The organism is Helcococcus sp. SA-HE-C1, from assembly GCF_985670335.1.
Genome location: NZ_OZ484652.1, coordinates 1 through 57671, shown reverse-complemented (window position 1 = coordinate 57671; position 57671 = coordinate 1). Strand labels below are relative to the sequence as shown.

At 28.9% G+C, this 57671-nt stretch carries 48 protein-coding genes and 4 pseudogenes (1 of these 52 running past the window's edge); 6 read left to right on the top strand and 46 right to left on the bottom strand.

Translation table 11 applies throughout. The features are described from left to right. A pseudogene (gene tnpA, locus AC4KN9_RS00260) lies at positions 1-137 on the bottom strand (IS200/IS605 family transposase) (it extends 324 nt beyond the left edge of the window). A 194-nt stretch (positions 138-331) separates the two neighbouring features. On the opposite strand from tnpA (AC4KN9_RS00260), the gene AC4KN9_RS00255 reads away from it, so the two are divergent. After that, complete coding sequence (locus tag AC4KN9_RS00255) at positions 332-877, top strand: GNAT family N-acetyltransferase (RefSeq protein WP_491016692.1); 546 nt, start codon at positions 332-334, stop codon at positions 875-877. Positions 878-1022: 145 nt separating this feature from the next. Here the strand turns inward: AC4KN9_RS00255 and AC4KN9_RS00250 are convergent. The 6 genes and pseudogenes from AC4KN9_RS00250 to AC4KN9_RS00225 all read right to left on the bottom strand — a co-directional run. Continuing rightward, a pseudogene (locus AC4KN9_RS00250) lies at positions 1023-1310 on the bottom strand (transposase); the annotation flags it as partial. After that, positions 1267-1440, bottom strand: a complete 174-nt coding sequence (locus AC4KN9_RS00245; RefSeq protein ID WP_491016691.1) for a helix-turn-helix domain-containing protein — start codon at positions 1438-1440, stop codon at positions 1267-1269. The gene AC4KN9_RS00245 and the pseudogene AC4KN9_RS00250, both read right to left, overlap by 44 nt. A 72-nt stretch (positions 1441-1512) precedes the next feature. After that, a complete protein-coding gene (rpsR, locus tag AC4KN9_RS00240; protein ID WP_491016690.1) occupies positions 1513-1737 on the bottom strand; it encodes a 30S ribosomal protein S18 in 225 nt (74 codons plus the stop codon). A gap of 17 nt (positions 1738-1754) precedes the next feature. Next, positions 1755-2228 (bottom strand): single-stranded DNA-binding protein, encoded by a 474-nt coding sequence (locus tag AC4KN9_RS00235; RefSeq protein WP_491016689.1) that lies wholly within the window; start codon positions 2226-2228, stop codon positions 1755-1757. Positions 2229-2259: 31 nt separating this feature from the next. Continuing rightward, on the bottom strand, positions 2260-2544 hold the full coding sequence (gene rpsF / locus AC4KN9_RS00230) for a 30S ribosomal protein S6 (RefSeq protein ID WP_491016688.1): 285 nt from the start codon (positions 2542-2544) through the stop codon (positions 2260-2262). Positions 2545-2651: 107 nt separating this feature from the next. Further along, on the bottom strand, positions 2652-3485 hold the full coding sequence (locus tag AC4KN9_RS00225; RefSeq protein ID WP_491016687.1) for a hydrolase: 834 nt from the start codon (positions 3483-3485) through the stop codon (positions 2652-2654). A 158-nt stretch (positions 3486-3643) separates the two neighbouring features. Here AC4KN9_RS00225 and AC4KN9_RS00220 point away from each other — a divergent pair, with 158 nt between their 5' ends. After that, a complete protein-coding gene (locus AC4KN9_RS00220; protein WP_491016686.1) occupies positions 3644-6511 on the top strand; it encodes an insulinase family protein in 2868 nt (955 codons plus the stop codon). A gap of 267 nt (positions 6512-6778) precedes the next feature. Here AC4KN9_RS00220 and tnpA (AC4KN9_RS00215) read toward each other — a convergent pair whose 3' ends face one another. The 17 genes from tnpA (AC4KN9_RS00215) to AC4KN9_RS00135 form a co-directional block, all read right to left on the bottom strand. Then, positions 6779-7240 carry an IS200/IS605 family transposase gene (tnpA, locus tag AC4KN9_RS00215; protein ID WP_491016685.1) on the bottom strand — a complete coding sequence of 154 codons (462 nt, stop codon included), beginning with the start codon at positions 7238-7240 and terminating at the stop codon, positions 6779-6781. Between the two features lie 225 nt (positions 7241-7465). Continuing rightward, positions 7466-7924: a dehydroquinate synthase/iron-containing alcohol dehydrogenase family protein gene (locus tag AC4KN9_RS00210; RefSeq protein ID WP_491016684.1), complete on the bottom strand. Its 459-nt coding sequence runs from the start codon at positions 7922-7924 to the stop codon at positions 7466-7468. A 23-nt stretch (positions 7925-7947) separates the two neighbouring features. Then, positions 7948-8550, bottom strand: coding sequence for an iron-containing alcohol dehydrogenase (locus AC4KN9_RS00205; protein WP_491016683.1), 603 nt, complete (start codon positions 8548-8550; stop codon positions 7948-7950). Positions 8551-8657: 107 nt separating this feature from the next. After that, positions 8658-9635 carry a tagatose 1,6-diphosphate aldolase gene (locus AC4KN9_RS00200; protein WP_491016682.1) on the bottom strand — a complete coding sequence of 326 codons (978 nt, stop codon included), beginning with the start codon at positions 9633-9635 and terminating at the stop codon, positions 8658-8660. Positions 9636-9652: 17 nt separating this feature from the next. Beyond that, positions 9653-10807 (bottom strand): SIS domain-containing protein, encoded by a 1155-nt coding sequence (locus AC4KN9_RS00195; RefSeq protein WP_491016681.1) that lies wholly within the window; start codon positions 10805-10807, stop codon positions 9653-9655. Between the two features lie 259 nt (positions 10808-11066). Beyond that, positions 11067-12206: an N-acetylglucosamine-6-phosphate deacetylase gene (gene nagA, locus AC4KN9_RS00190; RefSeq protein ID WP_491016680.1), complete on the bottom strand. Its 1140-nt coding sequence runs from the start codon at positions 12204-12206 to the stop codon at positions 11067-11069. Between the two features lie 19 nt (positions 12207-12225). Next, complete coding sequence (locus AC4KN9_RS00185) at positions 12226-12990, bottom strand: NADPH-dependent oxidoreductase (RefSeq protein WP_491016679.1); 765 nt, start codon at positions 12988-12990, stop codon at positions 12226-12228. A gap of 52 nt (positions 12991-13042) precedes the next feature. Next, positions 13043-13672, bottom strand: a complete 630-nt coding sequence (upp, locus tag AC4KN9_RS00180; RefSeq protein ID WP_491016678.1) for a uracil phosphoribosyltransferase — start codon at positions 13670-13672, stop codon at positions 13043-13045. A gap of 9 nt (positions 13673-13681) precedes the next feature. Continuing rightward, the gene (gene rpiB, locus AC4KN9_RS00175; protein WP_491016677.1) at positions 13682-14113 is read right to left on the bottom strand and encodes a ribose 5-phosphate isomerase B; all 432 of its coding nucleotides are present in this window, start codon (positions 14111-14113) and stop codon (positions 13682-13684) included. Then, a complete protein-coding gene (locus AC4KN9_RS00170) occupies positions 14113-15147 on the bottom strand; it encodes an L-threonylcarbamoyladenylate synthase (protein ID WP_491016676.1) in 1035 nt (344 codons plus the stop codon). Before AC4KN9_RS00170 ends, rpiB begins: the two co-directional genes overlap by 1 nt. Positions 15148-15250: 103 nt before the next feature. Continuing rightward, positions 15251-15523, bottom strand: coding sequence for a hypothetical protein (locus AC4KN9_RS00165; protein WP_491016675.1), 273 nt, complete (start codon positions 15521-15523; stop codon positions 15251-15253). A 45-nt stretch (positions 15524-15568) separates the two neighbouring features. Then, a complete protein-coding gene (locus AC4KN9_RS00160) occupies positions 15569-16717 on the bottom strand; it encodes an LCP family protein (protein ID WP_491016674.1) in 1149 nt (382 codons plus the stop codon). 77 nt (positions 16718-16794) lie between these two features. Then, positions 16795-17811, bottom strand: coding sequence for a UDP-glucose 4-epimerase GalE (galE, locus tag AC4KN9_RS00155; protein ID WP_491016673.1), 1017 nt, complete (start codon positions 17809-17811; stop codon positions 16795-16797). 83 nt (positions 17812-17894) lie between these two features. Then, positions 17895-18872 carry a cation diffusion facilitator family transporter gene (locus AC4KN9_RS00150; RefSeq protein WP_491016672.1) on the bottom strand — a complete coding sequence of 326 codons (978 nt, stop codon included), beginning with the start codon at positions 18870-18872 and terminating at the stop codon, positions 17895-17897. Continuing rightward, complete coding sequence (locus AC4KN9_RS00145) at positions 18865-20277, bottom strand: MATE family efflux transporter (RefSeq protein WP_491016671.1); 1413 nt, start codon at positions 20275-20277, stop codon at positions 18865-18867. The genes AC4KN9_RS00150 and AC4KN9_RS00145 overlap by 8 nt, the downstream gene beginning before the upstream one ends. A 1-nt stretch (position 20278) precedes the next feature. Continuing rightward, a complete protein-coding gene (locus AC4KN9_RS00140) occupies positions 20279-20953 on the bottom strand; it encodes an HAD family hydrolase (RefSeq protein WP_491016670.1) in 675 nt (224 codons plus the stop codon). A 60-nt stretch (positions 20954-21013) separates the two neighbouring features. Then, positions 21014-21727: a TrmH family RNA methyltransferase gene (locus AC4KN9_RS00135; RefSeq protein ID WP_491016669.1), complete on the bottom strand. Its 714-nt coding sequence runs from the start codon at positions 21725-21727 to the stop codon at positions 21014-21016. Between the two features lie 121 nt (positions 21728-21848). Between AC4KN9_RS00135 and AC4KN9_RS00130 the strand changes: the two genes are divergently transcribed. Then, positions 21849-23306: a nicotinate phosphoribosyltransferase gene (locus tag AC4KN9_RS00130; RefSeq protein WP_491016668.1), complete on the top strand. Its 1458-nt coding sequence runs from the start codon at positions 21849-21851 to the stop codon at positions 23304-23306. Between the two features lie 89 nt (positions 23307-23395). On the opposite strand, the gene AC4KN9_RS00125 is transcribed toward AC4KN9_RS00130, so the two are convergent. From AC4KN9_RS00125 to AC4KN9_RS00100, 6 genes and pseudogenes are all read right to left on the bottom strand, one after another. After that, a complete protein-coding gene (locus AC4KN9_RS00125) occupies positions 23396-23608 on the bottom strand; it encodes a DUF951 domain-containing protein (RefSeq protein WP_491016667.1) in 213 nt (70 codons plus the stop codon). Positions 23609-23614: 6 nt separating this feature from the next. Continuing rightward, the gene (locus AC4KN9_RS00120; RefSeq protein WP_491016666.1) at positions 23615-24421 is read right to left on the bottom strand and encodes a mechanosensitive ion channel family protein; all 807 of its coding nucleotides are present in this window, start codon (positions 24419-24421) and stop codon (positions 23615-23617) included. A 9-nt stretch (positions 24422-24430) separates the two neighbouring features. Further along, on the bottom strand, positions 24431-25429 hold the full coding sequence (locus tag AC4KN9_RS00115; RefSeq protein ID WP_491016665.1) for a hypothetical protein: 999 nt from the start codon (positions 25427-25429) through the stop codon (positions 24431-24433). 12 nt (positions 25430-25441) lie between these two features. Beyond that, a pseudogene (locus AC4KN9_RS00110) lies at positions 25442-26330 on the bottom strand (undecaprenyl-diphosphate phosphatase). A 5-nt stretch (positions 26331-26335) separates the two neighbouring features. Continuing rightward, positions 26336-26815: a 23S rRNA (pseudouridine(1915)-N(3))-methyltransferase RlmH gene (gene rlmH / locus AC4KN9_RS00105; RefSeq protein ID WP_491016664.1), complete on the bottom strand. Its 480-nt coding sequence runs from the start codon at positions 26813-26815 to the stop codon at positions 26336-26338. Next, positions 26812-27615, bottom strand: a complete 804-nt coding sequence (locus tag AC4KN9_RS00100) for an MBL fold metallo-hydrolase (RefSeq protein WP_491016663.1) — start codon at positions 27613-27615, stop codon at positions 26812-26814. The genes rlmH and AC4KN9_RS00100 overlap by 4 nt, the downstream gene beginning before the upstream one ends. A 103-nt stretch (positions 27616-27718) precedes the next feature. On the opposite strand from AC4KN9_RS00100, the gene AC4KN9_RS00095 reads away from it, so the two are divergent. Then, positions 27719-28156 carry a divergent PAP2 family protein gene (locus AC4KN9_RS00095; protein WP_491016662.1) on the top strand — a complete coding sequence of 146 codons (438 nt, stop codon included), beginning with the start codon at positions 27719-27721 and terminating at the stop codon, positions 28154-28156. A gap of 166 nt (positions 28157-28322) precedes the next feature. Next, positions 28323-31046 carry a cation-translocating P-type ATPase gene (locus tag AC4KN9_RS00090; RefSeq protein ID WP_491016661.1) on the top strand — a complete coding sequence of 908 codons (2724 nt, stop codon included), beginning with the start codon at positions 28323-28325 and terminating at the stop codon, positions 31044-31046. A 260-nt stretch (positions 31047-31306) separates the two neighbouring features. Here AC4KN9_RS00090 and AC4KN9_RS00085 read toward each other — a convergent pair whose 3' ends face one another. The 7 genes from AC4KN9_RS00085 to AC4KN9_RS00055 form a co-directional block, all read right to left on the bottom strand. Further along, positions 31307-34216: a right-handed parallel beta-helix repeat-containing protein gene (locus AC4KN9_RS00085; RefSeq protein ID WP_491016660.1), complete on the bottom strand. Its 2910-nt coding sequence runs from the start codon at positions 34214-34216 to the stop codon at positions 31307-31309. Positions 34217-34400: 184 nt separating this feature from the next. Next, a complete protein-coding gene (locus AC4KN9_RS00080; protein WP_491016659.1) occupies positions 34401-35444 on the bottom strand; it encodes a hypothetical protein in 1044 nt (347 codons plus the stop codon). Positions 35445-35710: 266 nt separating this feature from the next. Beyond that, positions 35711-41473: a glycosyl hydrolase family 95 catalytic domain-containing protein gene (locus AC4KN9_RS00075; RefSeq protein ID WP_491016658.1), complete on the bottom strand. Its 5763-nt coding sequence runs from the start codon at positions 41471-41473 to the stop codon at positions 35711-35713. 297 nt (positions 41474-41770) lie between these two features. Then, positions 41771-42907, bottom strand: coding sequence for a hypothetical protein (locus AC4KN9_RS00070; RefSeq protein ID WP_491016657.1), 1137 nt, complete (start codon positions 42905-42907; stop codon positions 41771-41773). Between the two features lie 35 nt (positions 42908-42942). Further along, complete coding sequence (locus tag AC4KN9_RS00065; protein ID WP_491016656.1) at positions 42943-45054, bottom strand: hypothetical protein; 2112 nt, start codon at positions 45052-45054, stop codon at positions 42943-42945. Between the two features lie 91 nt (positions 45055-45145). After that, positions 45146-45313: a hypothetical protein gene (locus AC4KN9_RS00060; RefSeq protein ID WP_491017908.1), complete on the bottom strand. Its 168-nt coding sequence runs from the start codon at positions 45311-45313 to the stop codon at positions 45146-45148. Continuing rightward, entirely contained in the window at positions 45298-46611 is a 1314-nt protein-coding gene (locus AC4KN9_RS00055) for a S8 family serine peptidase (protein ID WP_491016655.1), read from the bottom strand. Before AC4KN9_RS00055 ends, AC4KN9_RS00060 begins: the two co-directional genes overlap by 16 nt. Before the next feature lie 155 nt (positions 46612-46766). Between AC4KN9_RS00055 and AC4KN9_RS00050 the strand changes: the two genes are divergently transcribed. Beyond that, positions 46767-47207 carry a hypothetical protein gene (locus tag AC4KN9_RS00050; RefSeq protein WP_491016654.1) on the top strand — a complete coding sequence of 147 codons (441 nt, stop codon included), beginning with the start codon at positions 46767-46769 and terminating at the stop codon, positions 47205-47207. A gap of 93 nt (positions 47208-47300) precedes the next feature. Here AC4KN9_RS00050 and AC4KN9_RS00045 read toward each other — a convergent pair whose 3' ends face one another. The 9 genes and pseudogenes from AC4KN9_RS00045 to dnaA all read right to left on the bottom strand — a co-directional run bounded on the left by AC4KN9_RS00045 (position 47301) and on the right by dnaA (position 57228). After that, a complete protein-coding gene (locus AC4KN9_RS00045; protein WP_491016653.1) occupies positions 47301-48140 on the bottom strand; it encodes a SigB/SigF/SigG family RNA polymerase sigma factor in 840 nt (279 codons plus the stop codon). 7 nt (positions 48141-48147) lie between these two features. After that, complete coding sequence (locus tag AC4KN9_RS00040; RefSeq protein ID WP_491016652.1) at positions 48148-48498, bottom strand: hypothetical protein; 351 nt, start codon at positions 48496-48498, stop codon at positions 48148-48150. Then, positions 48498-48806: an STAS domain-containing protein gene (locus AC4KN9_RS00035; RefSeq protein WP_491016651.1), complete on the bottom strand. Its 309-nt coding sequence runs from the start codon at positions 48804-48806 to the stop codon at positions 48498-48500. The genes AC4KN9_RS00040 and AC4KN9_RS00035 overlap by 1 nt, the downstream gene beginning before the upstream one ends. Positions 48807-48814: 8 nt before the next feature. Next, a pseudogene (gyrA, locus tag AC4KN9_RS00030) lies at positions 48815-51194 on the bottom strand (DNA gyrase subunit A). Positions 51195-51259: 65 nt separating this feature from the next. Beyond that, positions 51260-53176, bottom strand: a complete 1917-nt coding sequence (gene gyrB, locus AC4KN9_RS00025) for a DNA topoisomerase (ATP-hydrolyzing) subunit B (protein ID WP_491016650.1) — start codon at positions 53174-53176, stop codon at positions 51260-51262. Next, positions 53166-54290, bottom strand: a complete 1125-nt coding sequence (recF, locus tag AC4KN9_RS00020; RefSeq protein WP_491016649.1) for a DNA replication/repair protein RecF — start codon at positions 54288-54290, stop codon at positions 53166-53168. Before recF ends, gyrB begins: the two co-directional genes overlap by 11 nt. Before the next feature lie 12 nt (positions 54291-54302). After that, complete coding sequence (gene yaaA, locus AC4KN9_RS00015; protein WP_491016648.1) at positions 54303-54515, bottom strand: S4 domain-containing protein YaaA; 213 nt, start codon at positions 54513-54515, stop codon at positions 54303-54305. A 17-nt stretch (positions 54516-54532) separates the two neighbouring features. After that, a complete protein-coding gene (gene dnaN / locus AC4KN9_RS00010) occupies positions 54533-55633 on the bottom strand; it encodes a DNA polymerase III subunit beta (RefSeq protein WP_491016647.1) in 1101 nt (366 codons plus the stop codon). Between the two features lie 161 nt (positions 55634-55794). Further along, the gene (gene dnaA, locus AC4KN9_RS00005; RefSeq protein ID WP_491016646.1) at positions 55795-57228 is read right to left on the bottom strand and encodes a chromosomal replication initiator protein DnaA; all 1434 of its coding nucleotides are present in this window, start codon (positions 57226-57228) and stop codon (positions 55795-55797) included. Positions 57229-57671: the final 443 nt, after the last annotated feature.

The window sequence follows — 57671 nt, the reverse complement described above, 5'->3', positions numbered from 1 at the left end:
TCTCGTCAGCAAATCTCTAAGTATTTTCCAATATCTTCTTTAATTCTTCCATATATTATTTGTCTTCTATATTTTGGTGCAAATACTATATGATACTTACAATTCCAGCTTGTATGTGATAAACTATTTTTATCCATATGGATTGTCTCCTCTCGTATTTAATTGTGTAGTTTGTCAGACTACATCAATTTTATCACGGGAGGATTTTTTCTTGAAGCTAAAGCTATTGATTCCCCCGGCATAGCCGGGGGTTTTATTGTGGTAAACCCACAATAAAAATAAAATTAATATATAATTTTATTTAATATAAATATACCTTAGGAGGAAACCTATGATACTAGAAACCAAAAGACTAATCTTAAGACCCTGGGAAAAATCAGACGTCAAAAGCCTATATGAAAATGCAAAAAATCCAAATGTAGCTCTAATGGCTGGATTTCCACCTCACAAAAGTATTGAAGAAAGCCTATCTGTTATCGAAAATATCCTTACTGGAGCAGAATGCTATGCTATATGCAAAAAAGAAGATAATATAGCAATTGGTTCAATAGAACTTAAAATGAAGAGTAAAATGTTTGATAAGGGAAAAAAAGACGAATGTGAGATAGGATTTTGGATTGGTGAAAAATACTGGGGAAATGGATTTGTCCCAGAAGCTGCAGAAAGATTAATTCAGCGAGTCTTTGAAGACTTAGGTATGAATGTAATCTGGTCCAATTATTTTGCAGGAAATGAAAAGTCTAAAAGAACTCAAGAAAAATTAGGATTTGTTTATTACAAAACTTTTAAGAATGAAAATATAAATTTATTGGATAAAATAACTAATTATAATTTTACTAGACTTACAAGGGAAAGATATTTAAAATTAAGACATTAAATGTTTAGAAAATGAAAATAAAATACAAATGTGCAAAAACATCATAATAAGGTGACCCCAAAAAGTTGGACTTTATACCAGAGACATTTAGAAATATTTGTCTCTGGTTTTTTGTCCTAAATATTTCTCCTAGGGGAAATCGCAGCTAAGCTGCATTTAATTTTCTATATTCAACCGGACTTAAATATCCAAGTTTTTCTTTTATTCTATCTTCATTATAATATTTTATATACTCTTCAATTGTCTTTTTTAGCTCGTTAAACGACTTAAATGTTCTACTATAGTAAATTTCTCGTTTTAATATTCTGAAAAAATTCCCCATAGGAGAATTATCTAAGCAATTTCCTTTTCTTGACATACTATGTAAAATTCCGTTATTTTCTAATTTTTTAGTATATTGTTTTAATTGATATGCCAATCCTTGATCTGAATGTGTTTACCCATCTTCTTACAATTATTTCATTACTAATTCCATATTTCTTAGCTAAAGATCTATATCCTCCTTCGTTATTTAGATATGAATTAACCACTTTTATCTTAAATTTTGTACTATATTTTGCCATAAAAGAACTGACCTCCTTAAAGTTGTTTTTAGGTCCAACTTTTTGGGGTCAGTTTATTTAAGGTTTTTTTAATTAATTTACTTGATATGGTAATAATGCTATTTGTCTTGCTCTCTTGATATTTTTTGCAACTATTCTTTGATGATGAGCACATGTTCCTGTAACTCTTCTTGGTAAAATTTTACCCCTTTCAGAAATGAAAGGTTTTAAAGTACTAACATCTTTATAGTCTATTTTTTTATTTTTATCTTTCTTAAAAGCACAAACTTTTTTTCTTGATCTAAATCTTCTATCCATTTATTCCTCCTTGAATATTAGAAAGGAATCCTAGAATCATCTGCTGGATTAAAATCTGTTCCATAATCAAAATCTTGATCTGAAGGCTCAAAATTATTTTCTTTACTAGAATAATCTTGTGAGCTATTTATTTTTGATGAATTTCCTCCATCTTTCCAATCGATAAACTCGACATTTGAAGCTACAACATCTGTTGTATAAACTGTTCTTCCATCTTTTTCATACGAACCCGTCTGAATTCTTCCTTCAACAATAACTCTTAAACCTTTACCAGTATATTTAGCAACATTTTCTCCAAGTCTTCCCCAAGCAACACAATTAATGAAATCTGCTGTTTGCTGACCTTTTGATTCTAATTCCTGTCTTTTTTCTCTTGATAACTGTTTATCTACCGCAAGGCTAAATCTAGCAATTGCAGTGTTTCCACCAGATTGTAAATATCTTAAATCTGGTTCTCTCGTAAGTCTACCCATCAATACTACAGTATTCATATATATATCTCCTTTTTTATTAAGGATAATCTTATGACTCTTTATTTACAACTAAATATTTCATAATTTGGTCTGTAATTTGAGCTCTTCTTTCAAGTTCTTTTACGATAGAAGGATCTGCTTCAAAATTAATTAAAACATAATTACCTTCTGATTTATGGTTAATTTCGTATGCAAGTTTTCTTGTTCCCCAGTCGTCAACCTCGCCTAATGTGCCATTTTCTTTAATAACATCATATAGTCTATTTAGCACGGTTTCCTTTACTGAGCTTTCTAAACCTGTATTCAAAATAACTATCATTTCATAATTATTCATATTCTATACCTCCCTTTGGATTTCAAAACCCCGCTTCTAACACGGAGTAGAGATTTACCGAATAAGTATAACAAAAACTCGAGATAATTTCAAGTATTCCTTAATTTTTATTTTTCCTTGTTTTTTTCTTTTTCTCTATATTCTTCCATTATGTTTTCAAAAATCTCTGCTGTTGAAGGTGGGCTATATGTTATAGCATTCGCTCCTGCTTCAATAGTTTTTCTTATTGACTCCTCACTTGTACCTCCTGTAGCGATTATAGGAAAATCACATCCTATATCATCTCTGATTTTCTTAACAAAATCTGCAGTTTTACTTCCAGCTGTTACATTTAATATCTGTGCACCAGCCTTTATCTTACTTTTATAATCTGTATTTTCAGATGCAATAGTAGCTATAACTGGTATATCAAGTTCACTAGCTATTTGCGTGATACTTTCATCTTCCATAGGTGAATTTACCACCACACCATATGCTCCATATAACTCAGCTTGTAGACCAATGTTTAATGATCTCTTTCCTGATGTAATCGCTCCACCTATTCCTACAAATACCGGAACCATTGACGTGTCTAGAATTGCATTATTAATTGATATCTGGGGAGTAAATGGATATACCGCCATTATTGCATCTGCATTTGAATTCTTTATTATCGCAACATCTGTAGTAAATATTATAGATTTTATTTTCTTTTCTAAAATATTAATTCCACTAGCTTCATAAATTACTTCTGGTACAACTATCAATCTTTTTCTAAGATTATGATTTATTTTAGGTGGCTTTTTAATTTCTCTTGCCAACGCCACTTTATGTCCAGGAATTATAGCAATATCATTAATACCATATTCCGCAACAACATGAGCACAATCACGACTTGATTGAATAGTTCTAATCCTACCTTTTTGACTTAATCTCTCTATTAAACTACTCTTTTTCTTCATTACTCTCCCCCTTTGATCTCTTTTTTATTATACCATTTTTAACACTTTTTTTACTATCATTATTATTAATTACTAGTAATATTTAATTTTTTATTAGTTTTTTATTAGTTTTTTATTAATTTAATGTATAATGTTATTAAATTAAATTTGGAGGTAATATGCAAAATTACAAATTAATCGAACAAAAATTTTTAGAAAATGAAAAATCAAATGCATTAGTTTATGAACATAATATAACTAAGGCAAGAATATTCGTTATGAAAAATGATGACTTAAATAAAACATTTGGAATAGGTTTTAGGACGCCACCTACTGATGATACTGGTGTATGTCATATTTTAGAGCACTGTGTATTAAATGGATCAAAAAAATATAAAACTAGAGAACCCTTCATGGATATGGTTAAAGGCTCTCTTTCAACATTTTTAAATGCTATGACTTTTCCTGATAAAACTATCTATCCTGTTGCCTCAAGAAATGATCAAGACTTCAAAAACCTTACTGACGTTTACCTTGACGCAGTTTTTAATCCAAGAGTATTAGAAGACGAAAAAATTTTTAATCAAGAAGGTTGGAGATACAATTTGGAAGGCGATAATCTCGATTATAAAGGTGTTGTTTACAATGAGATGAAGGGTGCTATGTCAGGATTTGAACGTCAAGTATATACTCAGGTTTTAGAGGGTCTTTTCCCCGATAGTATATACGGGCTAAACTCCGGCGGTGATCCATACAAAATTCCAGAATTAAAATATGAAGATTTCATCAAATATTATAAAAATTTTTACCACCCATCAAACTCCTATATTTTCCTATATGGAAACATGGACCACGAATCATATTTACAATATATTCATGAAGATTATTTATCTAAATATACATTTAGAAAAGTTGATTCTTCATTAAAATATCAGCCTTTTTTTAATGAAATAAGAGAAAAGGAAGTTTATATTAATACAACAAAAGAAGCTTCCGATGACGATTCTTATCTTTCTTACTCAGTAATTTTAGGAGATGCAACTAATTCTAAAAATAGGATAATTACAAATATTCTTAATTCCGCACTTATTAATAATGAAAGTTCTACATTAAGACAAAAACTAATTTCTTCAAATATTTTAGATGTTATTATTAGTGGTGGTTCAACTAATTTAGAAGCCGTTTTTTCAATCATAGCTAAAAATATAAATCCTAAAAATAAAGAAAAGTTTATTGAAATAATAGAGAACGAGTTAGAAAACATTGTTGAAAATGGGATAGATAAAGACTTAATTCAAACCGAACTAAATAGCTATAAATTTGATATCAGAGAGAAAGGAAATAATGCTACTAAAGGTGTAGTTTATTTTATTAATGCTTTTGATTCATGGCTTTACGATAAATCACCGATTGAAGGTATTGATATCCTTAATGATATTGACCACATTGAAAAAAATCTTTCAAATGGTATTTTTGAAAAGTTTATCAAGGAAAACATTCTAGAGAATAAACATAAAATTATAATAACTCATAGGACAAAGAAAAATCTTAATAAAGAAAAAGATAAAAAAGTTAAAGAAAAACTTCAAAAAAGATTAAACTCCCTAAATGAATGTGAAAAAGAAGAATTAAATAAAAAAAGAATTGAAATGGAAGAATTCCAAAATAGAGAAAATACACCTGAAGAAAAAGCTACAATTCCTATGCTTTCAAAATCTGATGTAGATGCAAATATAGAGAGAATTGATAGACAAATAGAGACACATGATGACTACACACTTATTAAACATAATCTTCCCACTGCTGGTATAGACTATTTAAGATTAGTATTTGATATTAACCATATTTCAGAAAAAGAAGATATACTATATCTTTCTCTTTTAACTTATGCATTAGGAATGTTTGACACTAAAAACTTTAATTATTCTGATTTAAATAAAAATATTTATCTAAATACTGGTGGAATTAATTTCGATATTTCTCAATATCAAAATTATACAACTAAAGAAATAACTAGAAAATTGGTGGTTTCAACAAAAGTCTTTAGTGAAAATATTAAAAATGCAACAAAAACTATACTTGAAGTTATTAATGACACACTTTTTGAAAATGAGTCAAGATTAAAAGAGTTAATCTCATTAATTAATGCTGATTTCGAATTTAGTATGTATCAAAAAGCTCACGCAATAATGATGCAGATATTTCTTTCAAATATTCTTGAATCTAATAAGTATGGAGAATATATAAAAGGCCTTGATTTTTATCTATTTACAAAATCACTAAAAGATATAGAACTATCTACAATACTTACGAAGCTAAAAAAAATTCACAAAAAAGTATTTAATAAAAATAGCTTGATTATAGACGTTGCATTTGATTTTACAAATAAAAAAGAATTAAAAACTTCAATAGAAAAAATAGCTATGAGTTTTGAATTAAAGGATTTGCCAAGTAGTAGATTCAAATTTATACCCGCTCAAAAAAGAGAAGCATTTAAGACTTCTGCAAATGTAAATTATGTTTCTTATGGAAATGTATTGGCTGGGGATTATAATAGTAAAATGGTAGTACTAAACAATTTGGTTTCTACAGAATTTTTATATAGCGAAATACGTGCAAAATCAGGAGCTTATGGTGCAGGTATGACCACATATGAAAATGGCAACGGTTTTGCAACATACTCCTATCGTGATCCAAATATAAAAAACACATTAGAAACATATAAACAGATTCCAATATTCCTTAAAAATTTAAATCTTTCAGAAAATGAATTGTTACCATACATTATTGGTGCTGTAGGTAATTTAAATAGCCCTCTTACCGAAAGACAGAAGGCAAAAAGAGATTTAGGATTATATATTTCCGGAAAATCTTATGAAGTTTTAGAAGAAAAAATTGAAAATGCTCTTTCAGTTGATTTAAATACCTTAAAATCCTACTCTGATACAATTAAAGAAACCCTTTCAAATGCATCAATTGCTGTATTAGGAAGCAAAGAATCTATAGAGCTTGAAGAGGATTTATTTGATGAAATAATTGAATTATAATAATATTTTCATATAACTATTGTTATGAACAATTAAATGTAGTAACTTTATAAAGCTCGTTATAAAAATTTAAGCCTATTAAATATAAGTATTTTAGTATGATATTCTTTATAGGATTTTGTTCAGTAATCATAACCACCAGCTTAGCTGGTGGTTTGCACTGCCCCTATAAGGGGCTTTTTCCTGCTGTGCACCTTGTGCACATTGAAAGTCTGCTAACTGCACTAGTTTCTCAACTGGTGCTAAAGCACCTTGTTTACTTTATATTTATTTCATTTTCTTTCCAGAAAACGGATTTATATATTCTTTTATACTTATTTGATCAGCTGTATAATCTTCTTTTAACTGACTTCTTATATATTCTTGTATCTTCTTTGCATTTTTTCCTGCTGTATCTACAAAGTACCCTCTACACCAAAAATTTCTATTTCCATACTTGTACTTTAAATGTGCATGTCTATCAAATATTATTAGACTACTCTTTCCTTTTAAGTATCCCATGATTTCTGAAACACTATATTTAGGTGGAATATCAATCAACATATGAATATGGTCAGGGCATAATTCTGCTTCTATTATATTTATATTTTTTCTCGTCAGCAAATCTCTAAGTATTTTTCCAATATCTTCTTTAATTCTTCCATATATTATTTGTATTCTATATTTTGGTGCAAATACTATATGATACTTACAATTCCAGCTTGTATGTGATAAACTATTTTTATCCATATGGATTGTCTCCTCTCGTATTTAATTGTGCAGTTTGTCAGACTACATCAATTTTATCACGGGAGGATTTTTTCTTGAAGCTAAAGCTATTGATTCCCCCGGCATAGCCGGGGGTTTTATTGTGGTAAACCCACAATGAAAAAAAAGGACCGACAGGTCCTTTTTTATTTTACTTCTCACACAAATTTTATTTGATACATTATATATTGTGAGTGTTTTATTCTTTTAATATTCTCTTGAGATTTTATCTAGAGTATACATAGCTCCTACAATCGCTTCTTCTGTCACTTTAAATGGTGTATTTCCCATTGTATCACCATCTTTATTAGCAAGTTTAGCAACTTCAAATAATTGTTCTCTAGTTACATTTGGAATACCTAATTCTTCAAAGTTTGTTGGCATTTCTAAGGTTTTACATAAGTCTAAAACTTCATAAATTTCTTCTAGTGGTCTATTTTCTAAGACCATTTGTGTAAGAGTACCAAATGTTACTTTCTCACCATGATATAAGTCATGAAGTTCGTGAATTGCTGTCATACCATTGTGAATAGCATGTGCTCCAGCAAGTCCACCTGATTCAAAACCAAGCCCTGACAATAGCGTATTTGCTTCAATTACATCACTTACAGCCTGAGTAATACATTTATTTTCTACAGCCGCAACAGCTAATACTGCATTTTCCAATAAAGTTTCATAACAAAGTCTAGCTAATGCATATGCCGCTTTTGTTTGTCCACCACCATAAAGTGTAGGACTGTTTGATTTTTTGTTGAATCAGCTTCAAAGTATGTTGCTAGTGCATCCCCTATACCAGCTTTAAATAATCTAACTGGTGCATTTACTATAATTTCTTCATCCATAATTACCACTGATGGATTTTGTCTTAAGAATAAATACTCTTCAAATTGTCCTTCTTCAGTATATATAACTGATAGTGCTGATGATGGAGCATCTGATGATGCTACTGTTGGTGCAATTAAAACTGGTAGTTCTGTGTAATATCCAACTGCTTTCGATGTATCAAGTGCCTTACCACCACCTACACCGATTACAGCAATATAATCACCATCTTTTATAGCCTCAACATGCTTATCAATCTCTTTGTGTGAAGATTCACCACCAAATTCTACCAAGGTTGCTTCTTCTTCATTATAGCTTTCTAAAACTTTGTCCTTATATTTCTTGAAAACAAATTTTGAAGCAATAATGTAAACTTTACCTTCTCCAAAAGTTGATGAATATTCTTTTAGTTCTGCTAGTAAACCTGGGCCTTGTACATATTTAGCCGGTGATTGAAAATTTCTTGTCATTAAATTCCTCCCTATTTTTTAACTTACTTATATATATTTATACCACTTTAAGAATATTCTAATCATTTTGTTTTAGATTTAATTCTCTTTATGGTACGCTTTATCAACTATTTATCTTCTTCTATTTTATCTTTCCATGATACTGCAGTCTTTTCAATAACTTTATTTAAGGATATGATATTTTCTTTACCAACTGTCTCTAACCACTTGATTCCTTTGTCTTCGTTTTCTACAAATTCTGGTACTCCTCCCTTCCATGTAGCTCTTCCACACAGTACACCATTAAATTTTGAGCCTGATTCTTTAGCAAATTCTAAGGTGTCTTGGAACAACTGTGCACTTACTCCAGCACTTAAAAATATAAACGGTAATGTTGAAAGATCTGATTGTTCTTTGAAATATGCCATTGCTTCTTCTTTTGAATATACTGTATCCTCACCAAAACCTTCAACATAATTCATATTTACAGGAACTTCTAATTTTAATACATCAACTTTATATTCAGGTTTTACAAATTCTTTAACCGCTTCGTTTACTTTACGAGGTTTAACTTTTGCAAATTCTTTTCCTTTTGGGTCTTCAATTTTATTATCATATGCAATAATTTCTAAAAAATATGGTAATCCTACTTCTTCACACTCTTCACCAATTTTTTTTACAAATTCTTTCTTCTTATCATTATTTTCTTTAGTATCATCTACATCATAATATAATAAAATTTTTGCTGCATTCGCACCTACTTCTTTTAATTTAGCTGCTGTCCATCCTTCTAATAACTCAGGTTGTCTAAATTCATCTCTATATCCTGTAATTTCATACGCCAATAATAAACCTGCTTTAGGATCAATTTTTTTAATAGCATCTAAACCGTAAATAGGATCTAATAGTATAGAGGATGAATATTTTGTCAATTCTTCAGCTACTTCAGCCTTAAATTTTTTGATTTTATTATCTCTTTCTTCTCCTTCTAATGATGGAATCATTTTTCTCATTGAGCCTCTTTGATCAATGGCTAAAGCTGCTATTATTCCTTTATCATTTGAAATCTGCTCTAAGCTTCTATATTTTTCTGAACTTACCCTCATTTTATGTCCTTTCTATTTTATTTATATTCGTGTATTTGTACACCTTTTACTACTCTATTTACTGTACCAGTCTTTGATGGAGTATCTGCCTTGTTTCCAACTCTATTCGCTGTTAATAAAGAAACTAATTGGGCAAACATTATAAACGGAAATGTTAGGTAAACATCTAACACTTCTGATGATGTTTCTACTACAAACTCTTCAAAATCCTCATCAAGTTTAATTGGAGTAATCGCTAAAACTTTTTTAGCTATCTTATCAGCAGCAACTTCTCTTAAAATATCTAAATCATATTTTCTTGTGTATGGATTATTTGAAACAAATGAAACTATGAATGTATTTTTATCTATAAATGATTTAGGGCCATGCCTAAATCCCATACTTGACTCATTGCATGTAACTACTTCTCCTGCTGTTAATTCTAAAATTTTTAATCTAGCTTCATTGGTTAAATTATAATGGGTGCCAAATCCTAAATACACAATTCTATTAAATTCAAATTCAACTAAGTCAACTACTTCTTCTTCTCTTTCAATAATTGATTGTGCTGCATCTATAATATATTTCAAATGTCTTTCTTTATCTTCTTCAGAAATTGTATCAAATGCTAAAAGTGTAGATAATAACATACTTGTAAATGAACTTGTCATCGCAAAACTTTTATCATTTGAACCCTCTGGCATTAATAAAACATATGCGTTATCTTTATTTCTTAGACCTGTTGCAAGTTTTCCATCTTCCGCACATGTAATCGCTAAGTGGTATTGATTTTCTACAATTTGGTCCAATAAATCTACTGCGGCAATACTCTCTGGTGAATTTCCACTTCTTGCAAATGAAACTAATAGTGTAGGTCTTTTTCTATCAAGATATAAGTCTGGTGATGAAACAATATCCGTTGTGGCAATTGATTCAAATTCGAAATTTGTGTTTTTCTTTAAATATTCTACTACAACATTACCAACATATTCTGATGTTCCTGCACCAGTAAATATAACTCTTACCTTTTCTTGTGATTTTTTAATTATCTTTTTTAGAAATTTATCGATTTCATCTTTCTGTTCTTTATAGTTGTTGAATACTTTTTCCCACATTTGTGGTTGATGAAGTATCTCGCTAATAGTATGCTTATATCCATCTTCACTTACAGTTTGATTTTTTAACTTAAACATTTTCCCTCCTTTTTTATTGGTAATCCTCCCTTGATTATATCATATCGTTCAGTAATATTCATATATGAGAATTGTATTATATTTTGTTATTTTTTATAGTATTTTATTATTTAAGGATTAATCATGAAATCCATTTCAATAATTATTAATAGTAAATTTTTTTATTTTGCGATATCATTTTGTAAAAAAATAAATTTAAAAGGATTGTATTTGTTTATCACTTCTTACAATCCATTTCTTAAAAATATTAAATTAATTTTTATTTTGTTTGATATCTTAACTCCCCATTAAGATATGTTCTCTCAAGATTTAGTTGAGCATCAAACACCACAAAATCGGCATCTCTACCTACTCTTAAATATCCTGCTTCTTCATCTATACCTACTGATTCTGCAGGTACTTTAGTTGCCATTTCTATAGCTTGTGCTACTGAAGCTATATCCCAATCAAATACGTTTTTAACACCTTGTTTTAGATCTAAAATTGATCCTGCTAAACTACCAGATTCTAATCTTGCTGTACCTTCTTTTACCACTACCGGAAACTCTCCAAGAGTATAATCTCCATCAGGCATACCACCAGCTCTCATACAATCTGTGATTAATAGTACTTTATCATGCCCTTTTGCTTTTATAGCTACACTTGCAGCTGCAGGATGAACATGATATCCATCTGCAATCAATTCTGCATATGCATCTGATGAAAGTGCTGCTCCAACCATTCCTGGTTCTCTATGATGTAAGCCTCTCATACCATTGTATAAATGGATAAAAATATTCGCCCCTGCATTGACTGCTGAAATAGCTTGATCATATGTTGCATTAGAATGTGCTAAAGCTACATATACACCCATTTCTTTAGCCTGTTTTATAAATTCTACTACTCCTTCTCTCTCTGGAGCAATAGCTATTTTCTTTACTAGTCCACCTGACAATTCATTCCATTTTCTTAACATTTCGATTGAAGGATCAGACATATATGCTGGATTTTGTGCACCTTTATATGTTTCAGTAAAAAATGGTCCTTCTAAAAATATACCTTTAACTTTAGCACCCGTACATTCTTTATATTCATTTCTAACATATTCACAAGCCGTATTTAATGTTTCAACAGATGATGTCAATGTTGTGGGTAAAAATGATGTAACTCCCATTTCTAGCAATCCTTCTGACATTATATTTAATGTTCCTTTAACAGCATCATTTACATCTACATTTTTGTATCCATGGACATGAGTATCTACAAGACCCGGAGCAATATATTTATCCGATAAATCTTCATATTCCCCATCGTATTCTTTTACAAAATCTACGACTTTACCATTTTCTACAACTAAAAAAGTATCTGTCATTACATTTGTATTTGTGAAAATCTTAGCCGCCTTAAAATATTTCTTCATCACATTCTCACTTTCTTTTTTAATTATCTCTTAAATCAAATTTAAATCCTTGTTCTAAAGCAACATTAATAATATTCTTTCTTTCAAGTATTTGTTGAGAAAATTTATCCACTACTTGTTCTGTAAATTTATTTAATGGTCTATTTGGATTTCTTAAATCATAATATGTAATCATTTCTTTATCATGTTCTGAAAGTGCTGAATTATAATTTTCAAAATTTTCGTATTTATCGGTAAAAATTCTAAACTTCTTATTCATTCTAGGTTTTAACTCTGGCTTTTGATCAGGGTATCCAATTCCTAATCCAACAATCGGTAACGTGTATTTTGGTAATTCTAATATTTCTATTACTTTTTTTGTATCATTTAGTATAGAACCAAAGAAAACTGTCCCTAAGCCTAAAGATTCAGCTGCATTAACTGTATTTTGAGCCATCAAAGAAGCATCCGTAACAGCAGCAATAAATCTATCGGCATCATTTGCATGATTTTTTTCCGTTTTTGATTCTTCTATAATTTGATAATTTCGATACTGATCCGCTATAAAAATCCAAAATTCTGGAGCTTCATTTATATATTTTTGTGTACAAATTTCTGCAATTTTTAATCTTTTTTCTTTATCCACAACTCTTATTATAGACGCCTGTTGCATTCCATTTGATGTCGCTGTCCTCATAGCTACATCATAAAGTTTATTTAAGATATTTTCTTCAATATCTTTTTTTTGCCATTTTCTAATTGATGTATGATTCAGAATTTGAGCTATTGTCTCATTATATTCCATTTTACACCCCCTATTTTGTTTGCTTTTATTAAGTAGTTATAGTATTAAAATATTACTTTGTGCCAAATAATCTATCTCCAGCATCACCCAATCCTGGTAAAATATATGCATCTTCATTTAACCCTCTATCTAAAGCTACTACATAAATATCGACATCTGGGTGAACTTCTTGAACTGCTCTAATACCTTCGGGAGCTGCTACAATATTGAGCAATCTTATATTTTTACAACCTTGTTTTTTCAGCTCATCTATTGCATCTATCGCTGAACCACCAGTCGCTAACATAGGATCTAATACAAAAATATCTCTTTCTTGTACATCTGCTGGTAGTTTTGAATAATAAGGTACCGGTTTTAATGTGTCGTGATCTCTATACATACCTATATGTCCCACTTTAGCTGTTGGTATTAAACTCAACATTCCATCAACCATACCAAGTCCAGCTCTCAAAATAGGTACCAATCCTAATTTTTTACCAGATAATCTGTATCCTGTTGTAGTTTCAAGAGGTGTTTGTAATTCAAATTCTTCTAATTCTAAATCTCTACAAACTTCATAACACATTAGCTGAGAAATTTCTGTCACAATTTTTCTAAATTCATTTGTACCTGTATTAACATCTCTTATTATACTCACTTTATGCTTCATTAATGGGTGTTCAATAACTGTAACTTTGTTCATTTTATCCTCCTACATAGACTCAATTTTGTCAATTCTCCTTTGGTGCCTACCGCCCTCAAACTCTGTATTTAAGAATACCTCTACTATTCCTTTTGCCAATTCATCACCAACAATTCTAGCACCTAGATTTAGGATATTAGCATTGTTATGCTTTCTCGTTAATTCTGCACTAACAGGTTCTGAACATAATGCTGCTCTAATACCTTTAACACGGTTACAAGATATACTTATGCCAATTCCCGTTCCACATATACCAATTCCAAATTCAGCTTTTTTTGTTAAAACTTCATTAGTCAATTTTTTTGCAAAATCTGGATAATCCACTGAATCGCTGCTATATGGACCTAAATCTATGACTTCATATTTTTTCTCTGTTAAATATGATTTAATCGTTTCCTTTAGATTGTATCCCGCATGATCTGATGCTAACGCCACCTTCATTATAACCTCCTTATATTATTCGAAGAAGATTTTTTTAATCTATTCATTATACTTAGACCATATCCTTCTTCCTCTACTCCCCTTACAACTATCTTATCTAAATTTTTTTTATCTAATTTTCTTAAAGAATCAAATAGATTTCTTCCCATTTCTAATAATTCTTTTTTTGAACCCATATAAATAATATTTTCTTCCTTAAAACGTCCTTTATCCGTTTCAAATAACATCAATCCTATTTTTTCGTTCTCTCTCAAAAGTTTTTCTATCTCATTGTATACATCTTCATCTTCACCTATTAAAACTAAAACTTCTGTATCTGGTGCATAATGTTTATATTTTTGTCCAGGTGACTTTGGAGATTTTTTTTCATTATTTATTGATGGATTATATTCAACTTTTTCCCAATATTTTTCAAGCATTTCTTTAGTATAAAATCCTGGTCTTAAAATTTTGGGTATATCAGAGGTCAAGTCAAGAACTGTAGATTCAATTCCTATATTGGATTGTCCTCCATCAATAACTGCATCTATTTTCCCATCCATATCTTCAAGTACAGATTTCGCATTAGTAGGTGAAGGTCTTGTAGAAAGATTAGCACTAGGAGCCGCTAACGGCACTCCACAAAGACTTATAAACATTCTTGTCAACTCATTGTTAGGTATTCTAATCGCTACAGATTCAAGTCCCGCTGTTATTTCGTCCGGAATTAATTCACTTTTATGTAGAATGACAGTTAAAGGACCCGGCCATATCTCTCTTAATATTTCTGCGTCTTTAGAAGAAATATTTTTTGATAAAGCGTAGATTTCTTCTAATCTTGATATATGAAGTATTATAGGATTATCATTTGGTCTATTTTTAGCCTTAAAAATTTTTGCAATTGCTTTTTTACTTAGCCCATTAGCTGCAAGTCCATATACAGTTTCAGTAGGTATTGCAACTAAACCGTCACGTTTAATTATATTGGCTGCTTCATTAAGTTTTTTTATATTATTAAAATCTTCTTTAACTTCTATAACCTTCGTCTTAATCATCTTCACCTCTCAATCATTTTACCATTAATTTATTATTTTTTTAAGTTTTTAACTTATATTCTCTAAAAAGAGGAGAAATGAAATTAATTCATCCTCCCCTTTTTTATTGATTATTTAATTTTATTTCCTTTATAGCTTTATTTAAACTGTCTTTATTTGGTACTAACATATATAGTTTCCATCCTGGCATCGCATATGAAGGTAAGTTAGTAGTACCAAATCCAGTAATATCTTGTTTTCTGATATCCCAACTTGCTCCATTTGAAATTTGATAGTTTATTAATTCTATAATTTTTTTATATGGAAAGTTTGTTTGAGAGAATTCTAATATTGTGTCTAAAACAGAATGATATTTTAATAATATGCTTGGCTTCATAGCCTTGTTAATTATTGATTCTACGATTCTCGTATGATTTCTGCCTCAATCAAAATCTCCATCGTTTAATGCTTTTCTTTCCCTAGCAAATCCTAATGCCTCTTCTCCATTTAAATGATTTACACCCTTTTTTATACGGTGATTTCCAATTACAGTTGTAAATTCTTGTGGGCTGTTTACTTCAACTCCACCTAAAGCATCTACAACTTTTATAAGTGATGAAAAGTTAACTCTAGCATAGTAATCAATTTTAATATTTAAGAATTTTTCAAGAGTTTTGATTGAGGAACTTATTCCATATATACCAGAATGAGTAAGTTTGTCTTTTTGATACTTTCCTCCTCCTGCTATAGGTAAATAGGTATCTCGAGGAATAGTTGTAATCAATATTTTCTTATTTTTAGGATTTACAGAAACTATTAAATTAACATCCGATCTTCCTTTAGAAGATATTCCTCCATAAGTATCTATTCCACTTATGTACATATTAAAACTATCTTTATCTTTTAGCTCTTTTTGTGTCTCTTCAACACTTTCTTTTATTGTTTCTTTTTCAGTTTCAGTTTCAGTTTTTTCATTTCTTTCCACATTATATTTTCCTATTATTTTTGTATAATTTGAAAAATTAGGGATTTTATCTTCAACTATAGACCTATATGTTTCATCAAATAATATTATCTCTATCTTATTTTCAAGAAGATTTTTCATCATGGTTATATAATCAAATCCATCTACAAATTTAAGATTTTCTAACTCTTTAATGTTTGATTGCAAGTATTTAATGTTATCTTCATCTCTACTTAGAGCTGCTGTTATTTCTTTACCTCTTAAATCTTCTATAGAATTAACATTAGAATTTTTGTGAACTATAATTGAATACTCTAAATATTCTTTTCCATGTTTTTCATTTAGATTTTTTATAGTATTAATACCTTTGTTAATATAAGAAATTGAAATAACAAAACTGGTAGACATTAAAATTAATAATATTGTAATAAAAATATTTATAATTTTATTGTCATTTCTATAAATGAGCCATCCGATTAAACCTAACAATATTACTATTAAAAATAGAATAATTCTATGATTGAATGGTAAAATATCATTCTTAAAAATTGTATATATAAATCCTCCAAAACAAACTAAAGTTAAAAAGAATATTGCTTTTATTATATTGGATTTATTTTTTTTCACACTTACCTCTTTATTTTACATATTACTTTACTTCAATATTGAACATGTTATACTATATTATTATTTTAATGTGTTAATTATTCCCCTAATCCATTTGGGTTGCTTTTTTGCCATCTCCAAGCATCCTCACACATTTCTTCAATATTTTTTTTCGCTTCCCAATCCATTTCTTCTTTAGCCTTTGTTGCTTTGCAATAGCTTACAGCAACGTCCCCAACTCTTCTATCATGAATTTCATATGGTATTTCTTTTCCTGTAGCTTTCTCAAATGCGTGGACTACATCAAGAACAGAATATCCATTTCCAGTACCTAAATTATAGATTGACACGCCGTTGTTTTTATTAATTATATCTAATGCTTTTACATGCCCTTTTGCTAAATCTACAACATGAATATAATCTCTTACACCTGTACCATCTTTAGTTTCATAATCATTTCCAAAAACTTTTAATTTTTCTAATTTACCTACCGCTACTTGAGTTATATATGGTGTTAAATTATTAGGTATACCCTTTGGATCCTCACCAATTAGTCCAGATTCATGAGCTCCTACAGGATTAAAATATCTCAATGTAACAACATTCCATTCATTGTCTGAATTATATAAATCAACTAATATTTCTTCTATCATCCACTTAGTCCAACCATATGGATTTGTACATCTTCCTTTTTCAGTTTCTTCTGTAATCGGGATCTCTTTCGGAACCCCATACACAGTTGCTGACGAGCTAAATATAATATTTTTTACATCGTATTTTTTCATCATTTTACATAATGTCACAGTACCACCAATATTATTATCATAGTATTTTAAAGGTTTTGATACTGATTCCCCTACAGCTTTTAGTCCAGCTAAATGTATTACTGATTCAATTTTTTCGTTCTCAAATACTTCGATTAAATCAGACTCATTTCTAATATCACCTTTATAAAATCTAAGATTTTTTCCTGTAATTTGTTTAATTCTTTCAACTGCCACTACAGAAGAGTTTGAAAGATTATCTAAAATTACAACTTCATAATCTTCATTTAATAATTCTATAGCTATATGTGAACCAATGTATCCTGCACCACCTGTCAATAATATACTCATTTAACCCTCCAAGTTTTATTCTATTTACAACTTAATTATACCTCAAAATTATTATTTTTGATAATCAATTATAAAAAAAGAACCTAAAGATCAATATCTTTTAACTCACTCTCATCTTTTACCCTATAAAAATGATCTACATCCAAAAGATAAATTGGATCAATATGTATTGAAATCCTTACATTAGTCTTACGCATCACTTCTTTTTCAATATTTCGAACAATATTATGCATGGTATAGGTGTCAATATTGGCTGGAGCCTCTATATGGCAAGAGCCAAAATATTGTCCCTTTCCATATTCATGTATTTCAATATCATGTACTCCTCTTATATACTCTCCATTTAGTATAATCTTTTCCATTTTAGTAATAATTTTCTGATCAACTTTTTTGCCTAATAAAATAATACTCATAGATTTAAACATCTCTATTCCAGTTATAATAATCAAAATCGATATGAATATTCCAACATAGGAGTCTATATTAATAGATGTAAGCTTGAATATTGTTATGGATAATATTACTAATATTGTAGAAACGACATCATATAGAGAATCTTTTGCTATTCCTCGATTTAGCTCTGAATCTAACTTTTTTGCCATTTTCATATTATAGCTATACATATAAAGTTTTAATCCTATTGATATAATCAAAACTATAAACGTAAATTTGTTAGCCGTAATAATTTCAGTACTGAATATCCCCTTAAAAGAAGAAATAAATAACTGAACACCAACTATTGTTATAAACATACCTACCGACATTGTAACAATATATTCTGTTCTTCCATGTCCATATGGATGTTCATTATCTGCTGGTACTGCTGATAATATCGATCCTATTATTGTTACTATAGAATTTAGACTGTCCGATAAATTATTAAAAGAGTCACTTATAATTGAGATAGAGCCAGATATCAGGCCAATAATAATCTTGATACTGAAAAGAAATAAATTAATAAAAAGACCGACTATTCCTGTAAGTCTTATTGCTTTATCTCTATTTTTTTTATTTAATAAATCCTCCGAACCAATGTACTTTTTTAGTAAGAATTTATACATTATTCTCCTCTATTCTTTTTGGAAATAATAATTTATCATTTACATAATGATAATGACCGTAAAATAATACAACTATATTTGATATAATCATAGCAATCCAAACCCCCATTTGCTCCATATTTGTAAAATTTATAAAAATGAACAAGAGAGGTATCCTAATCAGCCATAATCTTATCATCGAAAAATTTAATCCCATTTTCATTCTTCCTAAACCTTGAAATATTGCTATATAAATAAAGTATAGTCCCATAGAAGGTATATTTAAGAATGAAAAGTTCGAAAATTCTACTGCATACTCTGTAATTATGGGATTGGCTTGCGGATCTACAAACATTGAAATTAAGTCTTTTTGGAACAAATAAACCCCAATTATTCCTAATATAGAAGACAAAATCGATAATAAAAATCCATCTTTCACTATTTGTTTTGTTCTCTCATATAGTTTTGCTCCAAAATTTTGTCCAATTACAGCGGTCATCGCTGATCCTATACCTATAGAAATTTGCATAAAAATCGAGTTTATTCTATTAACTAGTGAAAATGCTGTAACAACATTTTCACCTAATCCTATAATAAAAATGTTACAAATTGTAAACCCAAGTGCTGTTGTTGATCTAGCAATTGCTGTTGGTATAGATAATTTCATTATCCTCTTAACATATTTATTTTCATACGTAAAACTCTTAAAATCAATTTTCACTCGATTATTACTATTAGTTATAAATACAATTCCTATTATAATTGAAATAAATTTAGATAATATAGTGGCTATTGCTGCTCCTGCAATCCCCATATTTAGACCGTTCATCCCTATGAGGGGTATTTCTGCAAATATAAAAAATGGATTTAAAATAATATTTAAGATACCAGAAGTTAGACCTATGATTGTCGTATTAATTGTCTTTCCTTCTGCATTTAAGATTGCTTGAAACATAAATATCGTGCTGTCTATCAAAAAACCTAATGCCATAATAGAAAGATATATTTTTGAGTTTTGAAATAATTCTCCCTTTGCTCCCATTATATTTATAATTGGACCCGCTAAAAAGTATCCTATAATCGCAAAACATAATCCCGTCATTAATCCAATCACCAATAAATGCATAGCAAATTTACTAGCTACATCTTCTTTTTTTGCTCCTAAAGACTGTGAAATAAGTGTCGTACCACCTATTGAAAGTCCTAAAGATGTTGATATAAAGAAAAAGATTACAGGAAATGTAAATCCAGTAGCTGTAAATGCAGTTGGAGATAATTGTGCTAACCATAACCCGTCAGCTAAATCATATAACACTGTTATTAAATTACTTATTACAAGAGGTAGAGAAAGACTAAAGAGCATATACATCGTATTCCCCTTTAATATAAAATCTTTATCTCTTTTTCTTATTTTAAATTTTGACATTTTATTCCTGACTAATTTTTTTTATAACGGACCTTAATTCATCTACATTTTCAACTATATAATCCGGATTTTGTTCTTCTAAGAACTTTCTATCTCTGAACCCCCATGTTACTGCTATTGAGGTTACTCCTGCATTTTGTGCAGTTTGAACATCTACTTCACTATCTCCAATATAAACAGTTTCATCTTTTTTTACATTTAATTCTTTAATTATGGAATTAAATGGGGTTGGATTTGGCTTACTTTCCATCCCTGGTTTTATACCTGTTACATAGTCAAATATACCATCAGGTAAAACTTCTGATATTACTTTCTGAAGAACCGAATCTGGTTTATTTGAATACGCTACTAAAATATATCCTTGGCTTTTTAAATCTTGTAATAATTCTAAAACCCCATTATAAGGCTCTGTTTTATAACTCGGATTTTCATTATATCGATTTAAATAATACTCTAAAATTTCTGTAGTGAGATTTTTATCGTAAATATGATTATATGGAAATATCAAAGCTTTTTCAATCAAATATCTTGAACCATATCCTAGAACTTTTCTAAAATATTCTTTATCATTAACTCTATAAAATCCATTTTCATATAATGATTCATTAACATGATGCATTATCGAATCTAAAGTATTTAAGACTGTTCCATCTACGTCAAATGCTATTATTTTCATAATTTGTTATTATCCTTTCTTTTTTAATATAAAATAAAATTTCAAAAAAATATTTTATTGCTATTGTGCTTTTCTTCTAAATTCATATAGTCCGATTGATGTAGCAATCGTTAAATTTAAACTATCTACATCGCTACTTTGTGGAATAAATGTTTTTTCACCATATTTAGAAAATTCTTCTGGCAATCCAGCTCCTTCGTTACCCATTACTATTGAAAACGGCTCAATGATCTGTTTTTTATAAATACTATCATCTTCATTATTTGATAACATAAATAGATAAAGATTATTGGAAAATTTTTTTCTATATTGCTCAATATTTTCAAAAATACTTATTCTAATCTTAAATATTGCTCCCATTGAAGCTCTTATAACTTTGGGATTATATATATCGCAAACATTTCCTATTAACACTAAATCTTTATACCCAAACGCTAGCATAGATCTTATTATACTTCCCAGGTTTCCCATATCAGAAATATCATGAAGTATAACGTGATTATTACTAACTATTTCATTTTTTCTTTTCTTAAATACACCTATAACATATGTATTTTCCTTATCGGCAATTCTTTTTATAGCCTTTGGAGCAATTTCATAATAAATACCTTCATCTTCTAATTTTGATATTAGTTTTTCTTTTTCACTAAATTTTTCATCAATAAATATTGAGATTATATTTTCTCTATTGTATTTAATTAGTTCCCAAGTAGGAAACGGCCCTAATGTATAAGAATAATCTTCTTTTTTTGAATATTTTTTAAATTTTTTCATAACAACCCTCCTAATTATATTAACACAAAAATTTTTATTCTATAATCTTTTATCAAACAATTTAATCTTTAAAATTTCAGCTTATACTGTATAATTATATTAACGTATTAGGAGGATAAGAATGTTTAAGAATAGAAATTTAAGTCTTTTAATGGACTTTTATGAACTTACAATGGCAAATGCATATTTCGTAAATGGACATAAAGACACTATAGCACATTACGACTTGTATTTTAGGAAAGCACCTGATAGTGCAAGTTTTGCAATAGTTGCCGGACTAGATACAATTATTGAATATATTGAAAATTTACATTTTACAAAAGATGAAGTTAATTTTTTAAGAAATAAAAATATGTTTGACGAAGGATTTTTAGAGTATTTAGAAAACTTTAAATTTGAATGTGATATTCATGCTGTAAAAGAGGGTAGCGTTGTTTTTGCAAATGAACCGCTAGTTACTGTAAGAGGTCCTTTTATTCAAGCACAGCTTTTAGAAACCATGCTATTATTACTATTAAATCATCAATCAATGATTGCAACTAAATCTAGTAGAATCGTAAGAGCTGCAACAGGAAAATCAGTGTTAGAATTTGGATCCAGAAGAGCTCATGGAGCAGATGCTGCAAACTATGGAGCAAGGGCTGCATACATAGCCGGTGTTTCAGGAAGTGCAAACACTCTTACAGACTATACTTTAGGCTTACCAGCCTTAGGAACTATGGCACACTCTTGGGTACAATCCTTTGATAATGAATATGAAGCTTTTGAAACATATGCTAAAACATACCCAGATAATACGGTTCTTTTAGTAGATACATATAATACCTTGAAATCTGGTGTTCCAAATGCAATTAAAACTTTCGATAATGTTTTAAAACCTCTTGGTAAAAGACCCAAAGGTATAAGATTAGATTCTGGAGATTTAGCCTATCTATCTAAGAAATCTAGGGTTATGCTTGATAATGCTGGTTATGAAGATTGTCCAATTGTAGCTTCTTCATCGCTTGATGAATATAGCATACAAGATATTCAGTTACAGGGTGGAAAAATTGATATCTATGGTGTTGGTGAGAGGCTAATCACTTCTAAGACAAATCCAGTATTTGGTGGCGTGTATAAACTCGTTGCAATAGAAAAAAATGGTGAAGTACAACCTCGAATAAAAATATCTGAAAATATTCAAAAAATTACTACTCCTGGAGTTAAACAAATATATAGAATATATGATGCAGAAACCCATAAAGCCAAGGCTAATCTAATCACACTAAGAGATGAAACTATTGACGAAAGTAAACCTTTAACAATATTCCATCCGCTTTATACTTGGAAGAAAAAAGTAATAAATAATTTCTACGCAAGACCACTATTGATACCAATTTATAAAAATGGAAAATTAGTATACGACAGACCATTATTGGATGAAATTAGGTCATATCATCAAAAAGAACTGGATACATTATGGGAAGAGTATAAGAGGTTTGATACTCCTCAACTTTATAAAGTTGATTTATCTCAAGATTTATGGAATTTAAGAAACACCTTATTAAATCAAGTTAGAAATACATCAGAGCAGATATGAATAAAAAATCCTAAAATTTAGATTTTAATATCTATCTTTTAGGATTTTACTCTTTTATTTAATTTATCTATCATTATATTGAAATTCTGTTATCTATTAAAATTTACTACTGACACAAATTTCCCATTTTCGTCTTTTATTTTTCTAACATTTTTCTTAAATTCAATTCTCTTAATCCAAATCTGTCTATTGCATCCGATACATTCAAGTTTAAAATCAATTCCCGTACGTAAGATTTTCCACTCATTTTCACCACAAGGGTGACCTTTTTTTAATTTTACAATATCTCCTAATTTATACATCGTTTCCTACTTATCAAATTTAATACTTGAAAAATCAATATTCTCGTTTTGTAGTTCTAAAATTATGTGATTTCTCATTACCCTTTGTGCTTCCCATTGTTCTCCATTTTTAGTATGCCCCGCTACTAAAACTTTATAAGAATAATCTGTGAATCCGTCTATACCAATAATTGTAGGTTCAACAGTATAATTACTAAATTTGGCTTTAGATTTTTCTATTCCTTTGGAAATACTTGTTAGAATAAAATCTATATTTTTTTTACTTGAAATATTTATTATAACAGATGCTCTCATATCATTAATGGAATAATTTATTACAGTTCCAATTTTACTATTTGGAATAATTATCTCTCTACCATCAATATCTCTAAGCTTTGTCAATCTAATTCCCATAAAAAATACAGTACCCGTAATTCCATTAATTTGTATTAAATCACCAATATTGAATTGATCCTCAACAAGTATAAACGCTCCAGTGATCACATCTTCTACAATAGATTTTGCCGCAAACGCTAATGCCATACCACCGACCCCTGCTACTGCAAGTATTGAAGTAGTGTTTATATTAAATATATTTAATATAAATGTTATAGATAAAAAATAAATCACAATATTCGTTAAGTTTTTTAGTATTGAAAATACTGTATTCGTTTTTGATTGATATGTGTCGCTGATAATCCTATTTTTAATGTTTAAATCAAACGCTCTATTTACTAAAGACTTCACGACATATGTTGCAATCAAAACTAAAATAACTCTTAATATTGCATATAAAATTACATGTTCTTGTATTTTTTGAATTAATTCTAACATTTTCACTCCTTAATATGCATTTACTCTTTGAATTTTATCCTTAAATATTATATAATACGCATCATTTTCAGCGTATGATGATATCCAATTTTTAGCTTTTTCCTCTAAAAGATTTCCTTTTTCATATACAAAAATAGAATCTTTTGCCAACATAATAATAGAATTTTTCCTAATTGATATTTTTTGAATTTCCTTATTTAACGGTTTACTTTCAATCAATTCTAAATTTTCATCAAATATATTAAGTATATTATTATCAACCATAGCTATTTTATTATCTCTAAAATCAATAGCTGATAAATTCAATACTATCATCTTTTTTATAATCTTATTTTCTTTAATTAAATAGATATATTTATTTGACAAAAGAAATATGGAATCATTAATTTCTTCTATCCTCAAAAAAGTTTCTTTAGTTGCATTTAATTTATATAAAACTTCATCATTATTTTTTATAGTTAGAGTAGAATTAATTGTTTCGTTTATAGATTCAAGTTCAATAAATTTTTGTGTTTTATTTTCTGTATATGCTATCGGATTGCTAAGTTTATCAACTTCCTTAATTATTTTTAACTTCCTATCTAAAATAGATATTTTATTTTTTCCAAATATAACTATTTGATTATTTACCAAATTCGCTTTTTTTATTTCCATTTTAAGATCTATCTTTTTTTCTTCTTTTCCTTTATCTCGTGAAATAGATACAACTTTACCATCACCACTAAAAAAGTATATAACTCGATCATAGATAATATCTACAATATTATTAGTTTTTATAGAAAAAATTTCTTTGTTATCTTTGTTGAAAGCTTCAAATTGATCGTCTTTTATCCGATAATATTTATTATCTACGATACCTATCAATTTGCTTTCAGAATTATCAGAAGTTTTTATATACTGAATATCAGATTTAATCGAATAAAATCTATATGTTCTTACAGAAAAATATATCACAAGAATAAGCAATACGGCTATTATCAAATATAGTAATATTGATTTTTTCTTCATGATAAGTCCTCCTTAAAATATTAGAAAATAAGTAAATACGATAACTCCTAAAATAACTCTATAATATCCAAAAATTGCAAAATCATTTCTTTGAATATATGCTAGGAATTTTTTTATTACTACATATGCCACAAAAAATGATAAAACAAAACCTAAAGCAATTAATCCCCATTGCGAACTTGTTAAACCTGTAGTTTTTACGATTTTTAATAATGTCGCTCCAAGCATTGTTGGGATTGCAAGGAAAAACGAAAAGTCCGCTGCTGCTTTTCTATTTAATCCTAAAAGCATCGCACCAATTATTGTTGCTGGCCAATTTAGATGTCCCTGGCCACATTGCTAACACCTGAAAAAAACCAATTATCAATGCTGTCTTATATGTCACCTGAAATACATCTTCTACTTTATAGTTTAATTTCCCTTTATTTTTATATTCCATAAATATTATAACTATACCATAGACTATCAATGCTATCGCTACTGGTATTGGCTTAAATAACAATTCATCAATTTTATCATCAAATAATAAGCCTAATACCGCCGCTGGTATCGCCGCAACTATTATTTTAGTCCAAAGTATTACCGTTTCATTTTGAGTAAACCAGTAATATAATTTATTAATTAATTTCTTACCACCAGATAGTGATTCGATGCTAGCTGGATAATCTCCTCCATTTAGTTTTTTTCTTCCAAATGGATTCAATTTGTCAAAATATATTGCCACAACAGCTAAAATAGCTCCCAACTGTATAATAACCATAAAAGCATTCGAGAAAGCTTCCGGTTTTAAATTTACAAATTGATTTACTAAAATCAAATGCCCTGTTGATGAAACCGGTAAAAATTCAGTGACACCTTCAACTATACTTAAAATAATTACTTTAATAATTTCTAACATAATTTCTCCTATTTATGATAGGGCTCATTTCTTATAATTCTAAACGCCCTATAGATTTGTTCGATTAGCACAACTCTCATCAATTGATGAGGAAATGTCATCTTCGAAAATGATAATTTTAATTGACTTTTTCTTTTTATTTTATCGGAAAGACCGTAAGATCCCCCAATTATAAAACAAATATCAGAATATCCCTCAACTGTTAAATTCTGTATTTTTTTAGCAAAATTTTCTGAACTCGCTTGTTTCCCTTCAATACATAAGGCAATTATATATGCTCTATCTCTTATTTTTGAAATAATTGCCTCTGTCTCTTTCTCCATTCCTTCTAAAATTTGTGAATCTGAGGGATTATTTGGTAACCTATGCTCATTAATTTCAATTATACTTAAATTTATGTAGCTAGTCATTCTTTTTGAATATTCTTTTATAGCATCAGTAAAATATTTTTCCTTAATATTTCCAACTGATATTATATCTATATTCATTTATAGTCTCCTCCTAAATCATTCAACTCTCCAACTATATATTCCTTCGCTATATCTAATTTAATATCCTTGCTCACTTCCAAACCAATACTTTTTAATTTATTCTTCATATTCTCAAACGCAATGCTTTCCTTATTATTCGTCTTACTTAAATGTCCTAATATAATTTTTTCCCCATTTCCTTGTACGATATTTTTCATTACATCAGCACTTGCATCGTTAGATAAATGCCCCTGTTGTCCTAATATTCTCTGCTTTAAATGATAGGGATAAGGACCTGTTTTCAACATATTTATATCATGATTTGATTCCAATATAATAATGTCTGAATTTTTAACTGTATCCTCAATATAACTATTTATTATTCCCGTATCAGTTAATATACTGATTTTTTGATTTCTTTGATAAAAAATAAAAAATATTGGATTAACAGCATCATGGTATGTGCTTATATTTTGAACATCCATATCTCTAAATGTAAAAAAACTATTCGATTTAAATACGAAAATATTTTTAGGGTTGATTTTTCCTATTTTATTTTTCATCGCTTCCCATGTTTTCTCATTCGCTAAAATTGGTATATCATATTTTCTACTCATCACTCCAACACCTTTAATGTGATCAGAATGTTCATGAGTTATAAATATAGCATCTAGTTCTTCCGGCTTTACATTTATAGTCTTTAGCAAACTTATTGTTAATTTGGCTGTAAGTCCACAATCTATTAAAATTTTAGAATTATCTGATTGTAAAAATGTTGAATTTCCCGTAGATCCTGATGATAGTGTACATATTTTCATCTAACCTCCATCTTTTTATAGTTTACCCTTAAATAGTTAAATTTTCAATATAATTAAATAAACTCTGTGGTATAATAGACTAGAAAGTTTATAAGGAGTATATATGAGAATAATTTTAGTTTCATTTACTGCATGGTTTGTAGCACAATTACTTAAAGTTTTAGGAGTTTTAATTTTTCAAAAAAAATTTCAACCCTCATTATTTTTTGCATCAGGTGGTATGCCTTCAGCTCATTCAGCCTTTATAACATCCGTATCTGTTCAAATAGGGTATCAGAGTGGATTTGAGTCATCAATATTTGCACTATCAGCAGCCATTACGCTAATAGTTGTATATGATGCATATAATGTAAGAAGGAGCGTTGGTTTACAAGGTCAAACAATTAATAAAATGATAGAATATGTAATAGATAAGGAGCATGACACAAAGGAAATAACCGTCTTAAAAGAAGTTATGGGACATACCCCCTTTCAAGTTTTTTGTGGAATAATATTAGGTGTTGCGCATGTATATATGCTAATGTTTTTACAAATAATCTAAATATCTTTACATAAGATAAAATTTTTAATATAATTATGGTACTCTTAGGGGAGTAGCTTATATTTATTTAGTCGTCATTACGGAAATTTTTCCCGGCTAAATACCGTCAGGAAGCAAGACCTAGATTATCTATAGGTCTTTTTTTATTTTAAATATTGGAGGAATTATGGAAAAATACTATCTAAATGATACAGAGTTCGTACTAAAAGATTTAAATACTGATTCTAATCAAGGACTTAGTAGTGACGAAGCTAAGCAAAGATTAGAAAAATATGGACCAAATAAATTAAAAGATAAAAAAGGTAAATCTTTTATACAAAAATTGATAGAACAATTACTAAATCCAATGGTAATAATACTATTAGTTGCGGCAATATTATCTTCGTTGCAAGGAGATTTTATTGAAACAATTATTATATTAGCAATCGTTGTTTTAAATGCAGGGATGAGCCTAGTTCAAGAAGGCAAAGCTGAAGATTCAGTTAAGGCACTCCAGAAAATGTCCGCTCCAAATGCAAAAGTATTAAGAGATGGTAAATATATTTCTGTACCATCTTACGATTTAGTACCTGGTGATATAGTAAAACTTGAAACTGGTGATATCGTACCAGCAGATATTAGACTTTTAGAAAGTCAAAATTTATCATCCGATGAATCTTCTTTGACAGGCGAATCCGTTCCTGTAGATAAAAACGCAAAAGAAGTATTTAATGATACGGTTGAAATTGGTGATAGAGATAATTATATACACTCTTCATCTATTATAACTAGAGGTCGTTGTATAGGTGTAGTAGCAACAACTGGCCATAATACTGAAATAGGTAAAATCGCAACAAACATTCAATCTGTAGAGGAAGAATCTACCCCCCTACAACAAAAACTTGCCAATCTTTCTAAATTATTAGGATTACTCGTAATAGGTGTATCAATAGTAGTTTTCATTGTTGGATACTTCTTTAGAGATGATTTATCACCTTTAGAATCCCTTATGACTGCTGTTTCACTTGCCGTTGCTGCTATTCCAGAAGGTTTAGCCGCTGTAGTTACGATCGTTTTATCTATAGGTATGAATAGAATGTCTGAAAAAAATGCTATAGTTAAAAAACTTCTAGCTGTTGAAACTCTTGGTACAACAACATTTATCTGCTCTGATAAAACAGGTACTTTGACACAAAATGAAATGACAGTAAAAAAGGTTTATACAAATTCAACAGTTTATGATATTGAAGGTGTAGGTTACGCTCCTGAAGGCGAGTTCAAAATTGATGGAAAAAAAATTAATCCAACCGATGAAAAACAACTAGAAATGTTACTTACTGCGGCAAGCTTAAATTCAGATGCTAAATTAACACACGAAGGCAATAAATGGGATATCATGGGTGACCCAACAGAGGGAGCTTTAATAACCGTAGCTCAAAAAGCAGGATTTAAAAATGAAACTTTAAATAAAAAATTTGAAAGAATTAAAGAATATCCTTTTGACTCATCAAGAAAAATGATGACAACATTCCACAAAAATTATTTGGAAGATAAAATCATATCATTTACAAAAGGTGCACCGGACATAATATTTGATAGATGTACACATGTTTTGATTGATGATAAAGAAGTCGAGTTTACAGAAAAACTAAAAAAAGAATATCACGATAAAAATATTGAATACTCAAGACAAGCTCTTAGAGTCTTAGCTTATGCATACAGAAAATGGGATAACCTTCCAGAAGACTCATCCCCCGAAAAAATTGAAGAAAAATTGGTACTTATCGGTATATCTGGTATGATCGACCCTTCAAGACCAGAAGCTAAAGTCGCTATACAACACTGTAAATCTGCGGGTATTATACCAGTTATGATTACCGGTGACTATCTTGAGACTGCACTTGCAATTGCTAAAGATTTAGGAATCGCTGAAAATGATGATCAAGCAATCATGGGAAAAGCATTAAATAATATGTCTAATGAGGAAATACAAGAAATAGTAAAAACAAAGAGAGTCTTTGCTAGAGTTTCCCCTGAAAATAAGGTACAAATTGTTACCGCACTTAAAAATAATAAACAAATTGCCGGTATGACTGGAGACGGTGTAAATGATGCTCCTGCAATAAAAAAAGCAGATATAGGTATTGCAATGGGTATTACTGGCACAGATGTTGCTAAAAATACCGCCGATGTTATTTTAACTGACGATAATTTTGCTACAATAGTAAACGCTGTCGAAGAAGGAAGAATTATTTATTCAAATATCAAGAAGTTTGTAGCATTCCTACTTTCATGTAATATGGGGGAAGTTTTAATTATGCTTATTGCCATGATTGCAAATATGCCAATTCCTCTAACAGTTTTACAGCTATTGCTACTAAACCTTGTAACCGACTCTTTCCCTGCACTTGCATTAGGGGTTGAAAAAGGTGAACCTGATATAATGAATCAACCACCAAGAAAAACGGATGAAGCAATTATTGATAAAACTATAATTGATAATATTATAACACAATCAATTGCGATAACTGTTGCAACTCTTGGAGCATTCTATATAGCACAAAAGTATATCTTTGCTGGCGCAGATTCACAAACACTTTTACACGGTTCAAGAACTGTTGCATTTGTAACTCTTGTTCTTGCAGAATTATTTAGAGCCTTCTCAGCAAGATCAGAAAAGTATACTGTATGGGAATTAGGATTATTATCAAATAAACAATTAGTCTACGCTTTCTTAGCTTCAGCAATTCTAACAATCGCTATAGTATATATACCTTTTACTCAGGTAATATTTGAAGCAGTAAATTTAGACTTTAGTGCATGGGCCGTAATATTGCCATTTTCACTAATCCCATTTGTGGTTGGTGAGTTACACAAAATAATAGAAAGAAAATTTTTCAAAAAAAAATAAATAACTTGAAATAAAAACATATAAATATTTCATTAAATATAAAAAATAAAAGCTACATAAAGGAATGCATTTCCTATGTAGCTTTTATTTCTATTCATATAAATCTACTAAAAATTTAATTTCATAATAGATTTTCTTGATTGTTTTTATTGTAAAATTAATTTGAAGTCATAAATTTTTATTTTATTTTTTCTCTTCTCTTAATTTCAATAAATACTATTAATGATATTGATGCAATGAAAAACACCATGAAAGCCATACTACTTTGATTCTCCTGTATCTGGGTTTCTATCTTTATCTTTTAAAGTATCATTATTTTTTCTATTTTCTTTTGGGGTTTCATCTTCTGTTTCTTTTGAGGTTTTACCTTCTGTTTCTTTTGGAGTTTCACCTTCTATTTCTTTTGAGGTTTCACCTTCTGTTTCTTTTGGTGTTTCACCTTCTGTTTCTTTTGGTGACTTCTTATCTTCTAAAGCTTTATACGATGCATCAAGCTTTTCTAACATTGATTTTAGTTCATTTAGGGTTAAGGAATCTTTTCCTAAAAACTCTTTTGCTTCTACTAATGTTGATTCAAGTTTTTGTATACTTTCTTCATCCTTAGTTTTCTTTAATTCTTCTAATTCTGATTCTATAGTTGTTACCTTTTCTTGTAATTCCGTTTTATCAACCTCATTTAAGTAAGTAATTATAGGTGTAATGTGAATTGAAGGTTTTGTTGGTTCACCTTTATTGCTTGCTTCAACTCGTATATAATCTCCCTTTTTAACATTTATTTTCAATTCTTTAACATTTATCTTCTTCTTACTTTCTGATAACTCATAAGTTTCACCTAAAACTTCTCCATTTTTTGTAAAACTTAATATTACACTACCATTTTGGTTGTTGTCTTGACGCAGATAAGGCTCATTATCTTTAACTTTTAGTGTAATCACACCACTTTTAGGTGCTCTATATGTCATTGCCACTCCCGCCTCTTTAGACGATCCTGTGGTGTCTGATAATAGTCCATGAGTATTTTCATCTGTTGGTGTGTTGTGATTTGATAAATCTACACCAGGACCAAAGTATCTATCTATTTGCCAATTTGGATAAGTAGGATCATAAGCGGTTATGTTTTCATACTCATTATTATTTTTCTTAATTTGTCCATACCATACATTACCTTGTTTAGGTCCAGAATAATCTAGAGCCCAATGATATTGATTTTTTAGTTTTATTGTATATTCATCTGTTGTTTTGTTTTCAGAAGTTACTATCAATTTCATACCATCTTCAATATTTCCGCTTGTAACTTCTGTATTATCACTTCTTAAAAGTTTTTTACTTGATTTTTTATGAACTTCAATATTATCTAAAACTTCTTTAACAGTTGTTGGATTATTTTCTAATGATGGTACAAATATATTTTTATCTTTTTGCATATATATTGTTGAGCTTATACCTCTAGTAGTTTCACTAGCTCCTATATCTGGCAATCCTACAATTTGATTACCAAAAAAGTCTTTACCACCATTACTGCTTATAGCTTTTCCTCTATTTATAGCCGGTGAATCTTTTTGTAATTTATAACCCGCAAATTTTTCTCTTAAGTGAGTAATTTCTCCACTTATATTTCCAACTTCAGATACATTTGGTCTTGAAGGAGCGCTACCTGGATTAACCATCTTTGGATCTTCTGTGATTGCGTGTGTATCATTTGCTGGTGTTTGTTTATAGTTGTAGTAAATATTGTTGTCATATTTAGTATTATTTTGATTAGTATGCTTAAACCAATTTTCTTCTTTTGGAGAATTTCCAGCATAATAAATAATATTATTTTCTACAACCATTTTACCTCCACCCATATTTGTACGGATGAAATCAATACCTTCTTTTACATAAAATGTATTGTTGTATACATGTGCATCTGGATTTCCTGCTGGATTTATAACACCACCAAGATCATTTTGACTTATATTATATCTAAATATATTATTTACAGCTTGGACACCACAAAACATTACTGCTCCACCAGCATTATTGTGACTATAATTATATTGGTACAATGTTCCATCACCATAGTCAGCATCCCAAGCCTGTCCATCTTGATTTTGTTTTGTATCAAAGGCTTCATTATATTGGAAGATTGCATCTTTAGTCTTCCAAGCCCAAATACCAGCTGCAACAATACCAAATCTGTTTGCTGAGTAATCTTTAGGATTCATATGCTTTGCTACACCATCTGACACATTATATTCAACCAATGGTCTAAAAGCGTACATAACTGTTATAGCATCACCACCAGCATCTTTTATATAGTTATTTCTAATAACAATATTTGTTGATCCATACTTCTTAACTACATCATCAGGTAATTGAGCAGTTTTAAATTTATCCCATGCATATGTATATCCGACTGCTATTCCCCATCTATTTACTGTATCAAGATAAGAATTTTCAATTTTCACATCATTATATCTAGCTATACCTGTTTTATCTTCATCTTTTGGTTTAAATACTGTAAAGTATATCCCACCATTATTCATGTGTTTATCATAAACATTTCCCTTAATGTTATGAATATATAGATTTCTTAAATATATATGGTTTAAGGTTCCTTTATTTTGTGCAACTCCTGCTACACCAGTTTTATTCATATAATTTACATCATTATACTCCAAATCATCTTTTAAAGGTGTATTTGTTATTTCAAGATTACTAATTTCAATATATTCTACATCATATAAAAGTATGGATGATGAAACATCTCCTTTATATTTATGTCTTGGATTGTCTAATTGTTTACCATAATCTTGATGCCAAACTCCCTTACCATTTGTATTTATTTTTGGTAAATTTCCTTCTCCATATTTATCTATAATTATCGGTGCATCTGCTGAACCACTACCTTTTATATGTAAATATTGATTTTCAAAGATAGAACCTGCCTGTAATAAAACTTTATCTCCAGGTTTTAGTACAATTTCATTTATTTTATCTAAGCTACGAAAAGCTTCTTTTTCAGATTTCCCTGTATTATTATCATTACCATTTATAGAACTTACATAATATGTAGTTCCTTTGGTACTTCCTTCTTCAGCTTTTACATTTTTGCTTGGGACTAATCCTGCTAAAATAGGAAATATCATTGTAAATGCTAATAATATTGATAATGATTTTTTTTTCATTTGTTATCTTTTCATTATTTAAAATCATTTTAGGAAAAAAATACTTTTCTCAAATTTTCAATCTAAAAATTACTATAGTTTCATTTTATACTTATTGTTTTCTACCGTCCTTTCCCATTTACCTCCTTTATGAATTATATTTTTATAAATTTATAACACAATTTGAAATGAGATATTTAATAAATCATATATTTAATTCTCTTTTTATTAAATTATATAACTTGTTCTCATCTACTTTGATTCGACTGTTTTCTACTCTACTTTTGATTAATTTTTGGTATTCTTTTTCCTTTAATTCCTTTTCTATATAGTTTTTTGATTCCTCAACTGAAAAATAACCTCTATCCTTTATATGTTGACATTCTATTAAATAAATCGTTTCGTTTTCTTCAATAACTTTCGTATATTCAGATTCTCTTAAATTTTTAGCTAATTCTAAAACGTCACCAATATTTTTTGACATAGGTGAGTAATTGCCTGAATTTATCTCTTCTTCTGAAAAATATTCTTTTAATATCTTGCTATTTTTAACAAAAGATTTTAATGAATTTCCCTCTTCGAGATGTCTGTATGCTTTTTGTAATTCTATTTTGATTGAATTTAATTTTTCTATACTTAAATCTTCTTTTCTTACTTTAATAAATCCGAGCTTTAAGTCATCAACTTTCTTAAAAAATATATCTTTGTTTTTTTCGTAATACTCTAATATATCTTTTTGAGATATATTCATTTCATTTTTAGTATCTTCAAGATATTTTTTTTCAAAAGAATCAGTTTCATAAGCTAAGTAAGATTCCAAACTAAATTCTGAAAGTCCATATACTCTTTCTCCCTTTTTTATTCTTTCTAATCTTGATAAATTTTCTAATCTCATCCTATTTTTTAAGCTTTCAAAATCCACATTATTTACATATCCTTGTTTTTTAGCATTTTCATAAATTGCTCTGAATTTTTTTATAGATTGGATAGTTTCTTTCGCTAGCTCTTTGTAAGGAATTTTACCGTCAATTTCCTTATTCCAAAATTCACTATCAATATTCTTACCATTTTTACTTAATTTTTGTGAAACAGAATACATCTCTTTATTCATAAAATATAAGAACTCTTCATTAGAAACTTCTTTTAAATTTATCTGTAAAATATTTTTATTTCTCTTAACATATATTGCTAAAAATCCAAGAAGAATCGCCATCATTAATATAAAATATGAGAAATATTTTTTTTTCATTTCTACTCCTGAATTTGTTTTCATATTTTTAATATTCTAATTAACATATTAAATTAATAATATATTATACTTAATTATCTTATATATAGAATAACATAAAACGAGCAATGTTTTGTCCTATATGCTTATTTTTGACAATGTTTTCATTTTTATATTAATTTTTATTAACATTTTTTTGGAGAGTTGTGTTTATTAATTTTTTTTAAATAAAAATTAACCTCAAAATGCTATCTTATAAAATAGCTTTTTGAGGTCATTAGTAAGTATTATTTTATACTATTTACTTTTTTTGAAGTCACAAAGTAAGCTCCCATTGATGTAACTAGTGTTACTATAAGTATTGTTATACCCGCATCACCAGTTTTAGGATTTTCATCTTTGTCTTTTGTAACATTATTATTTTGTTTTTCTTCTTTTCTTGTTTCCTTAGGTGTTTCACTTTCTGTTTCTTTTGATGTTTCACCTTCTGTTTCTTTTGATGTTTCACCTTCTGTTTCTTTAGGTGTTTCACTTTCTGTTTCTTTAGGTGTTTCACCTTCTGTTTCTTTAGTTGTTTCACCTTCTGTTTCTTTTGATTTTAATACTAAGTCATTTTTAGCTTTTTTCAATGTTTCTAAAGCTGAATTTACTTGATCTTGTGTAGCTTTTTCGTCTTCAGAAATTTCTAAAGCTTTTTCGTATGCTTGCTTTAAAGCTTCTATAGATTCTTCTGTATATAGGGTATCTTCAATTTCTGAAACTTCTGAAAGTAATTCTATCAATTCAGATTTATTTACTTCCTCATTATCAATTTCTATCAATTTAACATCAAATTTATCTAATTGAGGAGCATCTGGATTACCGGATAATGTTAGTGTACCTTCTCCAGCTTTTTTGACAACTATATTAAATTTTGCAGTCTTAGTTACTGAAGCATCTGAATTACCTGCTACAGTTCTACCTTCAATAATATTTTCTGCGTCATCAAACCAATGTAATCCATTTTGACTTGAACCACTTCTAAATGTTACTAAAAACTCATACTTTCCAGCTTTTTCAACTCTATATGGAATTGTAATAGTGTCATCCCCATTTAGAGAATTTACAAATTTACCACCACTTGCCCAGTCAGATTTTTCAATAGATAATGGCCAACGCTCATTGTCTCCTGTATTATGAAGAGTTGACTTCTCAGCTTCTAAAACAGAGGTCTTATTAAGTTCTGAAGGGAATACAAAAGGTTTTTGTTTTGTATACTTTTCCTCACCTTGAGTTATGCTTTCTTGATCAATAATATTAATTCTTGCTCTAGAAGTGAAACCAACGATTAATTCTTTAGTCACTGGTGTTAATTCTACTGTAAACCATTGATTTCCAGTTTTATTAGTATTTCTTCTAGTTCTCACTTTTGCTATCTTTTCAGTTTCTCCCTCATTAAAGGTAACTTCTGAAATTAAAGTAGTATCATAATCGTCCTGAATTGCTGTTCCTGGATTTGGTTGTAATAATGCTTTCACATTTCCTACACTTCCTCCGACTCTCTTAAGTTTAACATCTATCTCTGAGTCTTCATTCATTGTGTATTCAGATTTCTCGATTGTTACCATACCTATACCACCATTGTTAATAGCAAGTGCAGACTCTATACCAACAGCCTTTGATTTAACTCTTAACTTCAATGTATGTTGTCCATCTTTCAAATCGTCAGATTCAAATATTGTCTGTGTTGTCTTTCTTGCTAATCCACGTGTATCAATTACTTGTTCTGGTCCATCATCTATTTGAACTACTATTTCACCATGGTTTGGATCCTTTGTACCTAATAAATATAGTTTTGTACCACTAAATTTAAGTTCTAGCGTACTTCCTGTAAGTGCCCATCTATTTGTATCATTTAAGAAATGTTTTCCTGATTCCTTATTCCATGTGCCAGACTTAAATGTAAATCCTTTATCATTACCGCCTGAATAACCATCTTCAATATCGATTTCTTCGATTCCGTTTGGTACAGTTGAAGGAATTTCAAAACCAGCTGAAGCTTTATACACACCTATTTCAGATAAAATTGGAACTTTACCTTCACTTGTAGATACAGTAATTCTTAATTTTGTTGCTCTTATAGGAGATGTTCTAATTAATCTCTTAGCACCAATTGTTTCTCCTTCTTCTAATAATTTCCATTCGCTACCTTCATCTTCTTTATATTCTACTTTATAATTATTAATTCTTTGACCAAATAAGATTGATTCTTCGATTGAAACGATATCAAATTCTTTTTTATTTGGGAATATAATTTCTAAAGTACCTTCATTTGTACCATCATTTGTTGCCCAATATGTTTTATCGTTGCTATCTAATAGATTATTAATTGAAGTATTTTCTCTAACTTGATTAGGAACAATTTTTGCTCCTTCAGATTTTAGTATATTGGTCTTAAAAGTTTCTTTAATATTTTGTCCAAATTCTAATACTCTCAATCTAATATCTTCGTCCAATTTCCCTTTATTATTTGGTGGAATATTTAATAACAATGGAGAATTGTGACCAACTGATCTAAAGTACATTTCTGCCAATTGATCAATTGATTTTGGAGTTTTCTTATTAGTTCCCCAGAACCATCCTGAAGTAATTCTTGCATCTGATTCAGGAACAGTCCATTGATTTCCGTCTTCATAACCTTTATAGTAAGCACCGTCTTTGTTACTATCTATAGTATTTCTTTCATAATTTACTTTTGATTTTGACCAAGTATTTTTATGCGCAAACCCATGCTCATTACCAATCCATCTTACTGTTGTATATGCTTCTGCACCAAATAACATGGCATCAGCATCATGTCCAGCTTTTTTCCCTTGATAAGTTTGGATTATATCAAAATATCTTTGGAAATCATATTCTTGAGCATTTGCTCCACTTCCTTTAGCTCCATCCATCCATACTTCAACAAATCTACCATTATTACCATATTTTGGATTACTTAAGATTTCTTTTAATTGGTTTGAATAATAGTCATTATAATCTAAATGATCATTTTCTTTACTTGTAGGTCTGTGATTTTCATTATAATATCCATATGAAGGGTCATGAATATCCCATGGAGATAAGTATAGACCCATATCTATATTATATTTAGTAGCTGCTTTTGATATTTCAGCTAATATATCACCTTTACCATTTTTATAATTTGTAGACGCTATGTCATAATCTGTATATTCACTTGGCCATATTGCAAAACCATCATGATGTTTTGCTGTAACAATAATTTTCTTAAATCCAGCATCGTGAATTGTTTTAACTAATGTTTCGGCATCAAAATCCTCGTTCAATGTAAATATATCTCTAGGATGTCTTGAACCATAGTGTTCACCCCATTCAATTTCATTGAAAGTATTTGGTCCAAAGTGAACAAATGCAGCAAGTTCATCTTTTTGGTATTTATATTGATTTGCATTTGGCAATACTTTATCTTTTTTAGGTGCTGAAGAATCAGTAGGAGAATCTGATTTTTCATTTTCCACAGGCTTAATGTTCTTTACAGTAATTACATCATTTTTATTTGTAGATAGTTTTACAATATTATCACTTAGTATTTCTGGGTTTACTTCTTTTCCATTAACCTCAATTGTTGCTGTTTTAATATTTGGGTATTCAAGTTTTAATTCTCCCCCATTGTTAGATGTAATTTTAGCAATTGATAAATGTTCCTTGTTCCAGTCCATATCTACAGAAAAATTACCTCTAGCTAATATTCCTCTTACTGCTCCCTGGCTCCAAGCACTTGGTAATGCTGGTAAAAGTGTTACTTTATCCAAATGAGATTGTATCAGCATCTCAGCTACACCACTAGTTGCACCAAGATTCCCATCAATTTGGAAAGGTGGGTGAGTGTCCCATAAGTTTCTAAGAGTAGAATTTCTTAATTGCTCAATTAATAATTTATGTGCTCTATCTCCGTCTAAAAGTCTAGCCCATAAATTAATCTTATTAGCTTTAGACCAACCTGTTCCACCATCTCCCCTGTCGTTTAATGAAGCTTTGGCAGCTTTAATGTGTTCTGTATTTTCAGAATTAAATAAGCTACCAGGGAATAATCCAACTAGATGCGATACATGTCTATGACCTTTTTGAATCCCTTCACTTCTAAATCCTGGAGTATCTTCTTCGTACCATTCTTTAATCATACCTTTTTTATTAATATGCAGAGGTTTAAGTTTCTCTAATTTAGCACTAACTTCAGTTACTAGGTCATTATCTACATCTAATTTATTAGCGGCTTCTATGAAATCTGTAAATAATTGCCATACCAAAGATTGATCAAAAGTATTACCAATTGTTATAGTTCCGTGTTCTGGTGAATATGATGGTGATGAAACATATCTGTCACTTTTCTCATCATAATGTAAGAATGAATTCCAGAATTTAGTTGTTTCTTTCAACATTGGATAAATTTTATCTTGTAAATATTTAATATCATTTGTATATCTGTAATGATCATAAATATTTTGCATTATCCATGCATTTGCAGCAGGTGACCATCCCCAGTAATAATTCCAGCCAGGTGTTGTCCATCCAAACGGAGTTACTTGAGTATGTGCTAACCAACCATTTTCTTGATTTCCAGTAGATGAAATTCCTGCATATTCTTTAGCAGCCACTCTACCATAATGTCTCATATCATCTACAAAATTCACTAAAGGTGATACTGTTTCAACCAAATTAGTTGAATATGCTGGCCAATAATTCATTTGTAAATTTACGTTCATATGATAATCTGAATTCCATGGTGGATTGTCTATTGCATTCCATACACCCTGTAGATTTGCAGGAAGTGCATTTTTGGAATCTCTAGATGATGATATCAATAAATATCTACCGTATTGGAAAAACAATTCTTCCAAATAATTATCTTGTTTAGATTTATAATTTTCTAATAGAGTATTTGTGTATTCATCTTTTGTCTTAGAGATATTTAACTGCATTCTATCAAAAAGTTTTTTGTAATCATTAATATGATTTTCTTTTAATGCAGAATATTCTTTCTTAAGAGCTTTATTTACCTTTTCTTTTACATATTCTTCAACATTAATTTCCCTATCTTTATAGTTGGTTGAATAATCTAAGGCATAATCAGTTTTAGCTGAAAAAATCACGGTTGCGTAACTAGCATTTGTAATTTTTATCGTATCATCTTCAATAACTTTTTCACCGTCAGTTACAACTTTTAGATATGATGCATATTTCATTTCATTATTATTAACTTTACCACTTAATAATAATCCTTCTCCATCATTTTTTGTACTTGCTGTTTTGTATGAAGATTTTTGACCATCTTTTAGATCACTATTTGATTGTAGTTTTACAGTAAATTCAAGTTTAGCTTCCCCATCTTTAGTTAAGTTAGTTACAGAAACATTATCTGGATAAGAAACAAATGTTTCTCTATTGTATGTAGTTCCATTTTGTTTATATTTAACTGTATGGGTTGCATTACTAATGTTTAAATTTCTTTCATAATCGCTATAATTATTATTTGTCTGATTAGTGAAATTAAATAGTACGTCACCAAAGTTTAAGTATCTTCCATATTGTTCATTATTTGGTCCCACCAAATGTCTTTCAGCTAAACTTTTAGCTAATTGTAAGTTTCCATCTTCTAAAGCTTTTCTAATTTGTGGAATGTGCTTAGCTTTATCCTTGAAGTTTCCTCCATTATAGCTGTTATCATTTGGTTTTGGTCCACCTGACCATAATGTTTTTTCATTAAATTGAATTCTTTCAAATCCGACTAAACCAAATATTTTATTACCAATCTGTCCATTCCCTAGTGGTAATGCATCATTTTCCCATCCACTATAGTTATTTGGTGCAGGTGAATTATATTTTAAGACATAATTCTTATTTATTTTTTCTAAACTATTTTTCTGTTCACTATCTGAACTATTTGACTCAGCTTTTGTTTTTCCCTTGTGTAAATTGGGAACTGAACCACTTGTAAATATTAGAAAAAACACCAATAAAAAACATATTGTATTTTTTTGTTTTTTAGCCATCGCTCTACCCTCCTAAATTTATTTATATGTCTAACCACCTATGTATTACGTTTTCATTATATAATAAATATCAAATAAAATAAACCTATAATATAAACTTTATATTCCTTAAACGTTTCATTTTTAAATCTTTTTTTTATTATTAAATTGTTTTTAAATCTATTTTGATAAAACTTTTTTTTGAAATATATTTCATTGTTTACAATCTATCATATATAAAAAAACCTTTCTAATTAAATTTTAGAAACTTAATTAGAAAGATTTTATTTTAATTTTATTAAATTGTGTTAAGGTTTACTAATCCACTTTTTCTTTCTTTTTCAGCTCAATATAAGCTACTAAAGTTGTTGAAACTAAAAAGAATAAAACAAATATTTTACTACCTTTATCTCCAGTTTCTGGATTATTTTTATCATTTTCAGTAGGTTTTCTATTAGATTTTTCAGGTTTTTCCTTTTCTGTTTCTTCAGATTTTTCCTTTTCTGTTTCTTCAGATTTTTCCTTTTCTATTTCTCCAGGTTTTTCCTTTTCTGTTTCTTCAGGTTTTTCCTTTTCTGTTTCTCCAGGTTTTTCCTTTTCTGTTTCTTCAGGTTTTTCCTTTTCTGTTTCTTCAGGTTTTTCCTTTTCTGTTTCTCCAGGTTTTTCCTTTTCTGTTTCTCCAGGTTTTTCCTTTTCTATTTCTCCAGGTTTTTCCTTTTCTGTTTCTCCAGGTTTTTCTTTTTCTGTTTCTTCAGGTTTTTCCTTTTCTGTTTCTCCAGGTTTTTCTTTTTCTGTTTCTTCAGGTTTTTCCTTTTCTGTTTCTTCAGGTTTTTCTTTTTCTGTTTCTTCAGGTTTTTCTATATCTGGATTTTCATCCTTTACTTCTATGGCTCTGGTATTAGCTCTTATCATAAAGCTTCCTAATTCATTTGGTTCATTCCAAGCGCCATTTTGTAATTTAAATGAATTATTAATTCCTTTTGTATTTTCATCAACACCTAGGATTGCTCCATCTTTAGTATCATCTACTTGAGTATAAGATACGAAAAATTCACCATTTACTTGAACACTTTCTGGCAATTTTATATCTTGCCATTCATTTTCTTTTTCAACCGTAGATTCAAATTCTTCAAGTAATATTTTACCTGGCAATAAATCTGAATCATTTTTATCATAAATACTTATCTTAAACTTTTTACCGATAGATTTTCCACTATTAGCAAACATTAATCTTACGGATTCTATTAAACTTGGCTTATCAACTTCAAATCTAACTGCAACTTTTTGATTTGCTTTTAATGATAAAAGTCCAGCTTCGGATTTTCCGTCATCTTTTGCTAATTCTTTAATTTCTTTCATTTGTATTTTGCTTAATACAATATCTTTGCTAATATTTTTCCCTGATGAAATTGTTATTTCTTCTTCCTTAGTACTATATCCTTTTGCAGTTACCACTAATTTATATGTTCCAGATTTTATTAATTTATTTTCTAATTTTGATGCATTAAATTTATACTTAGCTTGCGGATTTCTTTTTCATATAGTCTGATAATACTATCTTCTATTTTTTCGCCATTTTTTTGCTTAATATTAATATTTAATTTACCATCCTTAGATTTAACTAAAAATAAATTTTTTACTAATTCTTTATTTTTTTCAATTTTTATTTTTTCTTTTTTAGTTATATATCCACTTGATATTACTGATAATGTATATTCTCCTACTGGATGTTTTATCTCGTAATTACCTGTTCCAACTTCTACATTAACAAATACTCCTGTTTCTTCGATTAAAACTTTTGTTTTGTTTGATATAGGAATCGTTGATTCATCTGTTTCTACAATTTCTTTTGAGTTGTATAACGATAGCTTAGTTTGTTCAAAAGGTTTAGACGTCATCTTTGGAATATCTGATTTAGATATATCATTAATAGTCAGGTCATCTATATACCAACCACCACTACTTGGTTCCTCAATTTCTTTACCTGTTTTTAATACAAATCTTAATTTAACATTTGATGATAAATATTCTTTTGGGATATCTATATGGTCTGTATACCAAGCACCTCTCACTCTACCTTTTTCATTAATAGTCTCTTCTTTTAACTCAAATAAATTGTTCCAATTTTTACCATCATCTTTACTTATTTGAATGCTACCTTGATCCTCGTCAAAATTTCCATATTCTGTAAGGCCTTTTCTACCTGTTGTGTTAAACCACATCTGTAAATACAATCTTGCATTTGTTAATTTTGATAAATCCATACTTGGTGACTCTAAAGTATATGTTGCATTTGGTTTTCTAAAATCATTCAATTCTGTTCCCCAAACATTTGGACTACCTTCATTTTTCCCAATAGTTTGAGCTTTTGTAGGTCTACTTCCTAATTTAGCTAAATCTAATTTTGTTTCTAGGTCAATTATTCCTTTTGTCCATTTATTTCCTTTTTCATCAGGTATAGATTTCCAATTTTTATCTTCTTCAAAATTAAATTTGATATGCTCTTTACCCTCAGTATATGTGTATGATTTTATTTCTGACTTTTCACTTTCATTTTCACCTATACTTGCCGTTGCATAGTAGTAATATGTTCCTGTTTTTTGTGCCGGTACATCATCTAAACTAACAATATATTTACCGACTTCATTATTTTTTTTACTTAACACTTTTTCAAATGGACCATTTTTTGAAGTGGATTTATACAAGTTATATCCTGTTATTTTGGGATCATCTACAGGACTAAATGAATATATAAGTTTTTGGTTTCTAAAATCTAATCCTACATACTTACTTGGTGCTTTTGGTATTTTTTTTGATGCTTCTACTATTTTTAGATTATCAATATACCATCCAAGTTTTTGTTTTTTACTAAATTCACCTGGACGCATACCTAACATTACAGAAATTTTTTTACCTTTATACATTGATAAATCAATATATTCTTCTTTCCAACCTTTAGAACTATTTTTATAAAGTCTTACATTATTATATTTTATTTTATCTACTGAAGTCGTATCTTCAGTTATTTCTCCAATCCATACCTCTGCAGTATCAAAAAATGCACTTTGTCCATTGTCTAAATCATACCAATGCTTAAATGTCAATGCAGCATCTCTTTCTTCACCTGTTAAGTCAATAGGCGGTAGGACAGCTATGGTTTCTTTTAATTCTGTATAATTTGAATTTAATTTAGTACCTAATACTTTTGAGCCTGATGGAATTCCTTCTTTTGGTTTCCCTTCAACAACTCCCCATTCCCAAATAGGTGTTTTTCCACCAAATTCAAAACCATCTATATTATCTTCAAAATTTTGTGAATAACCTATACCTATTCCTGGTTTTACTGTTGCCTCATACTCAGGTGTTTTTGTTATATTATCATTACCGTCTATAACTTCAATATAATATTTTACCTTATCACTTGTTAACTCTTCCGATTTTATAGTGATAGAGTATTCACCTTTTTGCTTATTACCTTTAATCAATTCAAAATTTTTTTCTTCCCATTTACTTTCATCTTTAGAAATAAATAACTTAACATTTTTTACATATGTGTCATCTTTAATATCTACTGAGATATCAAATGGTCTTCCCTTATACATACTCTTAATTGGTGTATGTGCAATTATTGGTTTACTATCATCTTTACCCTTTACAGATATTTTTCCTTTTACTGTACCAAATTCTGCATCATTAAATTTTTTCTGCCATTTTTACAGCTTTATATGCATTTATCTTTCCATGACCATAACCATTGTTTGGTGTATTTACATAATCATCATCTTTTAGTGGTATTGCACTATCAGTAAGAATTTTTTCAACCTGATCTACCGTTAAATTTTTATTTACACCATAAACCAGTGCAGCAACTCCGGAAACGTGAGGCCAGCCATCGATGTACCGGTCCTTATTGCATATTTTCCTCCTGGAATAGATGATTTAATATTAACCCCTGGAGCAACAATATTTGGTTTAACTTGATTTGGATATTTACTTGGTCCTCTTAATGAGAATTTTGCAAGCTTATCATCTTGTCTTATCGCACCCACTGCAAATGCTTCCGGGTAACTGGCTGGAGTACCTATTGAACCTTTTCCTCCTTCATTATATGCACTTACATTTCCTGTAGAAAACACTGGCAATATTCCTGCCGCACGCCATTTTTTTAATATATCTCTAAAAAATTCATTATCAGAGTTTCCACCCCATGAGTTATTCACAACTTTAGGCGCCATTTCAGGATGTGCTACTCCCTTTTCATCAGTAGGTGCCAACATCCATTCTCCAGCTTCTAAGAGCTGTTTTAATGTCGTTTCGCCATCTTTATCGAATACTTTTGCCGCAATCCATTTTGCTTTAGGTGCTATACCTAGAGGACTTTGTTCTTTAGGGTCTTTACCTAAAATGGTTCCTGCAACGTGTGTCCCATGTCCTGTTGAGTCTGTTGGTGTACCACCTTTTTTCCCAGTAATTGTGTCAAAAAAACTGTATATCGCTTTTCTTTCTTCGTTTCCTCTATATGAACTGGATATCGCCGGATGAGTAGCATCAACACCAGAGTCTATTATACCTACTACAACCCCTTCCCCCTCATAGTTTTCTTCTAAGGTTTTATTAACAGATATTGTTTTTAAGTTCCAAGGTATATGTTTTTTATTTTCTAAAGAATTTAATGAAAAAGTATTTTTTTTACTCGATACCTTATTCTCTTTTTGTTCTGCCTTGTCACTCAAAATTTTTTTATTTAGTACAATCTTTTCAACATCAAATCTTTTTGATAAAACTTTAATAGATTCTTCATTTCCTACAACAGCAATGCTGTTTACAATATAAAAAGCCTTAAAATCTTTTATATTATTTTTGGATACTTGCTCATTTATAACTTCTACTATTTTTTCTTGTGTTTCCTTTGCTTTATCGATTAAAGTCTCTACTACCTTTTTAGATTCTACTTTATCAATGTTTTTTGATTGTTCTTTCATTTTAACTATAAATTCAACAAAATCATTCTTATCTAGTTCTGAATTTAAGTTTTTTTCGATTTTGGAGCTTGACTTTTTTTCTGGCATTTCTAAGCTCGCATAAACCGGCATAGCATTAGTCAATATTAGCATCACAGCTAATAATAAACTTAATATACTAACTTTACTTTTTTTCATAATTCCTCCTATTTATTATTAGTAACAAAATTATTATACTAAATATATTAGTTTGTGTAAATAATTTTGTTAGGTATGACTAATTATTCTAATATTTGTATCGTATTACACTCTATAATATAATTGAAATATAAAAAATCAAACAAGGAGCTTATATGGAATTATTTTTAGTCCTATTTTTATTTGGCATACTTTTTTTCGCTATGGAAAAAATATTATTAAATTCAGTTAAAATATTTGAGGATAGAGAAAAGTTTTCAACAGATTCTAAATTACTAGAAGTAGAATATAAAGAAAAATCAAAAACTACGATTTATCACGTCGAATTTACGGATAATAATAACAATGTATTAAAAGGTAAGTCCCTCCAGTATAAGGGAAAACCAAGATTTAAGGTAGGAGACAGTCTTGAAATTGATTATTTAATAAGAGATGAGATGAAACACTTAATAGAAAATAACTTAGTAGATGTAAAGCATCCCGAGCATAAAACTATGTATGAAGATTTAAGGACTCCCATCAGATTTATGTATTATATTGCAATAGGGTTTTTTATATTTTCTGCAATGGCGCTAATTTATTGGATTATTTTTTAAAATAGCCCCCTAGATAACTCTAGAGGGCTATTTTCATTTTTTTTACTTTTCTTTTATACTACACAATCTTAGATGATTATTGTTAACATAAACTTATTTAACTTTTATATCTAATTCTTTTCTAAATTTTTTAATTACCTTTTTTTCTAAACGAGATACCGTCATCTGACTAACATCTAATTCATCTGCAATTGCTGCTTGAGTCATTTTATCGAAAAATCTGTAAACTACTACTTTTTTTTCAACGTCAGAAAAATCTTCCATTACTTCTTTTATAAAGGACATATTTTCAACTAGTTTATAATTCTTATCTTCCTCCCCTAATAAATCCCTAAAGCTAACTTCTCTATCTTCGGATGAATTATCAAGATTTTTATCGATAGATTGAGGAGAATAAACTTGAGAAGCATCCATCGCTTCAATTACTTCTTCAGGAGAGACTTCTAAATATTCAGCTATTTCATTTATATTTGGGGTTTTCTTATATCTTTGTGCCAGTTCTATTTTTGCATTATTTATTCTCTTAGATAGTTCTTGTATTCTTCTTGGTACTCTTATAACCCAACCTTTATCTCTAAAATATCTTTTTATTTCACCAATAATTGTTGGTGTTGCAAATGAAGAAAATTCAAACCCCTTATCAATTTTAAATCTGTCTATAGCTAAAATCAGGCCTAATGATGCTATTTGATAAAGATCATCAAATTCTATACCTCTATTAGCATATTTTTTTGCTAATATTTCTGATATATACAGATTTTTTTCAATCAGTTCATCTCTAAGTATTTTTATTTCTCTTTTTATTTTATTAAGTTCTTTTTCATTATAATTTTCAGATTTTTCGAGTTTTTTTTCTTCTTTTTTTAATTTATCAAGTTTATAAAATTCTTCATAAAATCTAATTTTTCCATCAGTACTTTTATTTTTTCCCATTTTAAACCTATTTCTTATTTAATTTTACTGAAATTAAGTTATAATCTATTTTGATTTCATCTGCCAATGATAAAAGTATTTGTTTTTTTAACTCTAAATTCATATCATTTAAGCTATTTTCTTTCACTAAATTTTCAGCATAAAATTCCATATTAATATGTTCAATACAATGTTCAATTTTAATATTAATTCTATCATTTTTAGGAATCAACATCATAAAAACTTCTGATGCTACTACTTTTAAGTCTTCAATTACCTCTACATCAAATCCTACATTATTTGCTAGTGAAGCAACAGAAAGTCTTAAAATTTGTAAATAATGAGAATTAGATGGTAATTCGAGATTGATGTATTCCATTAGTCCTCCATTATGAATAATTGATCAAGTTCAGTTATAATAAATAATTTTTTTATATTTTTTTTAGAATTTTTTACAGTTAAAGTTTTTTGTTTATCTCTAACTTCCTTAAAAATTGTAATTAAAGCTCCTAAACCTGTAGAATCAATATAATCTAATTTTTCTAAATCTAGAACTATATCTTTTTTCAAATTTTTATATTTTTCTAAAGCTTCCTTTTTAAATTTTTCAACATTATTTATATCAAGATCTCCGGATAAAGTTATTTCTAGTTTTTGATTTTCAATATATGATGCTTCAAACGCCATTTTTTCTCCTATTCCACATCTTCGATGTATTTAGCACATGCTACAATTTTTTCTTCTTTACTATTTAATTTCTTTAATCTAACTCCTTGAGTAGATCTTCCCATAGTCGATATATCCTTAGCTGTCAATCTAATTATATCCCCTTTTGATGAAACTAATATTATATCATCATCTGCATTTACTAATTTTGCAGAAACTACTTTACCAGTCTTGTTAGTTATTTTATAAGTTTTAACACCTTTTCCGCCACGGTTTTGAGAACTATAGTGTTTTATAAGCGTTTTTTTTCCATAACCAAATTCTGAAACAATAAATAGATATTCATTTTCATCTAAAACGCAAATTTCTACAACAGAATCATCTTTATTTAGTTCTATACCTTTAACCCCTTGAGCTGTCCTACCAAGTGGTCTTACATCATTTAGATTAAATATTATAGACTGCCCATTTTCCGTAACTAGTACAACTTCAGAATCGTTTGTGACAACTTTAGCACCTATCAATTCATCAGTTTCATTTAATGTGATTCCTATAATACCTGAAACTCTAATATTTTCAAACTCTTTAGCCTCTGTTCTCTTAATTTTACCATCTTTAGTTGCTAATATAACATAAGTATCCTCAAAGTTATCAATTGGAATAACCGCAGAAACATTTTCATCAGCCTGTAATTGCAATATATTTATAATTGCTTGACCCTTTGATTGTCTCTTACCTTCTTTTATTTCGTACGCCATCTTGCTATATACTCTACCTTGATTTGTAAAGAATAATAAACTTGTATGAGTTGATGTTACGAATAAGTCTTGAACAAAATCATCTTCTTTTGTTGACATTCCTATAACACCTTTTCCACCTCTATTTTGTACTTTATACGTATTAGCCGGTAGTCTCTTGATATATCCTTCATTTGTCAATGTTATAATTACTTTTTCTTCTTCGATTAGATTCCTCAAAATTAATTTCATCAGCCGCAGGTTTAATTCTACTTCTTCTTTCATCACCAAATTTTTCTTTAATTTCTAATAATTCTTCTTTAATGATTTTCATTAAAATATCTTCATTCTCTAAAATTTCTTTTAGGGATTTTATTGTCTGAATTAACTCTTGATGTTCAGATTCTAATTTCTCTACATTTAGCCCTGAAAGTCTTTTTAATTGCATGTCTAATATTGCTTGACCTTGAATTTCAGTCAAGTCAAAACGTTTAGTAAATTCTTGCTTGATTTGATTGTCATCATAATTTGATTCTATAATTTTAACTATTTCATCTATGTTATCATACGCAATTTTCAGACCTTCTACAATATGAGCTCTTGCTTCAGCTTTATCTAAATCAAATTTAGTTCTTCTTGTAACAACTTCTTTTTGATGATTGATATAATGAGATATTAATTCTTTTAAGTTTAATTCTTTAGGGATTCCATTTACAAGTGCAAGATTAATGATACCGAAAGTAGTCGTTAATTGAGTTTGATTATATAAATTATTTAATACAACATTTGGATTTGCATCTCTTTTCGTTTCAATTACGATTCTCATACCATTTCTATTAGATTCATCTCTAATATCTGCGATTCCATCTATCTTTTTATCTCTAACTAAATCCGCTATTTTCATGATAAGTCTAGATTGATTAACTTGATATGGTATTTCTGTAACTATTATCCTATGTTTGCTCTTATATTCTTCAATATGTGCTTCTGCTCTTAATTTAACTTTACCTCTACCTGTTTTATATGCATCAATTATAGGTTTTTTCCCCATAATATTTGCACCTGTAGGAAAATCAGGGCCTTTTATATATTCCATCAATCCGTCTATACTGATATTATTATCGTCAATATACGCTATACAACCATCTACTACCTCATTTAGATTGTGAGGAGCCATATTTGTAGCCATACCAACAGCTATACCTGAAGATCCATTTACAAGAAGATTTGGAAATCTTGCAGGAAGCACTTTAGGTTCTAATTCTTCTTCATCAAAGTTAGGTTGAAAATCTACAGTATCTTTGTTGATATCTCTAAGCATTTCTGAAGCAAGTTTTGTCATTCTAACCTCAGTATAACGCTGAGCAGCCGCTCCATCTCCATCTATAGAACCAAAGTTACCTTGACCATCTGCAAGAAGATATCTTGTATTAAAGTCCTGTGCAAGTCTAACAATAGCATCATAGATAGCACTATCTCCATGAGGATGAAATCTACCCATTACTTCTCCGACAAGTCTTGCAGATTTTCTGTGAGGTTTATTGTATGCTAGACCTAATTGTTGCATACCATAAAGTATTCTCCTATGAACTGGTTTTAGTCCATCTCTTACATCTGGCAATGCTCTTGAAACTATTACCGACATGGAATAGTCCAGATATGCCTCTTTCATTTTTTCTTCAATATTAGCAGATATAATATTACTCTGTCAAATTCTATATTAGCCATTATCCACTCCTAAGCATCAATATTTTTAGCGTATTGTGCATTTTCTTCTATAAATTCTCTTCTTGGTTCTACTTTATCTCCCATTAATGTCGTAAATGTATCATCTAATGTTATTGATTCATCATCTACCTTGACTTGTAATAATATTCTATGCTCTGGATTCATTGTAGTATCCCATAATTGATTTGCATTCATTTCACCAAGCCCTTTATATCTTTTTAGTTTGTAGTTTTCTCCTTGTATACCTTCTAGAACCTTTTTTAATTCTTTTTCGTTATATACGTATCTTTCTTTTTTCCCTTGAATAACACTAAATAGTGGAGGTTGTGCTAAATACACATTTCCATTATCTATAAGTGGTCTCATATATCTAAATAGGAATGTCAATAATAACGTAGCTATGTGCGAACCATCGACATCAGCATCAGTCATAATTATTATTTTTCCATATCTTAATTGATTTATATCAAATTCTTCACCAATACCTGTACCGAATGCTGTAATTAAAGCCTTTATTTCATCTGATGAAAGAATTTTATTAAATCTAGCTTTTTCAACATTCATGATCTTACCCTTCAATGGTAAGATTGCCTGTATTTTATTATCTCTACCTAATTTTGCAGAACCACCCGCAGAGTCCCCCTCTACGATAAATATTTCATTTTCTGAAATATCACTTGATTGACATTCAGCTAATTTACCAGGTAATGTTGAACTACTTAAAATCGAATTCTGTTTTCTAGATAAGTCCCTCGCCTTTTTAGATGCTTCTCTCGCCCTTCTCGATGCGATTGATTTATCTACAATTTTTTTGGCAACATTAGGATTTTCTTCTAAATATATTTGTAAATTATCTGATAAAAATGAGTCAACAATACCACGCATTTCGGAAGAGCCTAGTTTTCCTTTTGTTTGTCCCTCAAACTGAGGATTTGAAAGTTTTACTGCCACAATAGCTGTAATGCCTTCCCTTATATCTTCTCCTGTGAAATTATCTTCTTTCTCTTTAAGTAAATCATACTCTCTTGCATAGTTATTTATAGTCTTTGTAATAGCAGATTTAAATCCTGTTAAATGTGTACCCCCTTCAGGTGTTAGTATAGTATTTGCAAATGATAATATGTTTTCTGAATACGCATCAGTATATTGCATTGCTATATCAACTTCACAACCATCAGTCATCCCCGTAAAATGTATTATATCTGAATGTAATTCTGTTTTTTTCTTGTTTAGATATTCTACAAATGATGCTAATCCACCTTCTGCGAAGAAGTCTTTTTTATATTTTTCTTCTTCTCTTTCATCGATAAGAGTTATTTTTAATCCTTTATTTAAAAAAGACATTTCCAAAAATCTTTTTTCTAAAGTATTTCTATTAAATTCTAAAGTTTCAAAAATATCGCCATCTTGCCAAAACCTAATGGTTGTTCCTGTTTCGTCAGTAGCTTCATGCTTTATAAGACTTGAAGTGGATTTACCTGTTTCAAAATTTTGAGTATATTTAAATCCATCTCTTTTAACCTCAGCAACTAGTTTTTTGGATAAAGCGTTTACTACAGAAACTCCTACTCCATGCAAACCACCTGAAAATGCATATGCATCAGAGTCAAACTTCCCACCAGCATGAAGAATTGTAAGAACTGTTTCGAGTGTTGATTTCCCAGTCTTTGGATGTTTTTTAACAGGTATCCCTAATCCATTATCTGAAATTTCACAAGAACCATCATTATTTAATTTAACAATTATAGTGTCACATCTTCCAGCTAAAGCTTCATCAACCGAGTTATCTACTACTTCATAAACTAGGTGATGTAGTCCCCTTTCATCTGTCGAACCAATATACATACCTGGTCTAACACGAACCGCTTCTAATCCCTCAAGAACCCTAATATTCGATTCTCCGTATTGTTGTTTCTTATCTACCATCTTGTATCCTTTCATCGATTATCTTTCCATTTACCACTTTATATATATTGCCTTGCATATAAGAAATGTCTATATTCGCTAAGGAGTTTGTGGTAATAATACTTTGATAACTTTTAGATTTTTCGATTAATAATTTAGCTCTAATATTATCAAGTTCCGAAAACACATCGTCTAATAATAAAATAGGCTTTGTTTTTGTTATAGTTTCAATTAATTTAGCTTCAGCTAATTTTAACGATAACATTATCGTCCTTTGCTGTCCTTGAGAAGCAAAGATTTTTGAATCCTTTCCATTTATATTAAAAATTAAATCATCCTTATGTGGACCATAAAGGCTCACATACCTCGCTTTTTCTTTTTCTATATTTTTTTTTAATAATTTCTGATACTCTTTCTCTATAGTTTCAAGATTTTCAAAATTATTGATATAGTTATTTTCTAAAATAATATCTAAATCTTCTTTTTTTGAACTTAATTCATAGTGAAAATCTTTAGTAAACTTTTTCAATATTTCAATATACTTATATCTATAAATAGCTATCTTCGAACCATATTCAACCATTTTTTTATTATAAGTTTCCAATAATTCATCTGAATATTTTTTATTTAGATTATTTTTTAGTAAATTATTTTTTTGAAATCTAATTTTATTAAAATTATTTAAATATGTTCTATAGGTAATATCATTATTAGTTATTATATCATCTAAAAATTTTCTTCTCATCATTGGAGAGTCTTTTATTATAAGAACTTCTTCTGGAGAGAATATGACTACTCCAAATTGACTTTTCATCTCCGATAAATTTTCTATCTCTATCTCATTTATCCTAATTCTTTTTTTTGTACTTTTAGATAATTTTATCTCTACTACTTTTCTTTTATTTTGATTAACAATGTCCGCTTTAAGATACATTAAATTCTTTTCAAAATTTATTAATTCATCTTCTTTTATATTCTTAAAACTATATCCTCTCGCACAAATATATATAGATTCAAGCAAATTAGTCTTTCCTTGAGCATTTTGCCCAACTAAAATATTTGTCTTATCATGAAATATAATATCTTCTTCATCATAATTTCTATGATTAATTAGTTTTAATTCTTTAATTAACATATTTCCTCAAAATTAATCTTTATTTATCTGAACTTTTTCTCCATCAAGTTCAACTATGTCGCCTTTTCTTATCTTTTTTCCTCTTTGAGTACATATTTCACCGTTATATTTTACTAAACCTTCAGCAATTACTTGTTTTGCTTCTCCACCAGTTTGAACTAGTGAGGTGAATTTTAATAATTGATCTAATTTTATATATTCTGTATTTATATTAATTTTTTGCATTTTATCTCCATAATATTTTATTTTCCTAATCTAATAGGCAATACAAGATATAGATATTCGTCTACATGATTAATTGGATAAATAGTCATTGGAGATAATGAATCTCTTAACTTTAATATAACCTGATCATCTTCAATCACTTTCAATCCATCTAATAAATATCTAGTATTAAATGCAATAGTTAAATTTTCACCCTCTTGTTCTGTATTTAATCTTTCATCTACATTACCTATACTAGAATTTGATGTAATATTAAGTACTCCATTATTAAATTCAAATTTTGTTAAATTTGGATTTGAGCTTGTTATAATTAAACTAGCTCTTTCTAACGAACTTATCAAATCATCTCTATTAACTATAATATTCGTACTATAGTCTCTATTAATTATTCTTTTATAATCAAGATATTTTTTATCGATTAATCTTGAATACATTTTAGTATTACCATTGATGAAAGCAATATGTCCCTCAATGACAACAATATCAGTGCTTTGATTGTCAATTATTCTAATTAATTCTGTAAAAGCTCTTCTTGGGACAATATTAGAAAAGTTTACATTCTTTGAATTGTTTTTTATTTTCTTTATTGCCATTCTATACCCGTCAAGTGCAACAAATTTTATTTCATCGTTATTAACCTCAAATAAAATACCTTGAAGTGCAAGTCTTGTATCATCATTTAATAATGTAGCAAAACTAGTTTGTTTAATGGCATTTGTTAAATCTTCATTTTTTATCGTTAAAGAAGCTTCATCATCTGCAATTGCGATATTTGGGTATTCCTCAGATGATTGACATGGTATATCTAAAACTGAATTTTGACATTTTATATTTACATTATCATTTTGTGCTGTAATAGAAATAATATTTTCAGGCATTTTTCTTATAATATTTCCAATTAAGTTTGATTTTATGGCTACTGATCCTTCTTCTATAATTTCACATTTTACTCTTGTTTCTATTGAAAGCTCTAAATCAGTAGATGTCAGTATTAATTCATCACCTTTAGCAGTAAAAACAATGCTATCTAAAATTTGAATAGATGTTCTATTGGAAATAGCTTTTTGAGCAATTGAAATACGAGTATTTAAATCTGATTGTTGTATATTAAATTTCATGATTTCTCCTAATATATATATTTTAAAATTAGTAATAATAGTAGTAGGCACGGTGAATATGTTGATAACTTATCTTACGTTTAGTTTTACATAAAAAAACATGTTGATAAGTCGTGAGTAAATAATTTATAAGTACAATAATTATTTGTATATTATCAACATTAATTATTTTCAAGAATAGCTATTAACGTTTCAATAGTTTTCTTCAATTCATTATCTTTTTTGACTAATTTACTAATTTTATCACCACCATATATGATTGTTGCATGATCCCTTTCGAATGAATCAGCAATTTTTATTAATGATAAATTAGTTAATCTCCTAGATAAGTACATAGCAATTTGTCTAGGATCCGATACAGATTTTTGCCTGTTTTGAGTTATTAAATCTTCAGGATTTAAACCATAATGTTTAGCTACTACTTCTTTAATCCTATTTAATGTTATAGGCTTTGATTTCTTTTCTTTTATAGATAAAGATTGCTTTGCAATATCTAAGAAAGCTTCATCATTGATTTTCTCACTTACATTACCTTGTTTTAAATTGTGTAAAGCCATAACCTTAATTAAAGAACCTTCTAGATTTCTTATATTATCTGTAACATTTTCAGCTATAAAAGAGATAACATTATTGGGAACAATATATTTTTCCATATTTATTTTATTTTGTAAAATAGCTACTCTCGTTTCAAAATCTGGTTTTTGAATATCTGCAATCATACCACCGCTAAACCTTGTAACAAGCCTATCTTCTAAGCCTTTTATTTCTTCAGGTCTTTTATCTGAAGTAAAAATAATTTGTTTTTTTGATTGTTGCAATGAATTAAAAGTGTGAAATATTTCTTCTTGCGTACTTTCTTTTCCTGAAATAAATTGAATATCGTCAATCATTAAAACATCACAATTTCTATATTTATCTCTAAAAGCTTGAGAGTTTGTTATTGAATTTTTACTTGCAGTAATCGTAGAAATAAATTCATTCATAAAATTTTCACTTGTAATATAAATAACTTTTTTTTCAGGCCATTTCTCAAGAATTCTATGTCCAACAGCCTGCATTAAATGCGTTTTACCTAATCCAGAACTTCCGTATATGAAAAAAGGATTGTAAATAGTTCCTGGATTTTCGGCTATATTTTCAGCAATAGCTAAAGCCAGATCATTAGATTTTCCTTTTACAAAATTATCGAAAGTATTTTTCTTATTCAATGAAGACTTATAAATATATGTGTCGGGAGTGATTTGACTTATTCTATTTTCAGATTCTTTTAAAGGTTTAGATAAGACGTAATCATTTTTTATATCGTTATCTTTCTCATCCTCAGAAGTAATCCTCTTGAATAGTGGATTGTTTGGATTTAAAATTACCAAATTAACTTCTTGATTTAGGATTTTTCGAAGTTTAGATTCAATTGAATCTTTATATCTTTTTTCAACAGTTTCATTTATAAACTTAATTGTAGAGTATATATAGAACTCAGAACCTTTAAGTTTTAGGGGAATAAGTGGTTTTATCCAAGTATTGTAATGAACATAAATCATTTCTAAAATTAATTGCTCTTGGACTTGATTCCATATCTCATTAATTTTATCCATTGTCCCTCCATTTATTAACATAGTTATAAACTTATCCACAATATAAAAGCATTCAAATAATAACATATTCTTAAAATTAAACAGAATTATCCACGAAAAATAATTAAATTGGATAAATTTGTATTGTGGATAAAATTCAATAGAATTTCAATAATATATATGTTTTTTCTGAAAATTATCAACAAAATGTCAACAATTGTTTATAACTTGTGGATTATCATTTAATAACCTCTTTTTTTCTTAATAATATTATAACAGATAGTTGATAAAATACAAAATCAATAAAGTTATCCACAATTGTTTATAAAAATTGGATATCTGTATAATTTTATGTAAAATATCAAGCTATAAACTTGACAACAAGTCAATTTAAAAATATAATGGAAGATAGCATTTTATGTTGAAATACTATATAAAATTATAAAAAAATGTAGGAGGGTATA

Coding starts and splice junctions, on each gene's coding strand:
- AC4KN9_RS00120 (WP_491016666.1), bottom strand. CDS start 24,421: ATGTTAGAATTAATTCAAAAAATACAAGAACATGTAATTTTATATGCA.
- AC4KN9_RS00080 (WP_491016659.1), bottom strand. CDS start 35,444: ATGAAAAAAAAATATTTCTCATATTTTATATTAATGATGGCGATTCTT.
- AC4KN9_RS00095 (WP_491016662.1), top strand. CDS start 27,719: ATGAGAATAATTTTAGTTTCATTTACTGCATGGTTTGTAGCACAATTA.
- AC4KN9_RS00170 (WP_491016676.1), bottom strand. CDS start 15,147: ATGATTAAGACGAAGGTTATAGAAGTTAAAGAAGATTTTAATAATATA.
- recF (WP_491016649.1), bottom strand. CDS start 54,290: ATGTTAATTAAAGAATTAAAACTAATTAATCATAGAAATTATGATGAA.
- AC4KN9_RS00220 (WP_491016686.1), top strand. CDS start 3,644: ATGCAAAATTACAAATTAATCGAACAAAAATTTTTAGAAAATGAAAAA.
- nagA (WP_491016680.1), bottom strand. CDS start 12,206: ATGAAGAAATATTTTAAGGCGGCTAAGATTTTCACAAATACAAATGTA.
- tnpA (WP_491016685.1), bottom strand. CDS start 7,240: ATGGATAAAAATAGTTTATCACATACAAGCTGGAATTGTAAGTATCAT.
- AC4KN9_RS00165 (WP_491016675.1), bottom strand. CDS start 15,523: ATGAAGCCAAGCATATTATTAAAATATCATTCTGTTTTAGACACAATA.
- AC4KN9_RS00200 (WP_491016682.1), bottom strand. CDS start 9,635: ATGAGGGTAAGTTCAGAAAAATATAGAAGCTTAGAGCAGATTTCAAAT.
- AC4KN9_RS00035 (WP_491016651.1), bottom strand. CDS start 48,806: ATGGCGTTTGAAGCATCATATATTGAAAATCAAAAACTAGAAATAACT.
- galE (WP_491016673.1), bottom strand. CDS start 17,811: ATGAGTATATTATTGACAGGTGGTGCAGGATACATTGGTTCACATATA.
- AC4KN9_RS00225 (WP_491016687.1), bottom strand. CDS start 3,485: ATGAAGAAAAAGAGTAGTTTAATAGAGAGATTAAGTCAAAAAGGTAGG.
- AC4KN9_RS00055 (WP_491016655.1), bottom strand. CDS start 46,611: ATGAAAAAAAGTAAAGTTAGTATATTAAGTTTATTATTAGCTGTGATG.
- AC4KN9_RS00145 (WP_491016671.1), bottom strand. CDS start 20,277: ATGTCAAAATTTAAAATAAGAAAAAGAGATAAAGATTTTATATTAAAG.
- AC4KN9_RS00205 (WP_491016683.1), bottom strand. CDS start 8,550: ATGACAAGAAATTTTCAATCACCGGCTAAATATGTACAAGGCCCAGGT.
- AC4KN9_RS00065 (WP_491016656.1), bottom strand. CDS start 45,054: ATGTATAAGGGAAGACCATTTGATATCTCAGTAGATATTAAAGATGAC.
- AC4KN9_RS00140 (WP_491016670.1), bottom strand. CDS start 20,953: ATGAAAATAATAGCATTTGACGTAGATGGAACAGTCTTAAATACTTTA.
- AC4KN9_RS00040 (WP_491016652.1), bottom strand. CDS start 48,498: ATGGAATACATCAATCTCGAATTACCATCTAATTCTCATTATTTACAA.
- yaaA (WP_491016648.1), bottom strand. CDS start 54,515: ATGCAAAAAATTAATATAAATACAGAATATATAAAATTAGATCAATTA.
- AC4KN9_RS00050 (WP_491016654.1), top strand. CDS start 46,767: ATGGAATTATTTTTAGTCCTATTTTTATTTGGCATACTTTTTTTCGCT.
- dnaN (WP_491016647.1), bottom strand. CDS start 55,633: ATGAAATTTAATATACAACAATCAGATTTAAATACTCGTATTTCAATT.
- rpsF (WP_491016688.1), bottom strand. CDS start 2,544: ATGAATAATTATGAAATGATAGTTATTTTGAATACAGGTTTAGAAAGC.
- rpiB (WP_491016677.1), bottom strand. CDS start 14,113: ATGAAGGTGGCGTTAGCATCAGATCATGCGGGATACAATCTAAAGGAA.
- AC4KN9_RS00150 (WP_491016672.1), bottom strand. CDS start 18,872: ATGTATAAATTCTTACTAAAAAAGTACATTGGTTCGGAGGATTTATTA.
- AC4KN9_RS00255 (WP_491016692.1), top strand. CDS start 332: ATGATACTAGAAACCAAAAGACTAATCTTAAGACCCTGGGAAAAATCA.
- rpsR (WP_491016690.1), bottom strand. CDS start 1,737: ATGGATAGAAGATTTAGATCAAGAAAAAAAGTTTGTGCTTTTAAGAAA.
- AC4KN9_RS00090 (WP_491016661.1), top strand. CDS start 28,323: ATGGAAAAATACTATCTAAATGATACAGAGTTCGTACTAAAAGATTTA.
- AC4KN9_RS00085 (WP_491016660.1), bottom strand. CDS start 34,216: ATGAAAAAAAAATCATTATCAATATTATTAGCATTTACAATGATATTT.
- rlmH (WP_491016664.1), bottom strand. CDS start 26,815: ATGAATATAGATATAATATCAGTTGGAAATATTAAGGAAAAATATTTT.
- AC4KN9_RS00135 (WP_491016669.1), bottom strand. CDS start 21,727: ATGAAAAAATTTAAAAAATATTCAAAAAAAGAAGATTATTCTTATACA.
- AC4KN9_RS00100 (WP_491016663.1), bottom strand. CDS start 27,615: ATGAAAATATGTACACTATCATCAGGATCTACGGGAAATTCAACATTT.
- dnaA (WP_491016646.1), bottom strand. CDS start 57,228: ATGGATAAAATTAATGAGATATGGAATCAAGTCCAAGAGCAATTAATT.
- AC4KN9_RS00045 (WP_491016653.1), bottom strand. CDS start 48,140: ATGGGAAAAAATAAAAGTACTGATGGAAAAATTAGATTTTATGAAGAA.
- AC4KN9_RS00245 (WP_491016691.1), bottom strand. CDS start 1,440: ATGGCAAAATATAGTACAAAATTTAAGATAAAAGTGGTTAATTCATAT.
- AC4KN9_RS00130 (WP_491016668.1), top strand. CDS start 21,849: ATGTTTAAGAATAGAAATTTAAGTCTTTTAATGGACTTTTATGAACTT.
- AC4KN9_RS00185 (WP_491016679.1), bottom strand. CDS start 12,990: ATGGAATATAATGAGACAATAGCTCAAATTCTGAATCATACATCAATT.
- upp (WP_491016678.1), bottom strand. CDS start 13,672: ATGAACAAAGTTACAGTTATTGAACACCCATTAATGAAGCATAAAGTG.
- AC4KN9_RS00195 (WP_491016681.1), bottom strand. CDS start 10,807: ATGTTTAAGTTAAAAAATCAAACTGTAAGTGAAGATGGATATAAGCAT.
- AC4KN9_RS00235 (WP_491016689.1), bottom strand. CDS start 2,228: ATGAATACTGTAGTATTGATGGGTAGACTTACGAGAGAACCAGATTTA.
- gyrB (WP_491016650.1), bottom strand. CDS start 53,176: ATGGTAGATAAGAAACAACAATACGGAGAATCGAATATTAGGGTTCTT.
- AC4KN9_RS00075 (WP_491016658.1), bottom strand. CDS start 41,473: ATGGCTAAAAAACAAAAAAATACAATATGTTTTTTATTGGTGTTTTTT.
- AC4KN9_RS00115 (WP_491016665.1), bottom strand. CDS start 25,429: ATGAAGAAAAAATCAATATTACTATATTTGATAATAGCCGTATTGCTT.
- AC4KN9_RS00125 (WP_491016667.1), bottom strand. CDS start 23,608: ATGTATAAATTAGGAGATATTGTAAAATTAAAAAAAGGTCACCCTTGT.